57 protein-coding genes and 3 pseudogenes (1 of these 60 cut by a window edge) are annotated in these 54,889 nt (G+C 63.0%); 27 read left to right on the top strand and 33 right to left on the bottom strand.

Going from position 1 to position 54,889, the window contains the following annotated elements; all coding sequences use genetic code 11:
* Positions 1 to 166, bottom strand: the beginning of a protein-coding gene (locus AC0L3P_RS23150) for a hypothetical protein (protein ID WP_473305286.1). 254 nt of this gene lie to the left of the window's left edge; 166 of the gene's 420 nt are visible here — the first part of the coding sequence; the start codon lies at positions 164 to 166; its stop codon lies off the left edge, out of view.
* A 191-nt stretch (positions 167 to 357) separates the two neighbouring features.
* On the opposite strand from AC0L3P_RS23150, the gene AC0L3P_RS23145 reads away from it, so the two are divergent.
* Positions 358 to 1,086, top strand: a complete 729-nt coding sequence (locus tag AC0L3P_RS23145; RefSeq protein WP_473305283.1) for a CBS domain-containing protein — start codon at positions 358 to 360, stop codon at positions 1,084 to 1,086.
* Positions 1,087 to 1,131: 45 nt separating this feature from the next.
* On the opposite strand, the gene AC0L3P_RS23140 is transcribed toward AC0L3P_RS23145, so the two are convergent.
* The 3 genes from AC0L3P_RS23140 to AC0L3P_RS23130 all read right to left on the bottom strand — a co-directional run bounded on the left by AC0L3P_RS23140 (position 1,132) and on the right by AC0L3P_RS23130 (position 3,967).
* Entirely contained in the window at positions 1,132 to 1,596 is a 465-nt protein-coding gene (locus AC0L3P_RS23140) for a RidA family protein (protein WP_473305279.1), read from the bottom strand.
* Between the two features lie 15 nt (positions 1,597 to 1,611).
* Positions 1,612 to 3,303, bottom strand: coding sequence for a benzoate-CoA ligase family protein (locus AC0L3P_RS23135; protein WP_473305274.1), 1,692 nt, complete (start codon positions 3,301 to 3,303; stop codon positions 1,612 to 1,614).
* Between the two features lie 145 nt (positions 3,304 to 3,448).
* Positions 3,449 to 3,967: a MarR family winged helix-turn-helix transcriptional regulator gene (locus tag AC0L3P_RS23130; protein WP_473305272.1), complete on the bottom strand. Its 519-nt coding sequence runs from the start codon at positions 3,965 to 3,967 to the stop codon at positions 3,449 to 3,451.
* Positions 3,968 to 4,214: 247 nt separating this feature from the next.
* Between AC0L3P_RS23130 and AC0L3P_RS23125 the strand changes: the two genes are divergently transcribed.
* Both AC0L3P_RS23125 and AC0L3P_RS23120 read left to right on the top strand, forming a co-directional pair.
* On the top strand, positions 4,215 to 5,390 hold the full coding sequence (locus tag AC0L3P_RS23125; protein WP_027519266.1) for an ABC transporter substrate-binding protein: 1,176 nt from the start codon (positions 4,215 to 4,217) through the stop codon (positions 5,388 to 5,390).
* 29 nt (positions 5,391 to 5,419) lie between these two features.
* A complete protein-coding gene (locus AC0L3P_RS23120) occupies positions 5,420 to 5,875 on the top strand; it encodes a cupin domain-containing protein (protein ID WP_007601580.1) in 456 nt (151 codons plus the stop codon).
* 2 nt (positions 5,876 to 5,877) lie between these two features.
* On the opposite strand, the gene AC0L3P_RS23115 is transcribed toward AC0L3P_RS23120, so the two are convergent.
* From AC0L3P_RS23115 to AC0L3P_RS23100, 4 genes are all read right to left on the bottom strand, one after another.
* Positions 5,878 to 7,128, bottom strand: coding sequence for a flavin-dependent oxidoreductase (locus AC0L3P_RS23115; RefSeq protein WP_247460916.1), 1,251 nt, complete (start codon positions 7,126 to 7,128; stop codon positions 5,878 to 5,880).
* A 55-nt stretch (positions 7,129 to 7,183) separates the two neighbouring features.
* Positions 7,184 to 9,535: a bifunctional salicylyl-CoA 5-hydroxylase/oxidoreductase gene (locus AC0L3P_RS23110; RefSeq protein WP_473305268.1), complete on the bottom strand. Its 2,352-nt coding sequence runs from the start codon at positions 9,533 to 9,535 to the stop codon at positions 7,184 to 7,186.
* A gap of 94 nt (positions 9,536 to 9,629) precedes the next feature.
* Positions 9,630 to 10,466, bottom strand: a complete 837-nt coding sequence (locus tag AC0L3P_RS23105) for an enoyl-CoA hydratase family protein (protein WP_354210215.1) — start codon at positions 10,464 to 10,466, stop codon at positions 9,630 to 9,632.
* A gap of 43 nt (positions 10,467 to 10,509) precedes the next feature.
* Positions 10,510 to 11,271 carry an SDR family NAD(P)-dependent oxidoreductase gene (locus AC0L3P_RS23100; RefSeq protein ID WP_473305263.1) on the bottom strand — a complete coding sequence of 254 codons (762 nt, stop codon included), beginning with the start codon at positions 11,269 to 11,271 and terminating at the stop codon, positions 10,510 to 10,512.
* 212 nt (positions 11,272 to 11,483) lie between these two features.
* On the opposite strand from AC0L3P_RS23100, the gene AC0L3P_RS23095 reads away from it, so the two are divergent.
* Genes AC0L3P_RS23095 through AC0L3P_RS23075 form a run of 5 tightly spaced genes read left to right on the top strand, consistent with a single transcriptional unit; the run spans position 11,484 to position 17,189 of the window.
* Entirely contained in the window at positions 11,484 to 12,281 is a 798-nt protein-coding gene (locus AC0L3P_RS23095) for an alpha/beta fold hydrolase (protein WP_473305260.1), read from the top strand.
* A gap of 12 nt (positions 12,282 to 12,293) precedes the next feature.
* Positions 12,294 to 13,583 carry an acyl-CoA dehydrogenase family protein gene (locus AC0L3P_RS23090; RefSeq protein WP_473305256.1) on the top strand — a complete coding sequence of 430 codons (1,290 nt, stop codon included), beginning with the start codon at positions 12,294 to 12,296 and terminating at the stop codon, positions 13,581 to 13,583.
* A gap of 2 nt (positions 13,584 to 13,585) precedes the next feature.
* Entirely contained in the window at positions 13,586 to 15,109 is a 1,524-nt protein-coding gene (locus AC0L3P_RS23085; protein ID WP_473305252.1) for a class I adenylate-forming enzyme family protein, read from the top strand.
* A complete protein-coding gene (locus AC0L3P_RS23080) occupies positions 15,106 to 16,200 on the top strand; it encodes an NAD/NADP octopine/nopaline dehydrogenase family protein (RefSeq protein WP_473305248.1) in 1,095 nt (364 codons plus the stop codon). The genes AC0L3P_RS23085 and AC0L3P_RS23080 overlap by 4 nt, the downstream gene beginning before the upstream one ends.
* Positions 16,197 to 17,189, top strand: a complete 993-nt coding sequence (locus tag AC0L3P_RS23075) for a 3-hydroxybutyryl-CoA dehydrogenase (protein WP_473305245.1) — start codon at positions 16,197 to 16,199, stop codon at positions 17,187 to 17,189. Before AC0L3P_RS23080 ends, AC0L3P_RS23075 begins: the two co-directional genes overlap by 4 nt.
* Here the strand turns inward: AC0L3P_RS23075 and AC0L3P_RS23070 are convergent.
* The 6 genes from AC0L3P_RS23070 to AC0L3P_RS23045 all read right to left on the bottom strand — a co-directional run bounded on the left by AC0L3P_RS23070 (position 17,186) and on the right by AC0L3P_RS23045 (position 23,542).
* Positions 17,186 to 18,232: a 2,5-dihydroxypyridine 5,6-dioxygenase NicX family protein gene (locus tag AC0L3P_RS23070; protein WP_473305243.1), complete on the bottom strand. Its 1,047-nt coding sequence runs from the start codon at positions 18,230 to 18,232 to the stop codon at positions 17,186 to 17,188. The genes AC0L3P_RS23075 and AC0L3P_RS23070 overlap by 4 nt on opposite strands.
* A gap of 38 nt (positions 18,233 to 18,270) precedes the next feature.
* The gene (locus AC0L3P_RS23065) at positions 18,271 to 19,038 is read right to left on the bottom strand and encodes an ABC transporter permease (protein ID WP_473305241.1); all 768 of its coding nucleotides are present in this window, start codon (positions 19,036 to 19,038) and stop codon (positions 18,271 to 18,273) included.
* Complete coding sequence (locus tag AC0L3P_RS23060; RefSeq protein ID WP_473305237.1) at positions 19,035 to 19,820, bottom strand: ABC transporter permease; 786 nt, start codon at positions 19,818 to 19,820, stop codon at positions 19,035 to 19,037. Before AC0L3P_RS23060 ends, AC0L3P_RS23065 begins: the two co-directional genes overlap by 4 nt.
* Positions 19,817 to 20,662: an ABC transporter ATP-binding protein gene (locus AC0L3P_RS23055; RefSeq protein ID WP_354057747.1), complete on the bottom strand. Its 846-nt coding sequence runs from the start codon at positions 20,660 to 20,662 to the stop codon at positions 19,817 to 19,819. Before AC0L3P_RS23055 ends, AC0L3P_RS23060 begins: the two co-directional genes overlap by 4 nt.
* A 123-nt stretch (positions 20,663 to 20,785) precedes the next feature.
* Positions 20,786 to 22,480 carry a dihydroxy-acid dehydratase gene (ilvD, locus tag AC0L3P_RS23050; protein WP_473305235.1) on the bottom strand — a complete coding sequence of 565 codons (1,695 nt, stop codon included), beginning with the start codon at positions 22,478 to 22,480 and terminating at the stop codon, positions 20,786 to 20,788.
* A gap of 78 nt (positions 22,481 to 22,558) precedes the next feature.
* Entirely contained in the window at positions 22,559 to 23,542 is a 984-nt protein-coding gene (locus tag AC0L3P_RS23045) for an ABC transporter substrate-binding protein (protein ID WP_027566680.1), read from the bottom strand.
* Positions 23,543 to 23,663: 121 nt separating this feature from the next.
* Here AC0L3P_RS23045 and AC0L3P_RS23040 point away from each other — a divergent pair, with 121 nt between their 5' ends.
* The gene (locus AC0L3P_RS23040) at positions 23,664 to 24,635 is read left to right on the top strand and encodes an NAD(P)-dependent oxidoreductase (RefSeq protein WP_473305462.1); all 972 of its coding nucleotides are present in this window, start codon (positions 23,664 to 23,666) and stop codon (positions 24,633 to 24,635) included.
* Between the two features lie 16 nt (positions 24,636 to 24,651).
* On the opposite strand, the gene AC0L3P_RS23035 is transcribed toward AC0L3P_RS23040, so the two are convergent.
* The 5 genes from AC0L3P_RS23035 to AC0L3P_RS23015 all read right to left on the bottom strand — a co-directional run bounded on the left by AC0L3P_RS23035 (position 24,652) and on the right by AC0L3P_RS23015 (position 28,925).
* Complete coding sequence (locus AC0L3P_RS23035; protein ID WP_473305232.1) at positions 24,652 to 25,206, bottom strand: flavin reductase family protein; 555 nt, start codon at positions 25,204 to 25,206, stop codon at positions 24,652 to 24,654.
* Positions 25,207 to 25,215: 9 nt separating this feature from the next.
* A complete protein-coding gene (locus AC0L3P_RS23030) occupies positions 25,216 to 26,445 on the bottom strand; it encodes an acyl-CoA dehydrogenase family protein (RefSeq protein ID WP_473305229.1) in 1,230 nt (409 codons plus the stop codon).
* Positions 26,446 to 26,628: 183 nt separating this feature from the next.
* Positions 26,629 to 27,897, bottom strand: a complete 1,269-nt coding sequence (locus AC0L3P_RS23025; protein WP_473305458.1) for a CaiB/BaiF CoA transferase family protein — start codon at positions 27,895 to 27,897, stop codon at positions 26,629 to 26,631.
* A 237-nt stretch (positions 27,898 to 28,134) separates the two neighbouring features.
* On the bottom strand, positions 28,135 to 28,563 hold the full coding sequence (locus tag AC0L3P_RS23020) for a GNAT family N-acetyltransferase (RefSeq protein ID WP_473305225.1): 429 nt from the start codon (positions 28,561 to 28,563) through the stop codon (positions 28,135 to 28,137).
* A gap of 62 nt (positions 28,564 to 28,625) precedes the next feature.
* On the bottom strand, positions 28,626 to 28,925 hold the full coding sequence (locus tag AC0L3P_RS23015) for a hypothetical protein (protein WP_473305223.1): 300 nt from the start codon (positions 28,923 to 28,925) through the stop codon (positions 28,626 to 28,628).
* A gap of 493 nt (positions 28,926 to 29,418) precedes the next feature.
* Here AC0L3P_RS23015 and AC0L3P_RS23010 point away from each other — a divergent pair, with 493 nt between their 5' ends.
* The 4 genes and pseudogenes from AC0L3P_RS23010 to AC0L3P_RS22995 all read left to right on the top strand — a co-directional run.
* Positions 29,419 to 29,619: a hypothetical protein gene (locus tag AC0L3P_RS23010; protein ID WP_473305220.1), complete on the top strand. Its 201-nt coding sequence runs from the start codon at positions 29,419 to 29,421 to the stop codon at positions 29,617 to 29,619.
* A 108-nt stretch (positions 29,620 to 29,727) separates the two neighbouring features.
* The gene (locus AC0L3P_RS23005; RefSeq protein WP_473305217.1) at positions 29,728 to 30,072 is read left to right on the top strand and encodes a response regulator; all 345 of its coding nucleotides are present in this window, start codon (positions 29,728 to 29,730) and stop codon (positions 30,070 to 30,072) included.
* 268 nt (positions 30,073 to 30,340) lie between these two features.
* Complete coding sequence (locus AC0L3P_RS23000; protein ID WP_473305454.1) at positions 30,341 to 31,894, top strand: FAD-dependent monooxygenase; 1,554 nt, start codon at positions 30,341 to 30,343, stop codon at positions 31,892 to 31,894.
* Between the two features lie 3 nt (positions 31,895 to 31,897).
* Positions 31,898 to 32,112, top strand: a pseudogene (locus AC0L3P_RS22995) (SOS response-associated peptidase); the annotation flags it as partial.
* A 6-nt stretch (positions 32,113 to 32,118) separates the two neighbouring features.
* Here AC0L3P_RS22995 and AC0L3P_RS22990 read toward each other — a convergent pair.
* On the bottom strand, positions 32,119 to 32,895 hold the full coding sequence (locus AC0L3P_RS22990) for a DUF4261 domain-containing protein (protein WP_473305213.1): 777 nt from the start codon (positions 32,893 to 32,895) through the stop codon (positions 32,119 to 32,121).
* 135 nt (positions 32,896 to 33,030) lie between these two features.
* Here AC0L3P_RS22990 and AC0L3P_RS22985 point away from each other — a divergent pair.
* From AC0L3P_RS22985 to AC0L3P_RS22975, 3 genes and pseudogenes are all read left to right on the top strand, one after another.
* Positions 33,031 to 33,291: pseudogene (locus tag AC0L3P_RS22985) on the top strand (type II toxin-antitoxin system HicB family antitoxin); the annotation flags it as partial.
* Positions 33,292 to 33,480: 189 nt separating this feature from the next.
* The gene (locus AC0L3P_RS22980) at positions 33,481 to 33,681 is read left to right on the top strand and encodes a hypothetical protein (protein WP_275169785.1); all 201 of its coding nucleotides are present in this window, start codon (positions 33,481 to 33,483) and stop codon (positions 33,679 to 33,681) included.
* Entirely contained in the window at positions 33,678 to 33,884 is a 207-nt protein-coding gene (locus tag AC0L3P_RS22975; protein WP_473305211.1) for a hypothetical protein, read from the top strand. Before AC0L3P_RS22980 ends, AC0L3P_RS22975 begins: the two co-directional genes overlap by 4 nt.
* Here AC0L3P_RS22975 and AC0L3P_RS22970 read toward each other — a convergent pair.
* Positions 33,878 to 34,147 carry a DUF6894 family protein gene (locus AC0L3P_RS22970; protein ID WP_473305209.1) on the bottom strand — a complete coding sequence of 90 codons (270 nt, stop codon included), beginning with the start codon at positions 34,145 to 34,147 and terminating at the stop codon, positions 33,878 to 33,880. The two genes, AC0L3P_RS22975 and AC0L3P_RS22970, sit on opposite strands and share 7 nt — an antisense overlap.
* A 330-nt stretch (positions 34,148 to 34,477) precedes the next feature.
* Here AC0L3P_RS22970 and AC0L3P_RS22965 point away from each other — a divergent pair, with 330 nt between their 5' ends.
* Positions 34,478 to 35,035, top strand: coding sequence for a hypothetical protein (locus AC0L3P_RS22965; RefSeq protein ID WP_275169782.1), 558 nt, complete (start codon positions 34,478 to 34,480; stop codon positions 35,033 to 35,035).
* Positions 35,036 to 35,150: 115 nt separating this feature from the next.
* Here the strand turns inward: AC0L3P_RS22965 and AC0L3P_RS22960 are convergent, their stop codons facing one another.
* Positions 35,151 to 35,399 (bottom strand): hypothetical protein, encoded by a 249-nt coding sequence (locus AC0L3P_RS22960; protein ID WP_007612758.1) that lies wholly within the window; start codon positions 35,397 to 35,399, stop codon positions 35,151 to 35,153.
* 635 nt (positions 35,400 to 36,034) lie between these two features.
* Between AC0L3P_RS22960 and AC0L3P_RS22955 the strand changes: the two are divergent.
* Positions 36,035 to 36,804 (top strand): annotated as a pseudogene (locus AC0L3P_RS22955) (EAL domain-containing protein).
* A 21-nt stretch (positions 36,805 to 36,825) separates the two neighbouring features.
* Here the strand turns inward: AC0L3P_RS22955 and AC0L3P_RS22950 are convergent.
* Both AC0L3P_RS22950 and AC0L3P_RS22945 read right to left on the bottom strand, forming a co-directional pair.
* Entirely contained in the window at positions 36,826 to 37,017 is a 192-nt protein-coding gene (locus AC0L3P_RS22950; protein ID WP_354210239.1) for a hypothetical protein, read from the bottom strand.
* Between the two features lie 463 nt (positions 37,018 to 37,480).
* Entirely contained in the window at positions 37,481 to 37,723 is a 243-nt protein-coding gene (locus AC0L3P_RS22945; RefSeq protein ID WP_473305206.1) for a hypothetical protein, read from the bottom strand.
* Positions 37,724 to 37,982: 259 nt separating this feature from the next.
* On the opposite strand from AC0L3P_RS22945, the gene AC0L3P_RS22940 reads away from it, so the two are divergent.
* Both AC0L3P_RS22940 and AC0L3P_RS22935 read left to right on the top strand, forming a co-directional pair.
* Complete coding sequence (locus AC0L3P_RS22940; protein WP_007612773.1) at positions 37,983 to 38,168, top strand: hypothetical protein; 186 nt, start codon at positions 37,983 to 37,985, stop codon at positions 38,166 to 38,168.
* A gap of 273 nt (positions 38,169 to 38,441) precedes the next feature.
* A complete protein-coding gene (locus AC0L3P_RS22935; RefSeq protein WP_473305204.1) occupies positions 38,442 to 39,728 on the top strand; it encodes an NRAMP family divalent metal transporter in 1,287 nt (428 codons plus the stop codon).
* 143 nt (positions 39,729 to 39,871) lie between these two features.
* On the opposite strand, the gene AC0L3P_RS22930 is transcribed toward AC0L3P_RS22935, so the two are convergent.
* Complete coding sequence (locus tag AC0L3P_RS22930) at positions 39,872 to 40,060, bottom strand: hypothetical protein (protein ID WP_275169774.1); 189 nt, start codon at positions 40,058 to 40,060, stop codon at positions 39,872 to 39,874.
* Positions 40,061 to 40,229: 169 nt separating this feature from the next.
* Here AC0L3P_RS22930 and AC0L3P_RS22925 point away from each other — a divergent pair, with 169 nt between their 5' ends.
* A complete protein-coding gene (locus AC0L3P_RS22925; RefSeq protein WP_473305200.1) occupies positions 40,230 to 41,444 on the top strand; it encodes a mandelate racemase/muconate lactonizing enzyme family protein in 1,215 nt (404 codons plus the stop codon).
* 6 nt (positions 41,445 to 41,450) lie between these two features.
* Here the strand turns inward: AC0L3P_RS22925 and AC0L3P_RS22920 are convergent, their stop codons facing one another.
* From AC0L3P_RS22920 to rocF, 4 genes are all read right to left on the bottom strand, one after another.
* Positions 41,451 to 41,747: a hypothetical protein gene (locus AC0L3P_RS22920; RefSeq protein ID WP_473305198.1), complete on the bottom strand. Its 297-nt coding sequence runs from the start codon at positions 41,745 to 41,747 to the stop codon at positions 41,451 to 41,453.
* Between the two features lie 101 nt (positions 41,748 to 41,848).
* A complete protein-coding gene (locus tag AC0L3P_RS22915) occupies positions 41,849 to 42,391 on the bottom strand; it encodes a c-type cytochrome (RefSeq protein ID WP_473305196.1) in 543 nt (180 codons plus the stop codon).
* The gene (soxC, locus tag AC0L3P_RS22910; protein WP_473305193.1) at positions 42,378 to 43,649 is read right to left on the bottom strand and encodes a sulfite dehydrogenase; all 1,272 of its coding nucleotides are present in this window, start codon (positions 43,647 to 43,649) and stop codon (positions 42,378 to 42,380) included. Before soxC ends, AC0L3P_RS22915 begins: the two co-directional genes overlap by 14 nt.
* A 157-nt stretch (positions 43,650 to 43,806) precedes the next feature.
* A complete protein-coding gene (gene rocF / locus AC0L3P_RS22905; RefSeq protein ID WP_473305191.1) occupies positions 43,807 to 44,784 on the bottom strand; it encodes an arginase in 978 nt (325 codons plus the stop codon).
* 269 nt (positions 44,785 to 45,053) lie between these two features.
* On the opposite strand from rocF, the gene AC0L3P_RS22900 reads away from it, so the two are divergent.
* Entirely contained in the window at positions 45,054 to 45,314 is a 261-nt protein-coding gene (locus tag AC0L3P_RS22900) for a hypothetical protein (RefSeq protein ID WP_354057686.1), read from the top strand.
* A 17-nt stretch (positions 45,315 to 45,331) separates the two neighbouring features.
* Here AC0L3P_RS22900 and AC0L3P_RS22895 read toward each other — a convergent pair whose 3' ends face one another.
* Positions 45,332 to 48,073 (bottom strand): EAL domain-containing protein, encoded by a 2,742-nt coding sequence (locus AC0L3P_RS22895; RefSeq protein WP_473305189.1) that lies wholly within the window; start codon positions 48,071 to 48,073, stop codon positions 45,332 to 45,334.
* A gap of 60 nt (positions 48,074 to 48,133) precedes the next feature.
* Positions 48,134 to 49,393, bottom strand: coding sequence for a FecR family protein (locus AC0L3P_RS22890; protein ID WP_473305187.1), 1,260 nt, complete (start codon positions 49,391 to 49,393; stop codon positions 48,134 to 48,136).
* 130 nt (positions 49,394 to 49,523) lie between these two features.
* Between AC0L3P_RS22890 and AC0L3P_RS22885 the strand changes: the two genes are divergently transcribed.
* The 4 genes from AC0L3P_RS22885 to AC0L3P_RS22870 all read left to right on the top strand — a co-directional run bounded on the left by AC0L3P_RS22885 (position 49,524) and on the right by AC0L3P_RS22870 (position 52,917).
* Positions 49,524 to 51,320 (top strand): ShlB/FhaC/HecB family hemolysin secretion/activation protein, encoded by a 1,797-nt coding sequence (locus AC0L3P_RS22885; protein ID WP_473305184.1) that lies wholly within the window; start codon positions 49,524 to 49,526, stop codon positions 51,318 to 51,320.
* A 156-nt stretch (positions 51,321 to 51,476) separates the two neighbouring features.
* The gene (locus AC0L3P_RS22880; protein ID WP_473305179.1) at positions 51,477 to 52,307 is read left to right on the top strand and encodes an alpha/beta fold hydrolase; all 831 of its coding nucleotides are present in this window, start codon (positions 51,477 to 51,479) and stop codon (positions 52,305 to 52,307) included.
* A 77-nt stretch (positions 52,308 to 52,384) separates the two neighbouring features.
* Positions 52,385 to 52,561: a hypothetical protein gene (locus AC0L3P_RS22875; protein ID WP_473305177.1), complete on the top strand. Its 177-nt coding sequence runs from the start codon at positions 52,385 to 52,387 to the stop codon at positions 52,559 to 52,561.
* Positions 52,562 to 52,599: 38 nt separating this feature from the next.
* Positions 52,600 to 52,917 carry a c-type cytochrome gene (locus tag AC0L3P_RS22870; RefSeq protein WP_473305452.1) on the top strand — a complete coding sequence of 106 codons (318 nt, stop codon included), beginning with the start codon at positions 52,600 to 52,602 and terminating at the stop codon, positions 52,915 to 52,917.
* 195 nt (positions 52,918 to 53,112) lie between these two features.
* On the opposite strand, the gene AC0L3P_RS22865 is transcribed toward AC0L3P_RS22870, so the two are convergent.
* Together AC0L3P_RS22865 and AC0L3P_RS22860 are read right to left on the bottom strand one after the other, a co-directional pair.
* Positions 53,113 to 53,454 (bottom strand): phasin, encoded by a 342-nt coding sequence (locus AC0L3P_RS22865; protein WP_007601491.1) that lies wholly within the window; start codon positions 53,452 to 53,454, stop codon positions 53,113 to 53,115.
* Positions 53,455 to 53,595: 141 nt separating this feature from the next.
* Positions 53,596 to 53,781 carry a hypothetical protein gene (locus AC0L3P_RS22860; protein ID WP_007612798.1) on the bottom strand — a complete coding sequence of 62 codons (186 nt, stop codon included), beginning with the start codon at positions 53,779 to 53,781 and terminating at the stop codon, positions 53,596 to 53,598.
* 641 nt (positions 53,782 to 54,422) lie between these two features.
* On the opposite strand from AC0L3P_RS22860, the gene AC0L3P_RS22855 reads away from it, so the two are divergent.
* Entirely contained in the window at positions 54,423 to 54,779 is a 357-nt protein-coding gene (locus AC0L3P_RS22855) for a hypothetical protein (RefSeq protein WP_473305449.1), read from the top strand.
* Positions 54,780 to 54,889: the final 110 nt, after the last annotated feature.

Raw genomic sequence — 54,889 nt, 5'->3', positions numbered from 1 at the left:
TTCGATCCAGGAATTCGTTGGTCATGAACACGACCTCTTCGAATATGAGCCCCTGCGCACCAAATGCGGTATCCAGCGCACGCTGGTTCGCGCTGGCCAGCCCTGCAATTGGATTGGAGGGCAATGGTTCGGCCGCAGGCTCTTGCAACTGGACGAGCTCACTCACGATCAGCCTCCTGGATCACCCACAAGGGGGTTTCTCCATCAGGGTACAGCCAGCCGGGCCGGGAACGTTGAGCTGCATCAAGTCGAACCAGCCATCGCAGTCGACTTTCCTCGATTGACCTGCGTCAAATCAAGTCGCGATGCCGAGATTAAGCTCAACTTCAGACGTCATCACAATCAGCGGAGTCCGCCATGCGCGCCCATCAGATCATGACCCGGTCGGTCATCTCGGTCACCCCAGACACTGGCATCGTCGAGGCGGCAAACATCATGCTGAAGCGGCATGTCAGCGGTCTCACCGTCGTCGACGATGCCGGCAAGCTGGTCGGCGTGGTCTCGGAAGGCGACTTCATCCGCCGCAGCGAAATCGGCACGGGACGCAAGCGCGGGCGCTGGCTGCGGTTCATTCTAGGATCCGGCAAATCGGCCGGCGACTTCGTCCACGAGCACGGCCGCAAGGTGTCGGAGGTGATGACCCCCTCGCCGGTGACCATCAGCGAGGTTACGGCGCTTTCCGAGATCGTCGATCTCATGGAACGGAACAATGTGAAGCGTCTGCCGGTGATCCGCGGCGACAAGATCGTCGGCATCGTGTCGCGAGCGAACCTGCTCCAGGCGGTGGCGGACCTCGCCCGAGACGTACCCGATCCGACCGCCGACGACGATCACATTCGCAACCGCATCATCGATACCATGGAGAAGAACGACTGGTGCCCGTTCGGGCTGAACGTCATCGTCCGCGACGGCATCGTTCATCTCAGCGGCGTCATCACCGAGGAGCGCGCGCGACAGGCCGCAGTCGTCGCCGCGGAGAATGTCAACGGCGTGAAGAAGGTGCATGACCATCTCTGCTGGGTCGACACCATGTCAGGAATATATCTGAACTCGCCCGAGGACGATGACCTCGCCAAGGCAAGCTGACAAGGCAAGCTGACCAAGGCAAGCTGAGCACGCACCGGCCGCAGTTCAGCGCGGGATGACGGCGGTGGCTTCGATTTCGACGCGCGCCGCCTTCTCGACGAGGCGGACGACCTGAACCAGCGCCATCGCCGGATAGTGCGCACCGAAGATGGCGCGGTAGGCCTTGCCGAGCTCTTTCAGGTTCGTCAGGTACTCGTCCATGTCGACGACGTACCAGGTCAGGCGCACCAAATGCTCGGGCTGCGCACCGGCTTCCGCGAGGATCGCGGCGATGTTGCCTAGGGTTTGGCGCACCTGCGCGACGAAACCCTCCGCGAGACGCTCCTCGGCATCCCAGCCGATGACGCCGCCAGTGACGACGATGCGTCCCTCGGCCGCCATGCCATTGGCATAGCCTTTCGGCACCGGCCAACCGGACGGCTGGAGCACCTGCGCCCTGGAGTGGGTTTCATCCTCGGCTGCTGTCGGCAGCACCGCGAGGTGCGGGCCTTTCGGCGGCGTCACGGACAATTCTCTATCCTTCTCTCATTCCGCCGCGACGCCGGAGGACGCCACCGCGGTCTGCGCCAGTTGCCGCAGGGCAAAGCGCTTTAGTTTGCCAGTCTCGGTCTTCGGTAGTTGCGTCACGAACTCGATCGCGCGCGGATATTTGTATGGCGCGATCTCGCGTTTGACATGCTCCTGCAACGCGGCCACGAGCTCGGCATCAGGCGTTACACCCGGCGCGGCAATGACATAGGCCTTCACGATCATGCCGCGCGCCTCGTCCGGCGCGCCGACGACCCCGCACTCGACGACGGAGGGATGCGTGAGCAGCGCCGCCTCGACGTCCGTGCCTGCGATGTTGTAGCCGGCCGACACGATCATGTCGTCCGAGCGCGACTGGTACCAGAAATAGCCCTCGCTATCCATCAGATAGGTGTCGCCCGTGATGTTCCAGCCATTCTGGACGTATTTGCGCTGCCGCTCGTCGGCGAGATAGCGGCATCCGGTCGGCCCGCGTATCGCGAGCCGTCCCATCGTGCCCGGCGGCAAATCATTGCCGGAATCGTCGACGATCTTCGCTTCATACCCCGGCACCGGCTTGCCCGTCGCACCGGGACGGATCTCGTCCTCGGTCGCGCTGATGAAGATGTGCAGCAGTTCAGTCGAGCCGATGCCGTCCATCAGCTTGATGCCGGTCGCCTTCAGCCAGGCATCGAATGTCGGCTTGGGCAGGGTCTCGCCGGCGGACACGCATTTGCGAAGCGAGGAAATATCGCGGCCCGGTAGCTTGCCAATCATCGCCCGGTACGCGGTCGGCGCGGTGAAACAGACTGTGGTCTTGTACTGCTCGATCGCATTCAGAATGTCGTCGGGCGCCGTCTTCTCCAGCACGACGAAGGAGGCGCCGATGTGCATCGGAAACAGCACGCCGCCGAAGCCAAACGTGAAGGCGAGCGGTGCAGAGCCGACGAAGCGATCCTTCTGCTCCGCGCGCAGGATGTTGCGCGCATAACCATCGCAGACCGCCAGCATGTCACGATGGAAATGCATGGTGCCCTTGGGATCGCCGGTCGTGCCCGACGTGAACGCGATCAGGCAGACGTCATCGGAGGCGGTATCGACGGCTTTGAACTCCGGACTTGCATCCCCCATCAGCGCCTCGAGCGAGTCACCGGCGCCGTTGCCCCAATAGACCACGCGCTTGAGACCGGGGGCTGCGGCTTTCGCCTTCTCCATCTCGTCGGCGAGCTTGCCATCGCAGAGCGCGAGTGTGATCTCCGCCTTCTGGATCGGATAGGACAGCTCCTTGGCGCGCAAGAGCGGCATGGTCGCCACGACAATGCCGCCGGCCTTGATCACCGCCAGATAGGTCGCGACCATCATCGGATTGTTGGCCGAGCGTAGCAGCACGCGCCCGCCGGTGACGAGACCAAGCTTGCCGACCAGCACATTGGCGATGCGGTTCACCAGCGTTTGCAACTCACGATAGGTGTAGCTGACGGCGGGGCTGATCACGCAGGGAGCGTCGCCGTGTTCCTGCTCGACCCAGCGGTCGAGGAAATAGCTGACGCAGTTCAGGCGGGGCGGATACTGCAGTTCAGGTCGTGTGAAGATGAATTCCGGCCACAACTCTCGCGGCGGAAGATGCTGCCGCGCGAATGTATCGACATGGGCGGACGCGGCACTGTCGTCACGCGAGCCCGAAACTTGAACCTTGGCGGCGTTGGCCATCGCACGCTCCTTTCAGCATGGAAAGCACCCGGCAGCACTAACTCGGAAACATTTTAGGCTTAAAGCAATTTCGCGCAATAGCGGATTTTGGGCATCCCGTGCTTTTTCCGGCGGCAAACGGGATGGTGAGTGCCTCGGCCGCAGCCTAGGCCCGGCGGCGACCGGCCGATTTCTGCGCCGATGCCTTGGTCTTGGCCAGCAGCCGCATCAATTCGCGCACATCCTTCGGCGTCAGATCGGCGAAGAGATCGGCGATCCAGGTTTCGTGTTCCGCGGCCATTCTGCGAAACTCGGCGCGACCGAGTTTCGTCAGCCGGATCACCTGGACGCGGCGGTCCGTCTCCGACGTGCGGCGGTCGAGATGACCGGATTCCACGAGGCGCTCGACGAGGCCGGTGACATTGCCGTTCGAGACCATCATGCGCTTGGAGACGTCGGACAGCGTCATGCCATCGGGCGCCTTGTCGAGCTGCGCCATCAGGTCGAAACGGGGCAATGTGACGTCGAAGCGTTGCCGCAACCGGCCACGGACCTCACCCTCGATCAGGGTCGTGCAGGTCAGGAGGCGCAGCCACAGCCGAAGCTCTTCGGCGTGATCCTCCGGAGTTTCGACGGCCTTGGTCTCGGAATCGAGCATGTTGATGCAGTCACTCACGGCCGACATTGGCGCCCGGCAGGGATTCCCAACGTTTTGAGCTTCAAATAAATCGAAGCCGGCTGCAAGCCTAAAGCCGCAACAATCAACCGCACGCCGATTTCTTTAGGCTTCAAATATTGGCGCGCCGCTTGCATGCACCGCTGCCCGCAGGATGACGACTTGAGCTTAGCTTGCCGCGGCAGCAATCATCGGCATAAACTTGGATTGGAGTAGCGGCTTGCAGCGCAAGACCGATCGCCACGAGGGACAGATCATGAAGACGCAAATGACGTTGGCCGCAGCCGCCTTGCTGCTTGGCACCGCGGTGAGCCCTTCCCTCGCCCAGGAGAAAATCAAGCTGGGTGTGATCGTGACGCTCTCGGGACCCGCCGCCGCGCTCGGCCAACAAGTTCGCGACGGCTTTGCGCTCGGGGTCAAGGATCTCGGCGGCAAGATGGGCGGCCGCGATGTCGAGGTCGTCGTGGTCGACGACGAGTTGAAGCCGGACGCAGGGGTCACCAAGGTCAAGGGCCTTCTGGAGCGCGACAAGGTCGACTTCGTGGTCGGCCCGATCTTCTCCAACATCCTCCAGGCGATCCATCGGCCGGTCACGGAATCGAAAACCTTCCTGATCAGCCCCAATGCCGGCCCCTCTACGTTTGCCGGCAAGGACTGCAACCCGTTCTTCTATGTGACCTCGTATCAGAACGATCAGGTGCACGAAATCCTCGGCAAGGTCGCGCAGGATCGCGGCTACAAGCGCATGTATCTGATGGTGCCGAACTATCAGGCCGGCAAGGACTCGGTTGCGGGCTTCAAGCTCGACTACAAGGGCGAGATCGTCGAAGAATCCTACATGCCGCTCAACACGCTGGACTTCCAGCCGGAGCTCTCCAAGATTTCGTCACAGAAGCCCGATGCGCTCTTCACGTTCATGCCGGGTGGCCTCGGGGTCAATCTCGTCAAGCAATACCGGCAGGCTGGCCTCGCCGACAGCATTCCGGTGCTCTCGGCTTTCACGGTGGATGAATCGACCTTGCCGGCACAGCAGGACGCGGCGGTCGGCATGTTCGGCGGCGCAAACTGGGCGCCCAATCTCGACAATCCCCAGAACAAGAAGTTCGTCGCGGCCTATGAGGCCGCCTATAACGGCGTGCCGGGCACCTATGCCTTCCAGGCGTACGATGCCGCGATGCTGATCGACAGCGCCGTCAAGGCCGTGAAGGGCGACCTCTCTAACAAGGACGCGGTCGCGGCCGCTTTGAAAAAGGCCGACTTCACCTCGCTGCGCGGCGCCTTCAAGTTCAACACCAACGGTTATCCGATCCAGGACTTCTACCTGACCAAGGTTGCCAAGCGCGCGGACGGCAAGTTCCAGACCGAGATCGTCCAGAAAGTCTTTGAGAATTACGGCGACCGCTACGCCAAAGACTGCAAGGCGGCGAACTAAGCCGCAGGTCGCGTCGAGGGAGGATCACAATGAAAAGCGAAATCACCGGCATCACGCGGGCCAATGAGGGCATCCAAGGCATCTCCTGGAACATCCTCGGCCAGACCTATGTGCCGAAGAGCAACACCGAGCACAGCTTTTCCTGGCATGCGACGCTGCCGCCGGGCACGTTCGTGCCGCCGCACATTCATCCCGACCAGGATGAATATCTCTATATGCTGGAGGGCAAGCTCGATTTCATGCTCGGCAATTCCGAGTCGCAGGCGACCGCGGGCGACCTGATCCGGCTCGGCATGGGCGTGCCGCACGGCATCTTCAACAAATCGGAGCAGACCGCGAAGGTGCTGTTCTGGGTGTCACCGACCCGCAAGCTGTTCGACCTGTTCTGGGGCCTTCACAACATGAAGGAGCAGAAGCCCGAGGACGTGGTGGCGATGGCCGCCGAGTTCAACATCCACTTCCTGCCGCCGCCTCCCGGCGGCTAGATTCACGCCCGCACCGCCGCAAGTCCCGGCACTGCGGCGAAGCCGGCCTTGGTGGCATAGCCGCGCACGATGGCTTCGCGCTGGGAATAGCTCAGCACGTTGTCGACATTATCGAAACCATCAGGCGCGAGCTGCTCGACAGCGTCGATGACGCCCTCGGGGCCTCCGCGCCGGTTGGACCGGACGATGTCCGCGGTCATGGGCAGGCGCTTCTTCTCGTATTCAAGCAGCGCCTGGCGCGGATGCTCGGCGCGCACCAGCGCGTCGGCGAGGCAGCGTGCATCGAGGATGGCCTGCGAGGCGCCATTGGAGCCAACCGGATACATCGGATGCGCGGCATCGCCGAGCAGCGTGACTCTGCCCGACGACCAATAGGGCAACGGATCGCGGTCGCAGGTCGGATATTCGTAGAACTCGGGCGTGGCCGAGATCAGGCTCTTCACGTCGACGTAAGGCACCGAAAAGCGCGCCACATGCGGCATCAGCTCCTCGCGCCGGCCCGGCCGCGACCAGTCTTCCTTGCGCGGCGGCGGGGCATTGCCCTCGCCGACCTTCACCAGCACCGCCCAATTGGTGAGACGGCTCGCCGGGCTCGATCCCTCCGCAATGGGATAGATCACCACCTTGGCGTTGAGGCCGCCGGCGACGATCATCGATTTGCCGGTGAGGAACAGCGGCCAATCCCGCGCACCGCGCCACAGCATCAGGCCGTTCCAGCATGGCGGCCCCTCGCTCGGGAATAGCGTGTCACGGACCCGCGAATGGATGCCGTCGGCACCAATCAGAATGTCGCCGCGCGCAGTATGGATGTGTGCGCCTGAGCGGTCGAAGAAGTAAGCGGTGACGCCGCCCTCGTCCTGCGTGAAGGCGCCGAGGCGGCAGCCGGTGTGGATGGCCTCCGGCCCGAGCCGCTCCTCGACCGCCCGATGGATGACGCCTTGAAGGCGGCCGCGGTGGATCGAGAATTGCGGCACATCGTGGCCGGCGTCGATGCCGCGGGCCTCGCGCCAGACTTCCTGGCCGTGGCGGTTGAGGTAATAGAGCTGGTCGGTGCGGATCGCGACATCGTCAAGCTGCTGCAGCAGACCGAGACCTGCCAGCTCGCGCATGGCATGCGGCAGCGTGTTGATGCCGACGCCAAGCTCGCGGATGGTGTCAGACTGCTCGAAAATCTCGCAAGCGAGGCCCCGCGAGCGCAGCATCAATGCGGTGGTGAGACCACCGATACCGCCACCGACGATAATCGCCTTCATCGCCCTCACTCCACTCGGTACACACCAGGCAATACGGCCAAATTCGCACGGGCGGTCACTCCGCCGCAAGCGGCTTTGTCGCCTCCGCCTTGAGCTCGGCCCGGGTCTTGGGCTTAGCCTTAATTCTCAGCTCCTCGAGATCCTGCCGGTCGCGCACGCTGTTGCGGAAAATCTGATCTTTTCCGGGACGATATTGCGGAGGACAGAACGCGTCGTCCGCCCCGTACCAGGCCGCCGCCCTCATGGTGAATGAGGGATCGACCAGATGCGGCCGCCCGAGCGCGACGAGGTCCGCCCGGCCGGCAGCCAGGATGGTGTTGGCCTGGTCAGCCGTCGTGATGTTGCCGACACACATCGTGGCCACGCGCGCCTCATTGCGGACCTGGTCGGAGAACGGCGTCTGGAACATGCGCCCGTAGATCGGCTGCGCATCGCGCACGGTCTGTCCGGTCGAGACGTCGACGAGATCGACGCCGGCTTCGGCAAACGCGCGCGCGATCGCCACCGCATCGTCGCCGCCGATGCCGCCCTCGGCCCAGTCGGTCGCGGAAATGCGCACAGACATCGGCTTGTGCGACGGCCACGCGGCCCGCAGTGCCTCGAAGATTTCGAGCGGGAAGCGCAGGCGATTGACCAACGAGCCGCCATAGTCATCCGTGCGGGTGTTCGTCAGCGGCGAGATGAAGCTCGCAAGCAGATAGCCGTGGGCGCAGTGCAGTTCGAGCATGTCGAAGCCGCAGCGCTCGCCGCGCTCGGCCGCCGCGACGAAAGCATCTCTCACTGCGTTCATGCCGGCGCGATCGAGCTCGCGCGGAACCTGGCTGTCGGGGAAATAGGGCAGCGGCGATGCGGAAAACACCTCCCAGCCGCCTTCGTCCAGCGGACGGTCCATGCCGTCCCACATCAGCTTGGTCGCCCCCTTACGCCCGGCGTGCCCCAGTTGCAGGCAGATTTTTGCGGCTGAATTGGCATGGACGAAATCAACGATGCGCCGCCAGGACGCCTCCTGCTCGTCGTTCCACAATCCTGTGCAGCCCGGCGTGATGCGGGCGTCGCGGGAAACGCAGGTCATCTCCGTGAAGATCAGGCCGGCGCCGCCGATCGCGCGCGAGCCGTAGTGCACCAAGTGGAAATCGGTCGGCACGCCCTCCTTCGCCGAATACATGCACATCGGCGACACCACGGCGCGATTGGCGATCTCCATCTCGCCTAGCCGGAAGGGCTGGAACAGCGGCACCATCGGCTTCTTGGTGTCGACGTCGAAACCGCTGTCACGAACACGCTTGGCAAACGATGTTTCGACCTCCGCCACGAAGTCGGGGGCGCGAAGCTTCAGATTGTCATAGGTGATCGCCTTCGAGCGCGTCATCACGCCGAAGGCGAACTGCACAGGATCGAAATCCCAGAAGCGGTCGACATGCTCGAACCAGACCAGCGAGACGTCGGCGGCGTGCTGCGTCTTCTCGACCTCTTCGCGGCGGCCGTGCTCATAGACGTCCAGCGCCGCCTTGATGCTGGGCGCCTTCTCCATGGCGTCAGCCAGCGCGATCGCGTCTTCCATTGCGAGCTTGGTGCCCGAGCCGATCGAGAAATGCGCGCTCGCCTTGGCGTCGCCGAGCAGAACCATGTTGTCCTTGACCCAGCGCTTGCTGCGGATCATCGGGAAGTTGCGCCACGTCGAGCGGTTGGTGAGCAGTTGATGCCCATCGAGGAACCAGCCGAAGATCTCGGCCATTCGCGCAGCGGACTGGGTCTCGCTCAGGCCCGTCAGCCCGGCGCGTTCGAACGTCTCCGGATCGGTCTCGAAAATCCAGGTCGAATGTCCGGCTTCATATTGATAGGCATGGGCAATGAACGGCCCCCACTCCGTCTCCTGGAAGATGAAGGTGAAGGCATCCAGCGGCCTGGTCGAGCCCATCCAGGCGAATTTGTTGGTACGGAGGTCGACTTCCGGCGCGAAATGATCGACGTATTTGTCGCGGAAGCGGCTGTTGATGCCGTCAGCGACCAGGATCAGATCGGCGTCGGCGAAGCGGGATTCATCCTCGACGTCCACTTCGAAATTCAGGACGACACCCAGTTCGCGCGCGCGCGCCTGGAGGATCAGGAGCAGCTTCTGCCGCGAGCAGCCACAAAAGCCATTGCCGCCGACCCGATGAACCGTTCCGCGGAAGTGCACGGCAATGTCGTCCCAGTACGCGAATTCCTGGGTGATGCGACGATAGCTCGGAAGGTCGTGCTTCTCGAAATTATCAAGCGTGGCGTCCGAAAACACCACGCCGAAGCCGAAGGTGTCGTCGGCGCGGTTGCGCTCGTATACCGTGATCTCGGCGCTCGGTCGCTGCTTCTTCAGCAGGATTGCAGCGTAGAGACCCGCAGGTCCGCCACCGATGATCGCGACTTTCATGGGAGCCTCGCCAATTCAACCCGGCGAAACTATTTTAAGCCTAAAATAATCGGGCGCAAGTCCCGATTGCGGCAGGCTGCTGACAAAGCCCGGCCTAGTCGCCCCTGAAGACCGGCTTGACCTTGTTGGCGAAAGCCTCGAAGGCCCGCTCGAAATCGGCCGTCGTCATGCACAGCGCTTGAGCAACGGCTTCCGCCTCGATCGCCTCCTCCACCGACATCGCCCATTCCATGGCCAGCATCCGCTTGGTCATGGTGTTGGCAAAGGTCGGCCCCTCCGCGATTTGCCTGGCCAGCACTTGCGCTTGGGGCAGCACCTGCTCCGGCGTGACGAGGCGGCTGAAGAAGCCCCAGCGCTCGCCCTCCTCCGCAGTCATGAACCGGCCGGTATAGAGCAACTCGGAAGCGCGGGACTGTCCGATGATCCGCGGCAGGATCGCGCAGGCGCCCATATCACAACCGGCAAGGCCCACCTTGTTGAAGAGGAATGCGACCTTGGCCCCGCTCGCCGCAAGCCGCATGTCCGACGCCATGGCGATGATCGCGCCCGCGCCGGCGCAAATGCCTTCAACCGCGGCAACGATCGGCTGCGGGCAGGCCCGCATCGCCTTGACGAGGTCGCCGGTCATCCGCGTAAACGCCGTCAGCCCCTTGGTGTCCATCTTCACGAGCGGACCGATGATTTCGAACACATCGCCGCCGGACGAGAAATTGGCACCAGCGCCGGTCACGACGATGGACTTGACCGCATCGTCGAACGCGCAAGCGCGAAAGAAATCGGTGAGTTCGCGATAGCTCTCGAAGGTCAACGGATTCTTTCGTTCCGGACGATTGAGCGTGACTGTCGCAACACCATCGACGACGGCCAGCAGGAAATGCTGCGGCGAATAGTCCGCAAGCGGTAAGGTCACGGGATTGGCTGGTCTGCTCATGCGATCTCCTTGGCTTCCTCGTTCCGCGCCTTTGCCATGCGCGCTAAATCTCACCACCGGCAACAGCGATTGCCTGCCCGGTGATTGCGCCGGCGCCCTCGCCGCACAGCCAGAGCACGGCATCCGCGACCTGTTGTGGAGAGATCAATCGCCCTTGCGGATTATGTTTCGCGAGCTCGGCAATAGCCTGCTCGCGGCTGCGTCCCGTCTTTTTCATGATGTTCTCGATGCTGCCGGCGACCAGATCGGTGTCGGTGAAACCGGGACACACCGCGTTTACGGTCACACTGCTGGCAGCCATCTCGACTGCAAGGGAACGCACGAGACCGACAACAGCATGCTTGGCCGCGGTGTAAGCGCTGACGTAGGCATATCCCTTGAGCCCCGCCGTCGACGCGATCGCGACGATACGGCCATAGGGACGATCCTTCATCCCTGGCAGCACACCGCCGATAGCATGCACCACGCCCATAAAATTGACGTCCATCATGCGCGCGAACAGGGCGCTGTCGGATTTGGAGAACGGCGCGGACTCGGCGCTTCCCGCGTTGGCGATCAAAATATCGATCGGCTTCCGCGCGCTCACTTGAGCGATGGCGACTTTCAATGAGGTTTCGTCGGAGACGTCGGCGATGGCCGCAAAATGCGCTGCCCCTGCGCCGACAGCCTCTTCAAGCGTCGCAGCGTTCCGCCCGAGGACGGTCACCGTGGCACCGGCCTCGACGAGCGCGGCTGCGATGGCGCGACCAATGCCGCGACCGCCACCGGTCACCAGCGCGTGCGGCGAATGCGGTAATCCGGACATGCGCTGGTTTCCTTGCATTCTGCTGATCGCTCTCTCGATATATTTTAACCTTCAACCTTTTGCAAACAAGCCTCCACTTCGACCCGCAGCGCCGCAGGCAGAAGACGGCCTGAAAATTGCTTTAAGTATAAAATTATCTCTTCCCATCCCTCACAGGCCTGTTAGCATCGAAGGGCCGAGCAAAAGGATGTCGCGTGTCGCAGCCTGCGCCAATGATAACAAAGGACGGCCGCTTCGCCTATGAAGCCGCGGGCGATCCGGACGGGACACCTCTGATTTTCCTGCATGGCATTGGCGGTGCGGCACGGGCCTGGCGGCAGCAGCTTGCCACATTCGGCGACCGCTTCCACGCGATTGCATGGGACATGCCGGGCTATGGCGGATCGGCGCCGCTCGCCAGCGTCAGCATCGCTGCCCTGGCGGATGCGCTTCAGCAATTCATCGAACAGCTTGGTGCGAGCAAGCCAATTCTGGTCGGCCATTCCATCGGCGGCATGATCGTCCAGAAATGGCTGGCGCACTCCCCAAAACTGGCACGCGCGGTCGTGCTGGCGCAGACCAGCCCGGCGTTCGGCAAGGCCGACGGCGATTGGCAGAAATCGTTTATCGCCGCACGGCTCGGGCCGCTCGATCGCGGCGAAACGATGAAGTCGCTGGCGCCCTCTCTGGTGAAGGAACTGGTGGGCGACGATCCCGATCCCAAGGGAATGGAGGTTGCACGCGAGTGCATGGCAAGCGTACCCGAGGCGAGCTATCGCGCCATGATGCTGGCCTTGATCGGCTTCGACCAACGCAGCACCCTCAAGGACATTTCCATCCCGACGCTGCTGCTGTCCGGCTCCAAGGACAACAACGCGCCAGCGCCGATGATGGCGAAGACGGCGACCTACATTCCTTCCGCGGAATATGTCGAACTCGACTCTGTCGGCCATCTCGCCAACCTCGAACGCCCCAACGCCTTTGACGAGGCCCTCGGCCGGTTCCTGAATTCCGTCGCGGCCAAAACGTAGGATGACTGCGCAATGACCATGCAAGTCAGCAAGACCATCGGCGCGACTGACAAGGTCGCGCTGGATGCGCCGATCTTCGATCCCGTTGCATTCCGACTGAGCGACGAGCAGGCCGGCATTATCGCGCGCGCGCGAGAGATCGGCCAGAGCGTGTTCGCTGGCCGCGCCGCGACTTACGACCGCGAGGCGATCTTCCCGTCGGAGAATTATCGCGACCTGCATCGCGTCGGCTTGCTCGGTATTGCCGTCCCCAAGAAGCATGGCGGGCTCGGGGCGAATTATCAAACTTACGCACTGGCGGCAGCCGAAATCGGCCGCTATTGCGGCGCGACTGCGCTCACTTGGAACATGCACGTCTGCTCGACGCTGTGGTCGGGCCCGCTCGCCGACGATCTCGACATGGATGCAGAGACCCGCGCCGAGCACGAGCGGCGACGTGCAGTCCACTACAAGCGCATCGTCGAGGATGGCGCGATCTATTCGCAGCCCTTCTCCGAGGGCGGTGCAGCAGCGGCAGGCGGCGTCGCTTTCGGCACGGAAGCAAGGCCGGTCGCCGGCGGCTGGATCGTCAACGGCAAAAAGATCTTTGCATCACTCTCCGGCCATGCGGACTATTACGGCGTTCTCTGCACTGAGATCGAGGAAGGCGAGAAGGCTTCGCGCCGCAATACGCTTTACCTCGCCATCCCCGCAAAATCGGAAGGCGTCTCGGTCGTCGGTGATTGGGATCCGCTCGGCATGCGCGGAACGGTCTCGCGCACGCTGCTGTTCAAGGACGTGTTCGTGCCGGCAGATTCGGCGCTGATGCCGCGGGGCGTCTATTTCCAGGCCGCGATGCGCTGGCCGCACATGTTCCTGACGCTGTCGCCGACCTATATGGGCCTGGCGCAAGCCGCCTATGACTTCACCGTGCGCTATCTGCGCGGCGAAGTACCGGGCATGCCGCCGGTCAAGCGCAGGATGTATCCGACCAAGCAGATTGCGGTCGCGCAGATGCAGATCAAGCTCGAGCAAATCAAGGCGATCTGGTTCCAGGCGGTCACCGAGGCGCGCGCCAATCCGAGCAAAGAGCAGGTGCTGCGCGCCTATGCCGCGCAATATTCGGTCATGGAGGGCGCCAATGAGCTCGCTGCGCTCGCGATCCGCACCTGCGGCGGTCAGGCCATGCTCCGTTCGCTGCCGCTCGAGCGGATCTATCGCGACAGCCGCTGCGGCTCGCTGATGTTGCCCTGGACAGCCGAGCTCTGCCTCGACCGGATCGGGCGCGAGGCGCTGTACGAGGCCGGCGAAACGGACGACTAACGGTGGATCTCTGTAGTCTGATCGATCGCAACGCGGCGTTCGCGCCAGACAAGACAGCCATTGCCTTCGAAGGCGAACGGTTGAGCTATGCAGCGTTCGCTGCACGCATCGAACGCACGGTGGCGACATTGAAGCAGGAGCTCGGCGTCGGTCGGGGCGACCGCGTTGCGATCCTCAGTCTGAACCGGCCGGACTATCTGGTTCTGCTCTATGCCTGCGCGCGGCTCGGCGCGGTGCTGGTGCCCCTGAACTGGCGGCTGGCTATCGCCGAGCAGCTTTTCATTCTCACCGATGCCGGCGCCAAGGTTTTGGTGCTCGAGCAGGCATTCGAGGGGATCCTCGCCGAGCTTCAGGGGACTGCTGTTGTCGGGCTCGATTTCGAGCCGCCCCGCGGCATGACGCTCGAAAGTCTGCTGGCCCGCAGCGAGGGCACCGGCCGCAACCCGCACACTGATCTCTCCTGCCCGCTCCTCATTGTCTACACGTCAGGAACGACCGGACGCCCCAAAGGCGCGGTGCTGCGCCAGGAGGCATTGTTCTGGAACGGCGTCATGAGCCAGCACATGCACAACATGACGTCCGACGACCACGTGTTGACGCTGCTGCCGTTCTTCCACGTCGGTGGCCTCAACATCCAGACCACCGCGGCGCTCCAGCTGGGCGCGATGGTCACGGTTCACGCACGCTTCACGCCGGACACCGCGCTTGCAGCCATCGAACGGGAGCGGCCAACCTTGACCGTGATGGTGCCGGCAATCATCCAAGCCGTAAGCGAGCATCCCGCCTGGACCACGACCGACCTTTCGTCGCTCAAAGCCGTCGCGACCGGCTCGACCATCGTGCCGCCGCATCTGATCGACCGCTTCGTCGCGCGTGGCGTCCCGGTGCTTCAGGTCTACGGCTCGACGGAAACTTGCCCGATTGCGGTCTACACCCGGCTTGGTGGCGATCTCTCTCGTGCGGGATCGACTGGACTTGCCGGCCTGTGCTGCGAAGCGAAAGTGATTGATCCCGCCGGCAGCGAGGTGCCGGCGGGCGCGCCGGGAGAGATCGCGGTGCGCGGGCCCAACGTGTTCTTCGAATATTGGGGCAATGCGGACGCCACGCGCGATGCGCTGCACGACGGCTGGTATCGTACCGGCGATATCGGCCTGTGCGACGCGGACGGCTATTTCTGGGTGCGCGACCGCAAGAAGAACATGATCATTTCCGGCGGCGAGAACGTCTATCCGGCGGAGGTCGAACGCGTCCTGCTCGAACATCCCGATGTCAGCGAATGCGCGGTGATCGGCCGGCCCGATCCACGCTGGGACGAGGTGCCCATCGCCTACGTGATCCCGCGATCTGGCGGTCGTCTGGAACCTGAAGCGTTGAAGGTGCATCTCCAGGCCCAACTCGCCCGCTACAAGGTTCCGCGTGACATCGTTTTCGTCACCGACCTGCCGCGCACGGCGCTGGGCAAGGTCCAGCATTTCCTGCTGAAGCAGCTTGATGCGCAATCGCGCGCGCAAGGAGAAGCATCTTGAGGATTGCGGTTCTGGGTGGGGGAAACGGCTCTTTCGCGGCCGCGGGCGATTTTGCGCTATCGGGACATGAGGTCCGGCTCTGGCGCCGCGACGCGGATCAGGTCGCAGCACATCGCGCCGCCGGCTCGCGCATCCTGGTGAAGGATCATAACGGCTCTCACGACGTCAAGCTCGCGCTGGTCACGACCGGCATCGCCGAAGCCGTCAACGGCGCAGAGCTGATCCTATGCCCCGCCCCCGCCTTCGCGCAGCCTGATATTGCGCGCCTGCTTGCTCCACATCTGCGGGACGGACAGGTCGTGTTTCTGCCGCCGGCCACGTTCGGCTCGATGATCTTCGCCCGGGCTGCGCGGGATTCCGGCAACCACGCCAAGGCGTGCTTTGCAGAAACCGGGACCTTGCCCTGGCTGACCCGCAAGCACGGGCCGTTCGAGGTCGCGATCACCATCCGCGCCAAGCGACTGCCGGTCGGCGTTTTCCCGCTCGATCAGGCGCCGCGCGCACTTGAGGTGATCGGACAAGCTTTCCCCGGCGCGGTCGAGCCGTGCGGAGATGCTCTCTCCGGTGCGCTGATGAACGCAGGCCCGATTATCCACCCGCCGCTGATCGTGATGAATGCAGGCCCGATCGAGCATTTCGAAAAGTGGGACATTCACAAGGAAGGAACGCAAGCCGCGATTCGCCGGGTCACCGACGCGCTCGACGCCGAACGGATCGCCGTCCGTGAGGCGCTCGGATATGGCGCACCACATTTTCCGCTCGCCCATCACTATGCCAAGGAAGGCGAGATCTGGATGTACGGCCGCGGCTCGCACGACCGGCTGACCGATTCCGGCGACTGGCGCGAGCGGATCATGCTGACCGAGCACCGCTACATGAGAGAAGATTTGCGGCTTGGGCTATCGCTGCTGGTCTCCGTCGCCGGCCTAGCGGGCGTGGCTACGCCGCTGGCCAAGGCATTCCTGGCCATTGGCGGCGCAATCTGCGGTGAGGACTTTGCGCAAGGCGGCCGAACCCTCGAGACGCTGGGGCTCGGCAATCTCGGCAAGGCCGATTTGCAGACGCTTCTTCGCGGGGGATTTGACCGATGACCAGCCGAGCCATCATTGCCTGTCTCGGGGCCGGCCGCATGGGGCGCGGCATCGCGGTCGCGTTTGCCTACGCGGGGCATACGGTCACGATGATCGACATCAAGGCCCGTTCAGTGGAAGATTTCGCCAGGCTGGAGGCAGATGCGCTCGGCGAAGTCAGGACGACCTTTGCCAGCCTGTCGAAGCTGGGGCTACTGACCGAGGCGGATGTCGATCCGCTGATCGCACGGGTCTCGGTGGTGCCGGCCAGCCAGAGCGGTGCGGCACTGTCCAATGCTGGAATAGTCTTTGAAGGGGTTCCCGAAGTCGTCGAGCTCAAGCGAGATGTGCTGGGGGCGGCCTCAAAACAAGTCGGCCCCGATACGATCATCGCATCGACGACCTCGACCATTCTTGTCGACGATCTCTCGGGCGCGATCGTGAACCCTCGCCGCTTCCTCAATGTGCACTGGCTCAATCCGGCCTATCTGATCCCGCTGGTCGAGGTTTCGCCCGGTAAAGCCACCGATCCCGCTGTCATCGACGAGGTCAAGGCGCTGCTCGAAGGCATCGGCAAGGTGCCGGTGGTCTGCGCGGCGACGCCCGGCTTCATCGTTCCGCGGATCCAGGCGCTGGCGATGAACGAGGCCGCGCGCATGGTCGAGGAAGGCGTCGCCAGCGCAGAAGACATCGACAAGGCGATCCGGTACGGCTTCGGCTTCCGTTACGCCGTGCTTGGGCTGCTCGAATTCATCGACTGGGGCGGCGGAGACATCCTCTATTACGCGAGCCGTTATCTCGAAGGCGCACTCGGCAGCGACCGCTATCGTGCGCCGGAGGTCATTTCGCGGAACATGCACGAGGGCCGGATCGGCCTGCGAACGGGCGCAGGCTTTCTCGATTATTCAGGCATGGACGTCGACGCTTATCGGGCAAAACGGCTTCAGGCCATGGTCGACCTGCTCCGCCACTTTGACCTTGCGAGGCCACCGGTGCTCGATCGGAACTAGCCGAAGACGTCCTGCAGCACCCCTTCACGCACCACCGCGACACCGTCGAGCTCGATCGTCGTCCCCATCATCGGCAGATCGAAATGGCCCGCCGTGTAACGGCCGGCGAATTCGTTGGCACCGGTCGAGAACAGGAAGTTGCCGGAGACGGCACGAATTTCCGTGCCGTTGGTGTCGCGCTGATCATACATCGACAGCGCCTCGTAGCGCGCGGCCGGATTCATGCCGAAGCCGACATGCGATACCGCATAGGCTTCCCGATCGCCCCAGGCGGCAAGATAGGCACGCATCATTGCGGCATCGGTGCCCTCGCCTTCCAGCTCGACGACATAATCGTCCTTCAGCGTCATCTTCACCGGCGATGTCAGGTAGCGCTTGAACGTGAGATTGATGTCGCCGGGCGCCATCACCAGCGTGCCATTGATCGTTCCGCTCTTGGGGAAGCTGACAACGATGCCGCCGGGCCAATGCGCCAGCGTACCGGGCTTGTCCGTCCAGCCCCACACGCCGACCGTGGACGCGCCGACCATATCGACGTCGAGCGCCGCGCCGGCCTTTGACGTCACCCGCATCCGCTTGGTCCCGCGCAGCATCTTCGCCGCTGCGCGAACGCGCTTCTCGAGCGCCAGATCCGGCACCATTCGCTCCAGAGCCTCGGGATGCTCGTTGGAGATCACGAGGATACGCGCGCCCGCCTTAAGGATCTCTGGTGTCTCGACCGCATGCATCAGGCCCTCGATGGTGCAATCCACCACGAAGCCGGCCTGTTGAAGCGCAGTGATGACCGGACCGAGCCGCTGGATCGCGTCGCTTGCACCTGTCGAGCGAACCGGAACGATATTCCGGTTACGCGGGGTCGGCATGACCACGTGAAACGGTCGCGCGCCCATCCGCAGCAGCGCGAGCTCCGCCAGATGAACATTCAACGCACGTGACTGGGTTTCCGAGAGGATCGCCGCGGTATCGCCGGCCTTGACGGCGCATCGCTCAAAAATCTCGCAAAATGCGTCGATCCATTTTGCCTCGATGCGATCAGCCAGCATGGTCTACTCCCCGGTCTTCCTGTTTCTTCTTCGTCAGTTCATGCTTCGGGGAACCCCCGCAGCAGGTACGCGCGCACTGCCCCGAGCAGGCCATTCAGGATCAGGCCCAGCAGCGAGATCGTGATCAGCGGAACGAACATATCGACGGCCTGAAAAGTCCGGGCCGCCGTCACGAGGACATGTCCGAGCCCGTCGCTCGAGGTGATCATCTCCGCCAGAAACACCACGATGCAGGAAATGACAAGGCCGATCCGGCAACCGGTCAGGATCGACGGCATCGCCGCCGGCAGAACCACCTTGAACAGGATCTCATATCGCGGCGTTCCCGCCGCCATGGCCGACCAGATCAGTTTCTGCTCCACCGTCGACGCGCCGTAATAGGTAGACAACAGAATGGGAAAGAGTGCATCCGCCGCCACCAGCGTGATCTTCGATCCATGCCCGAAGCCAAGCAGCAGCAGCAATGCTGGATAGAGCGCGACCTTAGGCAGGGGCGCGAGTACGCGAACGATCGGCCGAACCACCGCGTTGATAGCCGGACTGGCGGCGGCGGCGATGCCGATGCTGACACCGAGCACGACCGCAATCGCGAAGCCGGCAAACAACCGGAACAGGGTCGCCGCAATCTCCTGCTGGAACGTCCACGTCACGAGTTGCTGAAGCAACCGAACGAAGACGTATCCCGGCGGCGGCAGCAACACTGCAGGCGCGAAGCCAAATGACACAAGGCCTTGCCACAGAGCGATCACCAGCACGATCGGCGCGAGCCCGAGGATAATGCTGGTGGAGCGAAGCTGTGGCATCATGAGAAGCTCAGCGGCATGTCGAACTGCGGTTCGGACCAGCGCACCAGCCTTGCGCGGACCCGCTCGAAGATCGCATCGAGGCAGATTCCCATCGCGCCGACGATGATGATCATCGCAAAGACGGTATCGTATTGGCCCATGTCGAGTGCGTTGAACAAGATGTTGCCGGCGCCGGACTGACGGGCGATCATCTCGCTGGTAATCATCGTGATCAGCGCCAGCACGAGTCCAGTGCGGCAACCGGTCAGAATTTCCGGAAGCGCCGCCGGCAGTACGATCCGGACCAGCCGTTGCGCAGGCGAAAGCCCCATCGCCGCGCCCGACCACAGCATCTTCTCCTCCACCGCCTTGGCGCCTTCGAAGCTGTGATAGATTACGGGCAGGCTGACGCCGAGAAAGATCACCAGCGTCTTCGTGACGTCGCCGACGCCCAGCCACAGCATGATGATCGGCATCAAGGCTGCCTTCGGAACCGGGTAGATCACCATCAGGAGCGGATTGAAGAAGGCCGCGACGGCCCGGCTGCGGCCCATCAACAGGCCGAGCGGGATCGAAACCGATACCGCTATCCCAAACCCGACCGCCATGCGGCGGAGCGAGGCCAGGATGTTGATCAGCGCTTCCTTGTCGCCGAGAATGTCCGGGATTGCACGGATCGCCTCGATCGCAGTCGGAAAGCTGTCGTTCTTTAATGCGAGGGACGCCACCTGCCACATCGCCAGCAATCCGATGCAGGCAAGCACCGGGGCAGCCCGTCTCGCCAAGGCGGCGGGCGATATCATGAGGGAGACCCGACAGGGTCGGTCTCGTCGAACATCCGCTCGATATCGACAACGTATTTTTGGTAGCGAGGGTCGAGCAGCAGCTCGCTGCGACGGCGCGGCCGCGGCAGATCGATGTCGATGACCTCGCGGATGCGGCCGGGAGACTTCGACATCATCACGACCTTGTCTGACAGGAAAACCGCTTCGTCCACCGAATGCGTGACGAACAACACCGTCTTGCGATCACGCTCCCAGATATTCAACAGATCGTTCTGCAGGCGCGTTCGCGTGTGAGCATCGAGCGCGCCGAACGGCTCGTCCATCAACAGAACCTCAGGATGGTAAGCCAACGTTCGAGCCAGTGCCACGCGCTGCTTCATGCCGCCGGACAGCTCCTTGGGATAGAAATTCTCGTAGCCCTTGAGCCCGACCATCTCGATCAAGGCCCGGCTCTGTGCTTCCGCCTCGGTGGTGCGCACGCCCTGCTGGCGAGGGCCATACATCACATTGCCCAGCACGGTCTTCCACGGAAACAACGCGAACTCCTGGAACACCGGACCGCGATCCGGCCCTGGTCCCGTGATCGTCCGTCCCCTGATCTTCGCTGAGCCGCTGGTCGGGCTGACAAAGCCGCCGACGACGTAAAGCAATGTCGACTTGCCGCAGCCGGACGGACCAAGGATGGAGACGAAGGCTCCCTCGTCGATCGCCAGCGAGATGTCCGACAGCGCCACATGATCCTTGCGCGCCGAGGTCTGAAATACCTGCGAGACGCTCTCGATCTCGATGATTGCAGAAGCCGGTTTTTGCGGCGTCACCGGTCTCACCCATTCGCTCGATCTCGAAGGCACTACCTTCATCCCGTCTCACTTCGTTCGCGCGCGAACCGTGCGCAACAGTCTCGCTGAATGCCCTCCTTCAGCGGCACCAGCTTAGCAAGAAACTTGCCAGACCACGGGCTGTTTTCGGGCAAGTGCGCCGCGTCATCCGAACCAGGGCCATTCTGCGGGCCCCTCATGCGTCACGGCCCCGCCCGGTGCCTGCCCAACCAATCGCGCATATTTCGCCAGCGCGCCTGCGCGGTGACGAGGCGGACGCGGCTTCCAATCGTGTCGGCGAGCAGTGAATTCCTCCTCGTCGACCAGCATATCCATCCGCCGATTTGCGGCATCGATCCGGATCCTGTCGCCATCGCGAACCAGCGCCAGCGGACCGCCAACGAAGGCCTCGGGGGACACATAGCCGATGCACATTCCGCGCGTGGCGCCGGAGAACCGTCCATCCGTGATCAGGGCGACCTTCTCGCCCATGCCCTGTCCATAGATCAGCGCGGTGACGCCGAGCATCTCGCGCATGCCGGGACCGCCCACCGGCCCCTCGTTGCGGATCACGAGAACCTCGCCCGCCTGATAGGTGCGATCACGAACCGCCGCGACGCAGGCCTCCTCGTCTTCGAAAACGCGCGCCACGCCTTCAAAGAACTGGCTCTTCAGGCCCGCGACCTTGATGACCGCGCCGTCGGGACAGAGGTTTCCCTTCAGCACCGCGACGCCGCCATCTGGCATGATCGGCGCGCGAGCCGCATAAACGACCTCTCCGTCAGGTGCGTTGGCGGTGCCATATTCTTCGGCGATTGCACGGCCCGTGACGGACAGGCAGCTGCCATCAATATGTCCGCTCTGGATTAGCTCCCTGATCACCACGGCGGCACCGCCGATATCGTAGACATCCTTCGCCGTATATTTGCCTCCCGGCCGCAGGTTTCCGATCAGCGGCGTCCTGGCAAAGACCTCGCCGACATCATCGATCGTGAATGCGATGCCGGCCTCGTTCGCGATCGCCGGCAGATGCAGCGCAGCATTGGTCGAACCGCCCGTGGCAGCCACGATCGCCGCCCCGTTTTCCAGGGATTTCCGCGTCACGATGTCGCGCGGCAAAGGCCCGCCGCGCTCCAGCATCTCCATGATGAGGCGCCCCGCTCGCCTGGATAGCTGCGCGCGCTCGGCATAGACACCCGGCACCATCGACACGTTGGGAATGGTGAGGCCCATCGCTTCCGACACCATCCCCATCGTGTTCGCGGTGAACTGCCCGGCGCACGCGCCGATTGTCGGCAGGCAGGCTCGCTCGATCCGTTCAAGCGTGGCGCCGTCGATCTCTCCCGTCATGAAGCTGCCGACAGCCTCATAGGAGTCGAGCACGGTCAGGGTCCGCCCGTCTACGCGGCCCGGTAGCGAACTGCCGCCATAGATGAAAATGGCCGGCACGTTACACCGGACCATGCCCATCATCACGCCGGGAAGCGTCTTGTCGCATCCGCCGTATCCGATCAGTGCATCGTAGGCGAGACCATGGACGACGGCTTCGATCGAGTCGGCAATCAGCTCCCGCGAAAACAGGGAGAACTTCATCCCCTCGTGATTCATGCTGATACCGTCGGAAACCGATACGGTCGAAAACTCGCGCGGCGTGCCGCCGGCCTCTTCGATTCCGGTCTTGGCCGCTGCGACCTGAAAGTCGTGCGTCATGTTGCAGGGCGTCTGTTCGCCCTTCATGCTGACGACGCCGACCATCGGCTTGGCAATCGCAGCGTCGTCGAGCCCCATGGCGCGCATAAACGCACGGTGCGGAGCTCTGTCGAGACCATCCGTCGTGATCCTAGATCGGAGCTTCTTCATACGTGCATCTTCTTCATGCAACGTCCGGGATCATCCTGGACGCCGCATCCTTCCCGCTCGGTTCATTCGCCCGATCGCCTATTGCAGCGGAGCGACGATCGTCGAATGCTTGAATTGCGCGACATCCAATTTTGGCAGCATCCCTGTCTCCGCGTAGATGTCCAGCATCTTCTGGATCGCGGGGAAATTCGGTGCCGCGCCTGGATCGCGGCCGAAATCATTGTCCTTGAGCAGATAGGTCTCGAGAACCGGAATAGGTGCCTTCAGGACTTCGTTGACGACCTTCAACGTCTCTTCGCGGTTAGCCAGCGCTTTCTTCATGCCAGAGGTAATGTCACGCACGTAAGCCTTGACCAGTTCCGGGTTCTTGTCGACGAAATCGGCACGGCAGGCTTCCAGGATGTGCACGATGTTGGGCATCGCTTGCGACAGCGAGAACAGTTTGCGCGTGCCGCCCTTCGCCTCCGCGCGCGCGGCAAACGGCTGGTTCATGTTGACCGCATCGACGCGGCCCTGCCGCAACGCATCTTCGGAGACGGCAAAGCCGACCTCGACCAGCTTGATGTCCTTGGCCGGATCGATGCCGTTCTGCTTCAGCAACAGATTGAACGGGCCCTGGGTGCCGCCGCCGATCACTGAGATTCCGACCGTCTTGCCCTTGAGATCGGCGATCGTCTTGATCGGGGAGTCGTCCATGACAGCCCAGTAGACCGAGAAACCGCCGGCCTTCTCGAAGACATGCTGCGCCACGATGTAGGCCTTGAGGTTGCCGCCAACCACGCCGTTGGCGAGCGACAGCGGCGCCTGGGTCGCGCAATCCAGCGCGCCCGCCGCCAACGCCTGCGTCATCGGAGCGGTGCCCTGAAACTGGGTCCATTCGATGTTGTAGGCCTTGCCGATATTGGGAAACTCAGCCGGCCGGCGCATCATCCAGTATTTGGATTCCTCGGCCGGAATCGTCCAGCCGACGCGAATTGTCTGCTGCGCCCATGACGAGCCTGCGCTCGCGCTCACGGCCGCTGCCGCCCCCAAAGCCAGGATCCACTTCGAAACGGTTCGCATCGTGCCCACTCCGCTGCCCAGGCGCCGACCGGCGCCATCCAACCCGACCGCGCCAAATGTTTCATGGTTCAAACAATCAAGCAAGCCATGCAGGCCGGGCGGTTTCGTCGTGGAATACGCCATGTATGGTAGTGCAGCGTCGCGGAGCGACAGATGGAGACAATCTATGGCTGAGGGGAGAAAGACAAACCCGCAAAGCGTCGAGCGGCTCGGCTATATCGGCCTTGGATTGATGGGGACACCGATGACCCGGCGGCTGCTCAAGGCCGGCCATCAGGTCACTGTCTGGAACCGTTCGGAAGGGAAGATGGCCGCGCTTGTCGAGGCTGGTGCCGGGCGCGCAGCCACCCCCCGTGACTTGATGGAGAGCTCGGACGTCGTCTTCATGTGCGTGACGGATGCGGCTGCCGTGGAAGAGGTGATCTTCGGGGCCGAGGGCATCTCAACTGCGCCCGGCGCGGGCAAGCTCGTGGTCGACTTCTCGTCCATCCATCCTGATGCCGCACGGGACCTTGCAACGCGATTGTTAGCCGCGAACGGCGCGGGCTGGATCGATGCGCCGGTCTCCGGTGGTACCAAGGGCGCCGAGGAAGGCACGCTTGCCATCATGGCCGGCGGAAAATCCAGCGATATCGAGCGGGTCCGCCCCTACGTGCTGGCTATGGCACGCAGGCTCACCCACATGGGCCCGACCGGCGCCGGCCAGACCACAAAGCTATGCAACCAGGTGATCGTCGGATGCGCGATGGCTGTTCTTGCGGAGGCAACACGCCTTGCCGTGAACGCCGGAATCGATGCCAACCGCTTGCCCGAAGCACTCGCCGGCGGCTTCGCGGACTCCATTCCGTTGCAGCTGTTCGTGCCGCGGATGGTCCAGGGTATTCACTCACCGCCGCTTGGTCACATCGCTACAATGCTCAAGGACCTCGATACGGTCGCCGATGTCGCGCAGACGACATCGACGCCGGTGCCCATGGCCTCTCTCGCAGGACAACTTTTCAGGCTCGCCAAAGCCGCGCGAGGCGCGGACGCGGACGCGCTCGAAATCTACAAGCTTTCGGCTGGGTGCGCTGAACCGTCGACCGCAAGCTAAAGCACACGTCGAGTGACTATTTGCGTTCGTCGTCGGCGAGAAATCGGCCAAACGCACCCCGCGCGAAGAGCAGCGGCTCCTTCGCATTGTAAGTATAGGCCTCGACCGCACCGAGAAAAATCACGTGGTCGCCGCCGTAATAGCGATTGACCGAGCGGCATTGAAAATTGGCGACGCTCTCAGCGAGCACCGGCGCGTTGCCGAGGCCCGGCGTCCAGTCAACACCGGTGAACTTGTCATCAGACGATTTGGCGAATTTGCTCGCAAGCGCCTGTTGCGAAACACCAAGAACGTTGACCGTGAAATGACTGGCGTTCTGGAAGATGGTTAGACTAGAGGAATAGACGACCAGGCTCCAAAGAACCAGCGGAGGATTCAGCGAGACCGAGGCGAACGAATTGCACGTCAGGCCATAGGGCTTGCCGTCAGGAGCAGTGGCTGTGATGATCGTCACCCCTGTGGCATAGGTGCCAAGCGCGCTGCGAAAATCGCGGGGATCGATCGCTGAATTGTCGCTCGCGAACTCGTTGGCCGGATCGGGAACGGCAGGCTGCTTCGGCAGATCATTCATCGGCCGGCCTCACAGCGTGAGATTCTCGGACGGCAGGCCCAGCGCCACGCGTCCATAATTGGTCCCGGCCGCATCGAAATTGAACGCGAGATGCGAATTGATCGCGTGCGCATCGCGGAATTGCCGCTGCAACGCGCCCGTAGTGAACAGGCCCCGTGCTCCGCTCGCGGCAAACAGCATCGACACCGCATCCGTGCAGAAGTTTACTGAAAAAGCGCCGTCGCGCCGATATCTGGTCTTGGTCGCCATATCTGGAATATGACCCCGCCTTGCATCCTCCATGGCATTCAGACAGGCCGAGCGCATGATCAGGCGTGCCGCGTCGATCTTCGCCGAGGCCTCGGCTATCTTGATCTGGGTGCTTTGAAAATCGCTCAGCCTGGCGTGGTTGTAGGTGGAAATACGATGACGGACGACCTCCGCATAATCGTCGAGACACGCCTGCGCGTTTCCCAGCGCGACGCCTGAGAGGACGTAGGGAAACAGCGAGAACACCGGGAGCGCATACAGCGGGTTGGGATTGAGCTTGCTTCCCGGAGTCGGCCCACCGTCAAGATCGCCGACCGCGACCGTCATGTCGTCGGGCACGAAAGCGTCCCTGACCTCCACGTCGCAAGACCCTGTCCCGCGCAGCCCCGTGACATTCCAGGTGTCGAGGACTTTGTAGTCGGCTTTCGGGAGCAGAAATATCCGATACTCGATGCCGTCTGCCTCATCGTCGGAGTAGACCACGCTTGCAAGCATGTTCCATGCGCAAGAGGCGACGCCCGAGGAGAACGGCCAGCTGCCATGGAGCCGGTATCCGCCCTCGACTCTCGTGGCACGCCCGGCGGGAAAAATGAACGAGGACGCGATCAGCGCGTCCGGATCACGACTCCAGACCAGATCCTGCGCCGTCGGCTCGAACATGCCGAGCATCCAGTGATGGCTCGCCAGATTGGCCAGATTCCACGCCACCGACGCGTCTGCTTGTCCGAGCAGGTCCGCGCAATCGATCAAGGCGACATAATCGAGTTCTGCGCCGCCAATGCGCTTCGGCTGAAGCATCCGGAACAGGCCGGCGTCGTGCAGATCCTTCTCGGTTTCCGGCGGCAGATGCCGCAACTCTTCCGTTCGCGCCGCCCGCTCGCGCAGCCGCGGCAGAAGGACCCGGGCCTTTGCGACCATTGCCGCATGGGCAGGTTCATCGGATTGCGCCGCCGCGGGCCGGCCCACGCTCGGCTCTTGACCAGGCGCCATTCGTATCCCTCGCTTTCACGCATTTATGCGGCGAGACCTTTGCCAAATCAAGCCGAGGCAGCGCTGTCCGGGTATGGTCGCCCTGAACCCGGCTGCCCGGGAAGGGCGATGCCGCGAGGTGGCATCGCCAAGCTGTGATCCGCAAGCCCCGCGAGGCCTTGCCTGCAGGAATCAACCCCTCGCTCAGACCGACGTCGAGGGTTTGCCCGGGCCGAACACGCCTTTTTGGGTGAACTGCGAGATCCGGCGCTCATCGTAACCGAGCGTATCACGCAAGACCTGCTCCGTGTGCTCGCCCAGCAACGGAGCAGCCACAGGATCAATCGGGCCGGTCAAGCTCATGGCAATCGGCGGCTCGATGTTCGGGACCCACTCCGCCGTACGATGTGGAATCCGGTTCAAGCGATGGCGCTCGCGCGCCTCCGGTGCATTGAATCCCTCCTCGACAGTCCGGAGATAGCCGACCGGGATATTGGCCAGCTTCATCTTGGTCATCCAGTTCTCGAGGGTGTCGCTCGCAAAGACCTCCGCAATGGCCGCTCGCAAGAGCTCCCTGTGCTCGGAGCGGGCTTTGCGCGTCGCAAACTGCGGATCAGTGATGAGATCAGGCCTGTTCAGCACCTCGACGACCAATCTGCGATAGAGCCGGTCATTGGCACACGCGATGTAGAGCGGCCCATCGGAGGCCTCGTAAACGCCGACGGTGGGAGACCCGCTCGGCGAATTACCGAACCGCCCTGGGTTCTCGCCGTTGATCAGATAAGCCATGCCATAGAATCCGGTCATGCCCATCGCGACGTCGAACAGGGCGACCTCGACATGCTGACCGCGACCGAGCCGATCCCGGGCCAACAGCGCCATCAGGATGGCGTTGCAGGCAGACATCCCCGTCGCCATGTCCACGATGGGCGGGCCGGTGCGAACCGCCGGGCCATCGGCAAATCCGTTGAGCGACATGAAGCCGCTTTCCGCCTGCGTGATCGGATCAAAACCGGGACGCGAGGCAAATGGTCCGGTGCGCCCGTAGGCGGAGATCGAGCAATAGACCAGCCGCGGATTGAGCGGCGCAACAGTTTCATAGTCCAGGCCAAATTTCTTCATGACCCCGCTGGAAAAGTTCTCGACGACCACGTCGGCCTTGCGAATCAAATCCAGCGCGATCTCACGAGCCTCCGGCACGGTAAGGTCGAGCGCGATGCCGCGCTTGTTGCGATTCAGGCTGAGATAGGCAGCACTCTCTCCACCGATCTCGGCGTGTTCATACGCACGCGTGTCATCGCCCCCGTCCGGATTTTCGATCTTGATGACGTGCGCGCCGAAATCAGCAAGCGTCTGCGTACAGGCCGGGCCAGCAACCACACGCGTGAAATCGACGACCAGCAGACCATCGAGCGCGGTAGGCGCGCCCGTCGCCCGCGACGAACGTTCCGGCAATTGAGGCTTGGTGGGCATCGACGGCGCTCCCTTACATCGGCTTATGGTTGCCGAATTTCCCGCAGGAGCAAACTTAAAGCCCGGCACCGCTGACTTCGCAAGTCCTTCGCCCGCATCGCTTCAATACGCAAAAAGGGACCGGCAGCTGTCAAGCTGCCGGGCCCTTGGACGTTCCGTGTTGCGCTCCATCTCGCGCGAACCATTTTCCGTTGCGGGAATCGCGTTCCGCACCACGGGAAACCTGGCTCCATTCGCTCAGCGAAGCCGCTTTCGCCAGTAAAGCGTGTGCGCCCAAACCCAGGGCACAAGGGGTTCGAAGAGCCGATAGCCCGCCCGGATGAAATTATTGGCAGACACCGGATTGTCCGTCGTATCCGAGACGATGCTGTCCCATCCAATACGCCGTCCTCTCGCCTCGATCACCCGCATCAGCCTGCACTGGAGGTCACGTCCCCAGTGCCGCTGCAACACACCGACCCTGTAGAAATAGCCGCCATTTCGAATGTGCGTTGACGGCACGACACCTGCGAATGCTACCGGCTCACCGCCGTGGTAGGCAAGCCACCACGCCCCTAACTCGAATTGTGGCAAGGCAGCCGCATCGAAGAACGTCGACTGATGCCGATCGGCCAATGTGTCGGCGATGTCGTCATCGGATGCATCGACAATGCGAATTCTGTACATGAGACGGTCCATTGGCGAAGGACGACGGGAGTGGAATGCAGCAATGTCGTCGCGGCTAAGGCTCACTTGCCGAGCACGACCTTGACGCTTAGCCCGACCACACCCATCAGGCCGGTGGCGATCACCGTAATCACGGCCTTGAGCGTGTAGCTCTGCGCCTGCTCCACGCTCGTTCGCCATCGGCGCAAGTGCTGAAAATCAGCCCTCAGCTCCTTTCGGTCGTCATCTTCGATTCCGAAAGACGCCAGCACCGATGCCACCGTCCTCAATACGATGGCATCGATATTCGCCTGCTGAAGCCTGTGTTGCTCGGCCAGCGTCTCGGCAACGATCGCCCTGATTTCGTCATCTGGCATCTTCACCGCTGGATGATCCCCGCAACATTCTCAAAAGCCGCCCTTGGCGAAGTAGAAGGAGACAAGAGATTGGCTGTGATCGCCGCAAATCCAGCGAGAGCGTCCGCGGAACCAAAGACGAGGACCCGGCCCAGACCAGGAAGCTTGCCAGGTAGAGCGCGACGCAATAGCCCGTCAATTTGTCTCGCTCCACCAGTGCCGATCTCCGCTCCCGGAGACCGCAGCGGCGCGAGCGAAGAGCCCGGCGCCGCGGGCCGGCTCGCTTCGGCGTGCAGGGCCAGCAATGGTACGGACGGCGGCGCGCCGATCGGCGCTCCAGGTTTGACCGGATGCGCGACCACAGTCGCTCTCGACATCGAGACGAAAAAACCCGCGGCGGATGCTTTCCGCGCGGGTCAACCAAACTCGTTTCGATGATGGCAGTATGCCGGTGTTTTGCCCGACGTGTCAAACGAACGAATTCGCGCAGGCTGCGTTAGGCGATCAGGAGAGCCGGCAGATGACGCTCAAGACGAATTCACAAAACACATCGCGAAATCGTCCAGGACGAAAGCCGCGTATCGACAAGGACCGCGACACGCAAGAGACCATCGTTGAAGACGCCGGCGTTACGGAGGACAGCGACCGCGATCTCGTGCATGGCGAGGGCGGCACCATCGACCTTCCCACCAGGCCCGGCGATTTGTCGAAGGACGATTAGGCTGCTTCGCGAGCGGCGCGACGCGTAAAACATCGCTCATTCGACCACGTCGTGCCGGAACTTACGCCAAGGCGGGCGCGTTCGTTCCTTCAGGAGGAACATTGTGCGATGAGCCATACCGTACTGGTTGTTGACGACGATCCCGGCGTGCTCGACGTCATCGTCGACATGCCGGAAGATCTCGGTTGCGAAGTCATCAGCGCCCGGAGCGGCCCGGATGCGCTCGACCGGCTCAGGCAGAACCAGAACATTTCCATCCTCATCACCGACATCAACATGCCTGGGATGGACGGTCATGAACTGGCAGAGTTGGCCAGACGACGCCGCCCGGAACTGAAGATCCTGCAATTGTCGGGACGTGAGCCCCGGCGCGACGGCCTTCCCATGATCAGAAAGCCGTTCTCGTTCGAGGAACTCGCCAGCACCATGCAGCGGACCACCGGCATCTGCTGAAGGCCGCAAGCCCAAAACGTCGGAAAGCGCAAGAACCCAAAACAAAACCCGCGGCGGATCGCCTCCGCGCGGGTTGAACCAAACTCTTTTCGATGATGGCATCATGCCGGTGTTTTGCCCGACGTGTCAACGCGGCGAACGCGGACAAAGGATTGCCTCTCCCACTCAGATATGTGGTGTGCAACGGGCTTGCTTCAAGCCCCCGACCCTGCCGTAGAACCCTCGCCCCGAACACCATCCAAACCCGAGGGGTCATCCCACGCCTGTACTGCTTCCGACGTCCCGGACGCGCGGTCACGCCAAAGCGGCCGGCGCCCGCCACGCGCAAGATCACGCAAAAGATCACGCAAAAGATCACGCACAAGACCATGCCGTGGTGATCGCCGGCGGTGGCCCGACCGGCTTGATGCTGGCCGCGGAGCTCGCGCTCGCGCATGTCGACGTCGCCGTGGTCGAACGGCGCGCCCATCAGGAACTGGTCGGTACGCGCGCCGGCGGCTTGCACGCACGCAGCATCGAGATCCTCGACCAGCGTGGCGTCGCGGATCGTTTCAAGCGTGAAGGGCAGATCACCCAGCTCGCGGGCTTCGCCTGGACCAGGCTCGACATCAGCGACCTCCCCACCCGGCACGCTTACGGGCTGGCACTGCGGCAGAGCCACATTGAGCGCATCCTGGCCGACTGGGTCAGCGAGCTCGCGGTGCCGATCTATCGAAGCCGCGAGGTGACGGGTTTCGCGCAGGACGAGACCGGCATCGACGTGACGCTCTCCGGCGGCGAGACCTTGCGCGCAAACTATCTGGTCGGCTGCGACGGTGGCCGCAGCCTGGTGCGCAAGGCCGCGGGCATCAATTTCGCGGGCACAGATCCGACGCTGAGCAACCTCATGGCCGAAGTCGAGATGCGCGACGAGCCGGCATGGGGCCTGCGCCACGACGCGCTCGGCTTTCACGGCCTCAGCAAGACCGAGAGCGGGCGCGTGCTGGTGGTCGTGACGGAAGCGACCCTCGATCGCACCGGCGCGCCCGGCCCTCGCGATCTCAGCGACGCCCTCGTCGCCGTTTACGGCACCGACTTCGGCCTCCACAACCCGTCCTGGATCTCCCGCTTCACCGATGCGGCACGGCAGGCGGGGTCCTATCGCAGCGGTCGCGTGTTGCTCGCCGGCGATGCCGCGCATATCCATCACTCCGTCGGCGGACAAGGCCTCAACATTGGCGTGCAGGACGCCGTCAATCTCGGCTGGAAGCTCGCGCGAGTGGTCAAGGGCCTGTCGCCCGAAACCCTGCTCGACACCTACCACGCCGAGCGACACCCCGTCGGCGCGCGGACCTTGCGCAACACCATGGCGCAAATCGCCCTGCTCCGCCGCGGCGAGGACGGCCTCAAGGCCGCGCGCGAAATCGTCTCCGAACTGCTCGCGATGGACGCGCCGCGCCAACGTTTTGGCGCGATGATGAGCGGGCTCGACGTGCACTACGATCTCGGCCAAGGACACGCGCTGCTCGGGCGCCGCATGCCCGATCTCGATCTAACGGTCGACGGGCGTCCGCTGCGACTGTTCACGCTGCTGCACGGCGCGCGCGGCTTGCTGCTCGATTTTGGCAAGACCGGCAACATCGACATGACGCCCTGGGCAGATCGCATCGATCTCGTCGAAGCGGACTATCACGGTGCATGGGAGCTCCCGTCCATTGGACAGGTCGCTGCGCCCAAAGCCGTGCTGGTACGCCCCGACGGGCATGTGGCGTGGGTGGGAGACGAGAGCCAACACGGACTGGCGGACGCGATGACGAGGTGGTTCGGACCGGCTTCAGACTAGTTTCCGAATGCTGTCGTGGAGCCGATACATCCAAAGGCAATGCCGGTGATCCTGACCACAGCGGCAGAGCGAGAGGTTTGGCTGAGGCGCCGTGGGATGAAGCCAAGGCACTGCAACGGCCGCTGCCGGACGAAAGCTTGAAGATTGTTGCGCGCGGCATCGAGAAGGAAGATGTATTCACCGCTGCTACAGTCCTATGTTCGGGCGAGCCGGGCTAACGCTGATTATGCCGAACCATCGGTACAGAAAAGAACGGGCAAGTCTTCAAATCGATCGGAGTCCTTGTAACGAGCCGAGAAGCGCTCGCGCGAATCGCGACCAAATGTATCGCCGTCTTTGACGACAAGCCCGTGCTCAACCAGATAGACGGCAAGACCGTCCACCTTGTTGATCAGCGTTGGGAGTGTCAGCTTTTGGGTCTCGAACTCGATTTCACGCTCAGCAAATGCTGACAGCCCCATCGTTACTGCTCCGATGCCTGTCTTTGTTCGGAACGGTAATATGTCCACCCACAGCGAGGAAGGATAGTCCGGATACGGCGCAAACGATTGGCTGGACATGTCCAACCATAGATCGGCGGAACGTGCGACCTTGCCATTCCATACAACAGCGCAACATTCCGGCACCGTCGCGATCAATGCGCCGATGACAGCGGTTGTCAGACGAGCGGCGGGCAGCGGCCGCTGGTTTTGACCAAGCACCGAGACGATCAGATGCCCACGGTGCCGCGCCGCGACCGTCTTAGCCTGCGGCCATGTCGTGGAGGCGCGCGACCACAAGCCGGGATCGTCAGGAATGGGCGCCGGCATCGACCTGACGGCAACAAACTCGTTGCCACAGCGAATGAGCGGCGAGTTTGCCTGAGGCGGTTGCGCGTCTCCGTTCTCCGCAACGTCAGTTGCCAGCTCCGGATGTCGCGCGCGAAGGGCCTTGGCAACCGCCGACATGTCCGGCGTCACAGGATTGTCCAATAAGACCAGAGAGAGAATCGAGTTACTCATCGACCGCCCCGCAGAAATGCGGCGAGCCCGACGCGCGGAAAGGAAGATGTAGCATCGTCATCCTGAACGGGATATTCCTGTTGGGACCCTGAAGAGCATTGAGAAGCAGTGCGGCCTAAAACTAAGGTAAGAGCCATGCGTAATTATATTGGTCTTATCCATAAGGATGCCGATAGCCATTTCGGCGTTTCATTTCCGGATTTCCCCGGCGTTGTTACTGCCGGCACCACCCTGGATGATGCTCATCATATGGCGGAAGAGGCCTTGGCCCTTCATATCGAGGGTATGGCAGAGGATGCCGAAGCCATCCCCGAACCCTCTGCCCTCGAAGAGGTCATGTCAGATCCGAACAACCGTACGGGCGTTGCCATCCAGGTCAACATTGAAATTCCCGCACCGCAAAATGAGTGAGCCGCTCAACCGCCGCCCGCACGCCCGAAAGATTCTTTCAAACAAACTAGCAAATGACAAAGACGGTTCGAAACCGGCGGCCTAGGCTTGATCCATCACCGCGCCTCACTCGGCATCGATCGGCAACGATAACGCCGGGGTTGCGCTCCCGCCTGCTCGCACGATGGACATGCCATGCAGAAGCGCCGACGTTTCAAGCAGACCACGACACTCACCGAACGGCTCGCCGAGGAGGCCGCGCGGCTTCGCGAGGAAGCGCGCACGCTCGCGCCGGGGCGCCGCCGCGAGATGCTGCTGCGCAAGGCGCGGCAGGACGAGACCGCCATGCACATCGACGCCTGGCTGCAATCGCCAGGGCTGAGGGCACCGTCATGACCCAGCAATATCGCGCCTACCTCGTCGGCGACAACGGCGTGTTCCGCTCCGCCGAAGCGTTCGAGGCCGCGTCAGATGCGAACGCCCTCACCTTCGCGCAGCAGTTCACGCGGCACGGCAAGGTCGAGGTCTGGCAGCTCGGCCGCAAGATCGCCGTGCTCGAGCCCGAGTCATCCGCGCCGGAATTTCTCACGCGTCAATGATCGCGTGATGTCGCGGGCGTCCTGAAGGTCTCGAACGCGAACGAGAACTTGACCTGCATCACGGGACCTTGGGCATCGCGAACGTCGATCGCCATGGTCTGCCTGCCGCCCGCGGGCGGCGCGGAGAGGATGGCATCGCGCGCCATGTCGGCGACCGACTTGGCGGCCTCCGCCTGAACGGCGCGCAAGCTGGCCAGCTCCAGCCCTTCCTCGTCGAGCGCTACACCGGTGTCGTCGCGCAGGTCGAAATAAAATCGGGGCATTGCAGCATCCTTTGCCGGTATAGGTCCGAAACGGCCAAATGGTTTCCGGCTGCTCGAAAAAAACTATTGGCGATCAAAGGGTTCCGGGAACTCTACTGTTCCCTTTTGGCGGTCCTGCGCCTGCCCTACGCCTGTGTGCGCCCGGTGCCAGCCTCGAATCCTATCGGCAAACAAGCGCCGGCCGCCGCGTCCCGCCCGTCATGTCTCATTCCATCGAAGGAGGATTTCGCCCGCTGTGTGCGCGGCGTCACGGAAGCACGCGCCAGGTCGGCCTATCACTCATCCCACGACGACGGCTTGGAACAAAACAAACAACCAGACAGGTGGACCATGACGAAGACCTTGATGATCACGAAGATGGCGGCAGCGATCGTGTTGGCCAGTGTTGCGGCAGGCGTTGCGAGCAGCTCGGCGCAGGCCGGCTGGGGCCAGAATGGACAGTATGGCAACACGCCGCAGGCCCACCCTCAATTCGGTCCCCATTTCAACGGCTATGGCGGCAACGGCGGCCAGCGCCCGGTCGTCTATCCCGGCCCCCGGCCGATGCCCCAGGTCAATGTCTATCCGCGGCCCGCGCCGCCGGTCTATATCCCGCCGCAGGTCGTGGTCCGGCCGGTGCAGTATCCGGTTGTCGTGAACAGGCCGGTGTACGTTCCGACGCCGCAGGTGGTGGAAAAGACGGTCGTCGTGCAGCGGCCCGCCGTGGTCGCGGCACCGGTCGCGGCGGCTGCGCCCGCCCCGGTGGTCAACAACAACTGCAACTGCCTCGTGAAGGAATATCCGCAGGCCGGCGTCGTGGTGTTCAGGGATATCTGCACCAAGGAAAGCGCGACCTACACCAACCTGCCGCAGCAGACCACGCAGGCCGTGCTGCCGCCGACCCAGTAATCGCGCGGAAGCCCGCGCGCTGGATACGATAACAAATCGAACGCGGCAGCATCGCCTGCCGCGTTCGTGTTTCGGGGGTGAAAGCGACAAGGGCGCACCGACATTCGGCGCACCCTCACTCCTCCGCAAGCTTCCCGACGATATAGGCATCCACCGTTTCGGCGAACGAGCGCTGGACACCGACCGCGGTCCCATGCTGGTCGAGCGCATCGCGCTGGAGCACGCGCAGGCCGCGGCCGCGCATGCAGGCCGGGGCCGTGTTCAGATATTGATCGATGGCGCCCTTTGCGAGCGGGATGGCCTTCGGGTCACCCCTTGCGATCAGAAGCCGCAAGAGGCTCTGGCATTCGGCCAAACCTGGCATGGGATCAGCGCCTCACGCCTGCCGCGATTTCGCCGGCCGCTTGACCGGCTGGGTGTGGGTGCCGAACAGCGCCAGCAAAAACGCGACTTCTTCCTTCGAACCGATCTGAATCATGATGATCTCCTTTTCGCTAGGTTGGTCTGGCGCAGCCGGCGGGGCGTTCGAGACAATCTGGTTTCAGCACTGTTTCAGGCGTGTTTCGTCGCGGGCGCGCCACGGCGGGCCAGGAAATTAGGAACAGCTTTGGGGATCAAAAAGTTATTCGGGCGTCGGTCCGGATGCACGACCGGCACCTCCCAACGGCCTCAGCTCGCCCCCCGGGCTGGGGCCGTTTCTTCTCAAGCGCAAACTCAACCCGAGCGCGCCTGGTTCTCGTCTCGGCTGGGTTTCTCCCAGGACAGCTTGTTGCAGCCGGAGCACCGAAAGATGGCAATCGCCCCCTCGGGTGAGCTGACCGCGTCGATGAATGTCATGGGCTTGTTGCACGCGGCACATATCGGCCGCAGCCTGCTGTCTCGATTTGCCATGCGCGCAAACGCGGGACAGCGGAATAGGTTTCTATTGCTCTTCGCTGTTCTTTAACGCCTGCGACCTAGTTTTTCCCGCGGCGTTTGAGAGGGCGTGGGGTTCGCGTGATGGCTGTGAAGTGTGCGGGATGTGCCGACGGGACCGAGCTCCCGTTCCAGTTCAAGATGGCGTTTCAGCCGATCGTCAACGTCGTCGAACACCGCATCTGGGCTATGAGGCGCTGGTGCGCGGTCCGAACGGCGAAAGCGCGCACAGCGTCCTCAGCCAGCTCACCCCCAATCAGCTCTACCGCTTCGACCAGGCCGCACGCGTGATGGCGATCGAAACCGCAGGCGCGCTGTTTGAGGACCCGGAGGCGCGGCTCTCGATCAACTTCCTGCCGAATGCGGTCTACGAGCCGCGCGCATGCATCCAGAAATCGCTGGAGGCCGCGCGGCGCGCGAGCTTCCCGACATCGAATTTGATGTTCGAGTTCACCGAGAACGAGCGGATCGCCGATCCCGCGCATATCGAAAACATCGTCCGCACCTACAAGGCCTTCGGGTTCTGGACCGCACTGGACGATTTCGGCGCGGGCTATGCCGGCCTCAGCCTGCTGGCCCGGTTGCAGCCGAACCTGATCAAGATCGACATGGAGCTGGTGAGAGACATCCAGCTCAGCCACCCCAAGCAGGCGATCGTCTCCGCGGTGGTCGCGATCGCGCGCGAGCTCGACATTACCGTGCTGGCCGAAGGCGTCGAGAGCGAGGCCGAGCTCACTTCCTTGCGGGCCGCCGGCATCGCGCTGTTCCAGGGTTACTATTTCGCAAAACCGGGGTTCATGTCGCTGCCGCAGGTCCGCGGATTTCAGCAGATGGATGTCGCCGTCGCCGGCTGACGAAAGCCGCAAGTTGCTTTTTCAGGATCTGCGCTTCTGCGTGACGAGGCGCAGCGCGATGCCGTGCTGCCAGGCTCGCACCCTCACCGCCGCTTCGCTGCGACCAAGCTCGCTCGCGATCTCGTCCGGCCGCCAGCCCGCTTCGGCCAGCGCCTTCAGCCGCTCGTGCTCTTCCGCTGTCCACTTCTTCAACAACGGGTAGCGTGATTGCATGGTCGGAAGCGGTCTTGCCTGCGTGGTCGGTGCAGGCGACAAGCGCGCGAAACAGACGAAGTTCCTATCCGACATTGCCATGAGATCTGCAGCGCGATCTGCAGCGCGCCATCCCGCGGATGGACCGGGGCCTGCGACAGTGCTCGCTCAGATCCAGACTTCCTCGCGGCACGAATCGCACCGATAGATCAGGATCGAGCAATCGCGCCTCACGTCGAAGATCGACGTCAGGCAGCGCGTGTCCCTCTCGCATTTGGGGCAAGCCGGCCTTGGCTTGTAATGATCCGGCCTCGTTGCCGGGCCTGCTTGCTGTTCGCTGCTCATCTCATTCCTCGTTGGAGGACTGAGTTCCTAAGTACCAAAGTGGACATTCGTTCCAATCACCCGGGTGCGCTTCGAATAGAAGAGAGGGCCTAGACGCCCCATGATCGCGCGCGCCGATTATCGGCTTCATCCTGAACGATCAAGCGGGTTTGTCCTGAACGATCAAACCGGCTTGCTGTTGGCGGGTCCCCCCCCCCCGCAATTCGTCCAGGCTCTCGAGTGTGCAGATGCGCGCGGCGCGGCGGGCCAGTTCGTCGTAATTTTGCGCCACCTTGCGCAGCACGTCCCGCGTCTCGGGATATTCGCAATTGTCCGCCTTGGTGCGGAATTCTTCCGCCCGCATCCGCCAGTACCGCGGAGGGTGCATCCGCTCGGCTCCCATGGGCCACTCCCCTCAGTTGGTCCAACTGTTCTTGTTCCTTAATGAAGAGCACGTCCAGGAGTTCCCGCGCAGATGTTCCAGTTCGATCACACGTCGAGATTGCGCACGGACTGCAGCTGACAACGACAGCACCTCGCGGAAAAGATCGACTTTAGTTCAAATGCAGCAGGGCGGATTCGACAGGATGCAATGGGTTCGCGCCATGCTGGAACATGTCCCTTGCGACGGACGCAACTGGGAAAGCTCGGAGAGACCGTCGATGTATGTCGTCGCCGCTGCGTTGCTGGTGCTGTCGGGACTGTTCTACTCCGCGAGCCATCACGAGATCGGCTCGTTCGGTGTCACCATGTGCACCTATGGAAGTGCGTTTTGCGACAATCCCCTGATCGTCTTTTCCGGCGCCGCGCTGGCTGGCGCCTGGGGCATGTTCGTCAGCATCAAATAGTCCCGACGGCACGCGCTCAGGGGACAAACGTCTCGCCGGTGTGTCCGTGCGCGGGTTGCGGACTGCGCGCGGCCGCGCGGTTGCGCTCGGGATGCGCGCAAAAGCGGGCAGCGTATTCTTCGATGATGTACTTATACAGGTGTTTTGCCCGACGGGTCAAACGAAGATTCGCTTTATCAGAAACGAGCGAGGAGCGCGTTACGCGTGGCCCGGGAACCTTGTTCCCTCCTTAGCATTTGTGAAGGACGCGCCCCGACCGAGGTCCCTCCCGCCATGACCGACAGTGCCCTCACCCCCACGAAATCCGCGCCGACGCTGCTGCAGAGGCTGGGGCCGGGTCTCGTCACCGGGGCGGCGGACGACGATCCGTCGGGCATCGCCACCTATTCGCAGGCCGGCGCGCAATTCGGCTACGGACTGCTCTGGACGGTGTTTCTGACCACGCCGTTCATGATCGCGATTCAGCTCGTCAGCGCCCGGATCGGCCGCGTCACCGGCAAGGGGCTGGCCGCCAACGTCATGCAGATCGCGCCGCGCTGGGCGGTGCTGTCGCTCGTCGCCATGCTCGTCGCCGCCAACACCTTCAACATCGCCGCCGACATCGCCGCGATGGCGGAGGCGCTCTCGCTGGTGATCGGCGGCCTCAACCACGAGCACGCGCTGATCTTCGCGGCGGGCTCGACGCTGCTGCAGGTGTTCCTGCCCTATCGGCGCTATTCGCCCGTGCTGAAATTTCTCACCTTGGCGCTGTTTGCCTATGTCGCGACCGCCTTCACCGTGCAGATTCCGTGGAGCACGGCGCTGCTCGCGGCGGTGTGGCCGAAGACGAATGTCAGCGCTGACTATTTCATGATGGTCGTCGCCGTGCTCGGCACCACGATCAGCCCGTATCTGTTCTTCTGGCAGGCCTCGCAGGAGGTCGAGGAGATGAACCAGGGCAAGCGCGACAAGCCGCTGCGCGAACTGAAGCGCGGCGGCAGTCCGGAGCTGGCGCGCATCCGGGCCGACACCCTCTCCGGCATGCTGCTCTCCAACGGCATCGCCTTCTTCATCATCCTCACCACCGCGTCGGTGCTGCACGCGAATGGCGTCACCAACATCAACTCGGCGACCGAGGCAGCCGAAGCGCTGCGGCCGCTCGCCGGCGACTTCACCTTCGCCCTGTTCGCCACCGGCATCATCGGCACCGGCCTGCTCGCCATCCCGGTGCTGGCGGGCTCGGCCGCCTACGGCGTGGCGGAGATCTTCGGCTGGCGCGCGACGCTGGAAGCGAAGCCCGACGAGGCGGTCGGCTTCTACACCATCATCGCCGCGGCGACCGCGATCGGCTTCGGTCTCGGGTTCACCGGCATCGACTCGATCCACATGCTGGTCTGGAGCGCCGTGCTCAACGGCATCGTTGCCGTTCCGATCATGGCCATGATGATGCTGATCGTCTCGAGCAAGGCGATCATGGGCCGCTTCAAGGGCCGCTCATGGCTCGTCGCGCTGGGCTGGCTCGGCACCGCGCTGATGGCGCTGGCCGTGCTCGCTCTGCTCGGCTCGTCCGTGATCGGCTGACTAACTTTGCGACAGGGCCGCCGAGATCTGCGAGGCGATGATGAGGGCCGCGAACACGGCCGGCACGCTGATGAAGCGCAGGAACTGGTCGATCGAAAGCATCGCTGTCTCCCCCAAGACAAAAAACGTCTCCGCCCGCCGCGCTATTCCACCCCGTGCGCGGCGTGCTGATCGGCCGTCAGAAACTGATCGGAGATGGCGGCGCCACCCATCGTGAGCAGCGCCAGGATCGAAATCACAGCCAGAAATTTCATGGCCGGAGGGTCGATCCCGATTGCGGCCAAAAACGTCACAGCATGGTCCCTTTTCACGACGATCCCGGGAAAGATCATGGCTGTCCCCACCAGATTCCACGGAGTTTTCCGCTAGAACGGCCGGAACGGGCTTGCCCGCGCACCTCGCCGGACTTCACTGCGCAGGGCCGTTAGCCTAACAATTGTGGCTTGAGCCGGGCTTGCGGGCCGGCCAAAGAAAAAGCCCAGCCGGGCAACAGGGAGCGACATGAGCAAATCATCAAAAGCAACAAGTCTCGAAATTCTCGCCTGCGATGCCGGCTGGAGAAACTACCACTTCGTCAAGCTGACGACCGAAGACGGCATCGTCGGCTGGAGCGAGTTCGACGAAGGCTTCGGCTCGCCCGGCGTCGGCGCTGCGATCCAGCGCCTGTCTGCCCGCGTCGTCGGGCAGAACGTTTTCCGGCACGAGCGCATCTACGCCGAACTGTTCGCGGCCACACGTCCCGCCGCCGGCGGCGTGGTGGCGCAGGCGCTCGGCGCGATCGAGAATGCGCTGCTCGATGCCAAGGCGAAGTGTCTCGGTGTGCCCTGCTATGAACTGCTCGGTGGCAAGATCCGCGACCGTGTCAGGGTCTATTGGTCGCATTGCGCAACGTGGCGGATCAATCATCCGTCCTGGTACAAGCCGCCGATCGAGAACCTCGACGGTGTCAAGGCGATGGGACGCGAGGTGCGCGAGAAGAAGTTCACCGCGCTCAAGACCAACATCTTCTCCTACGATGACGGCAAGCCGACCGGCTGGCGGCCGGGCTTCGGCTCGCCCTTCGCCCCCGAGATCAACGTCGATCGCAAAATCCTGCGCGACCTGCGCATGCATCTGGAAGCGATCCGCGACGGTGCAGGCCCCGACGTCGACATCCTGCTTGACTGCAACTTCAACGCCAAGACCGAGGGCTATTTGGAGATCCTGCGCACCATCGCGGACCTCGACATGTTCTGGATCGAGATCGACAGTTTCAACCCGGAAGCGCTCGGTTACATCCGCAGGCAAAGCCCGCACCCCATCTCGTCCTGCGAGACGCTATTGGGCCTGCGCGAATTCCTGCCCTATTTCCGCGAGCAGGCCATGGACGTCGCGATCATCGACACGCCCTGGAACGGCGTTTGGCAGTCGATGAAGATCGCTGCCGCTGCGGAAGCATTCGAAGTCAACGTTGCGCCGCATAATTTCTACGGTCATCTCTGCTCGATGATGAACGCGCATTTTTGCGCCGCTGTGCCGAACCTGCGCATCATGGAGATCGACATCGATCGCCTGGCGTGGGACGGCGAGCTGTTCACGCATGAGCCCGAAATTCAGAACGGCCATCTGGTCATTCCGGACCGGCCCGGCTGGGGCACCGAGCCAAACGAAGAAGCCCTTCGCGCGCATCCGCCGAAGACCACCGGCGGGCTCCTCAACTACGGTCGCAAGAATTAAAGCGTCTTACGGCGTTACCGGATTGACGGTCGGGGACGTCTTTGGCCCCGGTCGCGCCGGCTCGATCGGTGATTTCGGTTCGGTCGGGAGAATCTTGGCACCTACGGCGCGCGCAGCTTCTCCCGTGGTTGCATACATCGCAACGTGAGCAGGCTGCGTCTTGGCGCGATTCCATGGCCCATGATCGACGACGAGCATCGCGGCGATCGTCACCGCGGCCACAATCAACGCGATCACGCCGGGATGGCGAAGGGCCGAAGACATGGAATTTGCGAAGCGATCCGTTGCCATCGAAGGACCCATACGTTTTTCCTATCGCAGGTTAATGCAATTCGGTCCCGCGAGTTCCGCCCCCGGCGCCAGGCAAGTTCCAAGTCACTGCGTGGAACCTGAGCGCCACAAGCTCAGTGTTTCACATCCGGCCGCGCATCCCCGACGAACCGATCGCGGTTCGGCATTTTGACCGCTGCAAGCGATTTGGCATCGAGCGTCACATCCGCTCCAACCAGCCCGTTCAGGTTCAGGATGTACGCGGACACCGCATAAACCTCCTCATCGCTCAGCGATTGCGGCGCGTTCTGCGGCATCGCACGGCGGATGTAGTCGAACAGCGTCGGCGCATACGGCCAATAGCTGCCGACCGTGCGGATCGGCTTTGGCGTTGCGATCGTGCCCTGTCCACCGACGAGCCGGTCACCCAGCCCGCCCTCGCCCTTGTCGCCATGGCATGATGCACATTGCTGGGCAAACACTTCGCGCCCTTGGCTGACCGAGCCGCTTCCCTTCGGCAGATTGCTGCCGTCGCGTCCGATATCGATATTCCAGCCCGCGATCTCCGCAGTCGTCGCGGGGCGTCCGATGCCGTACAGGCTTTGCGCTTGCGCTGCGCTCGCGAACGCACACAGCACGATGCCGACAACAATGCCGCAAGTCTCACGCCAGCGCATTGGTCACCTCGCCGTCGGCCGCGATGCGCCAAGGCCAGATCGCGTTGTTGTGGTAGAAATAGTTCTCGCCGCGCACCGCGAGCAACTCGGAGAGCGTCGGCTGCACATAGCCGGTCTCGTCGATGGCACGGCTCTGGATCACGGCAGGCTTGCCGTCCCACTGCCAGGGCAAGCGAAAGCGTGTCAACGCACGCGTCAGCACCGGCTCCTGCAATTGCGCGGTTTGCCAACTCTTTCCCTCGTCGACGGACACTTCGACGCGCGCGATCTTGCCATGCCCGCTCCAGGCGATGCCCGTGATCTCGTGGAAGCCGGGCGCGCCCAGACGCTGGCCGCCAGAGGGCCGCGTGATGATCGACTTCGCCTCCATGTAGAACGAAAATTCACGCGCGGTGCCATCCGGCAGCAGGTCGGTGTATTTCGAGGTCTCCTCGCGCGAATAAACCGGCTCCGCAGTTACATGCAGGCGCCGCAGCCACTTCACACTCATGTTGCCCTCGAAGCCCGGCAGCAATAGCCGCAGCGGATAGCCCTGCTGTGGACGCAGCCGCTCCCCGTTCTGGCTGTAGACCAGCATGGCGTCCTCGAGGCATTTCTCGATCGGGATGCTGCGCGTCAGCGCAGCCGCGTCGGCACCCTCGGCGACGACCCATTTGGCTTCCGGCTTCAACCCGGCCTCCTGGAGCACCAGCTTGAGGCTGACGCCGGTCCATTCCGCACAACTCACCAGACCCACAAGATCCGACGCTGTCTTGCCGTAAGGCTTGGTGTAGCCGGGATTGCCGGAGCATTCGAGAAAGTGGACGCGCGATTCCGACGGGAAACGCCTGAGATCATCCATTGTGAAGATCAGCGGGTGCTCGACCAGCCCGTGCAGCATCAGCCGGTGCTGGACCGGATCGATGGTCGGAACGCCGCCGTGATGACGCTCGTAAAACAGGCCGTTCGGCGTGATGATGCCGTCGAGCTCCTGCAACGGCGTCCGGCTCGAGGCAGAGATGTACTGCTTGAGAGTCTTCGAGATGTTCTTCACGACTCCCTTCTCGAACGGCGATGGCGCGCCATAGAGCTGGCCCCCCGTCGGCTCGCCCGGCGCCCTCATCCATTCGGGAACATTTGGCGGAAGGTTGTCGGTCCCGGCGGCAGCCGATGCGCCGGCGCCCAGGACAGTGCCACCCGCAGCCGCCGCGCTGGCGCGCAGAAAGTGACGGCGGGTCGTGTCGGCCGATTTGTCGTCGGCATCGAACGTGCTGCTCATTTGCGGGTCCTCGGCTGAAGCGCGACCCGCATGAAACATTCAGCGACGATCATTTGCAATTCGCAGCTGTTTCAAAAATGAGCGATTTCGACCGCGACTGATCTAAATTGGCGGCCGCGACGGCAATTCTCTTCGCAATGCACAAACGGCTCGTCGGTCACTCGCCCGGCGCGATCGCATTGCTCGGGGTCGGCCGGTCGGCGATCTGCTGGCCGAACAGGCTGCCGATCAGTTCGACCGCGGTGCGTGCGGTGCGGCCACGCTCGTCAAGAAAAGGATTGAGCTCGACGATGTCGACTGATCCGACCACGCCGGAATCGTGCAAAAGCTCCATAATCAGATGCGCCTCACGATAGGTCGCTCCGCCCGGCACCGTCGTGCCCACGCCGGGTGCGACGCAGGGGTCGAGAAAATCGACGTCGAAGCTGACATGCAGTACGCCGTTGCTGGCCCTGACGCGCTCGATGACGCGGCGGATCAGTACGGCGACGCCGAACTCGTCGATCTGGCGCATGTCGACAACCCTGATCCGGCGCGTGCGCATCAACTCCTTTTCGAGCTTGTCGATTGAGCGTGCGCCGAACAGGTCGAGCCTGTCGGGATCGATCGAGGCGCGCGGATCATCGCCGAGCAATCCGTCGAGGCCAGGTTCGCCGCACAGGAATGCCGCCGACATGCCGTGCATGTTGGCGGTGATCGTCGTTTCCGGCGTGTTGTAGTCGGCATGGGCATCGAGCCAGAGCACGAACAGCTCGCGTCCGCGCTCCTGCCAGTGACGGGCCATGGCATTCACCGATCCCATCGACAGCGTGTGATCGCCACCGAGGAAAATCGGCAGCGCGCCGGTTTTCGCGATCTCGTAGCCTCTATGGCTCAGCACGCGCGTCCAGCGCTGGATTTCGCGGTAGTGATTGGCTTTGTCGGGAGGCACGTCTGCGAGGTCCCGGAGCTCGGCCACGGAGAGATCGCCGCAATCGACGACCTCGAAATCCAGGCTCTCGAGCAGTGTCGCAAGGCCGGCGGTGCGGAGCGCCGCAGGACCCATCAGGGTACCGCGCTGCGAAGCCCCCATGTCGATGGGAGCGCCGAGCAAGGCGATGCGCCGGGCTCGATCCGTCGTGGTTCGATCGGTCACAGCTGTCTCCTGAGATCAGCAAGATTGAGCCAGCCTAACAGAGATTCGCATCCGTCGTTTCACGGGGAAGGTCCGCGCAGGGGCGCATCCTCTCGGAACAAAAGCCCGCGCGCCGAATTGCTTATCCAAGGCCGGTACCCGCCGTAAAGACCACGGCGCCTGTCGCGGATAGCCAAAGGTCGTCCGACCCGCTGTTCAGAACGAGCGCTCGCGCGGATAGCCAAAGGTATCGGCCTCCGCCAACACATGATCACCTGGAGGTTGCGCACTTGAGCACGGAGATCCCGCAGTCCACCTCACATCCCGGCATGGCCGAGCGCGCCATCGATGCCGCGACGGACGTATCCCGCACCATCGGTGAAGTCGCAGGTGGCCTGCATGCAGCTGTCGACCGCATGACCTCCGCTATCGACGAAGCTCGAAAGCCGGGCAAGCCCCTGGCGACCGTCGCCGCGATCACGCGCGAAGCACCGCTTGCCAGCCTGTTCGTGGCTTTCCTGTTCGGCGTCGCGGTCGCGCGTCGGCGCTAGAGATCGAGCGGACCCGTTCAGGCGGCACTAACGGCGGCGCACTCGACCGCGAGGAATTGCCGCTCGAATGCTTCCGCCGGCATCGGACGGCCGAAGAAATAGCCCTGGCCTTCCTCACATCCGATGCTCACCAGGAAATCGGCCGTAGCGCGGTTCTCGATGCCCTCGGCCACGACCGTCAGTCCGAGCTGTTTGCTGAGGCCGATGGTCGACCCGACGATCGCGGCATCATCGGAGTTCGCGAGCAGACCGAGCACGAACGACCGGTCGATCTTGAGTCCATCGAGCGGAAACTTCTTCAAATAGCTCAGGCTAGCATAGCCAGTGCCGAAATCGTCGAACAGGACGCGGACGCCGAGCTGCTGGATGCGTTTGAACATGTCGAGCACGCGGGCTTCGTCGTGAAGCAGGATGTCTTCGGTGACCTCGAGTTCGAGCAGCGACGGCGTGAGCCCCGTCGCTTCGAGCATCCCCGCAACCGAATGTGCGAGATCGCCGGAGTGGAGCTGCGAGGGCGACAAATTGATCGCGACGCGCACTCTGTCGCCGGACAATTCCCAGGCGCGTGCTTGCCGGCAGGCGGTCTCCATCACCCAGTTTCCGATCCGCTCGGACAGGGCTGAGCTGTTGACCACCGGCATGAACTCTCCCGGCGAAACGTAGCCGCGCACGGGATGCCGCCAGCGGATGAGAGCTTCGGCCCCGACCAGGCTCGCGTCGATCAGGCGAACCTGGGGCTGGTAGAACAGTTCGAACTCGCCGCGATCCGCGGCGAGCGCCAATTCACCCTCTAGCGTCAGCCGGTTCTCCAGCTCCTCGCGGATCGCGCTCTCGAAGACCACATAACCGCCGCGCCGCGTCAGCTTTGCCTTGGTCAGCGCAAGATGACCGTTGCTCAGGAGATCGTCGGCGTTGTGCCCCCCTTCTGGATGGACGGCGACGCCGATGCTGATCCTGACGCGATGCTGCCGCGTGCCGGTCGCAAGCGGCGCTTCGAACGCGCGCGCAATGCGCTCGGCGAAGTCCGCGATCGGCTCGTCGCCATCGGCGCCTTTGCGCGCAATGGCGAATTCGTCTCCGCTGAGCCGGGCAACGATAGCGCCGTCGCCCGCCTGGTCCTTCAAGCGGCCAGCGACCGCCTGCAGCACGAGATCTCCGGCGGCATGACCGAGCATGTCGTTGATGCTCTGGAAACCGTCGAGCCCAATGACGAGTAGCGCGACCTCGCAAGGGAGCTGCCCCGCATCCGCGATCATGCCGACCAATCCTGCATGCAGCGTGTTGCGGTTGGCAAGACCGGTCAGCGCGTCGTACTCGGCGAGATATCTGACGCGTTCGGCCTCGCGCTTGCGGACCGAGATATCGCGCAGGATCGCTCCGTACTGGAAGCCGTCCGTTCCCTGCCAACCCGAGAAGCTCGCCTCGACCGAGAAAGTTTCACCGTTCTTGCGCCGCCCTTCGAATTCAACGACGACCGCTCCGCCCGGGACCAGGAGTGCCTGGCGCGCGGCGTCGCGCATCGACGGCCTGGCGTCACCGTCCACCGACACGGCGCACAGCGTTTCGAACGGGCGGCCGATGATCTCGGCGGGCATATAGCCGAAGATCGCACTGGCGCCGGGATTCCACACGGTGATCAGCTGACCTTCGTCGGTGCAGACGAGGCCATCGCCGAGCGACATCGCGATACGATGAAAGCGGCTTTCGGCGATGCGCCCCAACAGACCGCGGAAGTCGATTTCGTCGAGTGCGATCGCCGTCAGATAAGCTACAATCGCGATGTGGAACAGCGATGTGTCGATGATGAAGGGCCATCTTGCCTGCACGAGGACCGCAACCAGTTCGAAGATCGCTCCGGCTGAGATCAGGAGTGCGACGCGAATTCCCGGTCCGAAGCGGCGCCACGAAAACACCATCAGCAGGCAGATCACGGCGAGACCCAGGATCATGCCGGTATCGGAAGTCCAGCGCAGCATCCGGCTCTGGAGGATCGATTCCGCTGCCAGCGCCTGGAGGATGGGTCCGGAGATGATGCGGCCATTTGGAACGCTGAAGCGGTCGCCAAGCTCGAGCGCCGTCGCACCAATGATGACCTTCTTGTCTCTCAGCTTGTCGAGAGTAGCCGGTTTGCCGCGGAGCACGTCGACATACGAGACACTCGGAACGGAGCCCGCCCGAATGCTGAAATCGATCAGGAAAGGAGGCCGCCGATTGGCGTCCTGTCCGGCCAGCACGACGGCCATCGACGGCATCAAGGCGTCGCCGAGCTTCTCGCCGAATGGATAGCGGCGAACGAGCCCGTCGGATTCGATCGCGACATTGACCAGCGCCGGCCACGACTGGTTGCTGAACGGCTTCAGGGGGCGATTGATGTGAGCTGCGCCGCCATTCGGCGTCGGCTGCTTGAAGGACGGCAGGATCGTCGAGCCGCCGACCTCACGCAGTGCGTTGACAAAGGCCTCGTCGGACGCCGGATCGGATGGCGAGCTGAAATCGACGTCGAACGCAACGTCCTGCGCCCCCGCGGCCTCTAATCTGTGCAACAGTTCCGCGTGCAGCCGGCGCGGCCAGGGCCATACCCCGATCTGCTCGATCGAGGGCGCGTCGATGGCCACCACGACGACATTGCCGCTCGCGGCACGCGATTGCCAGGCGAACCGCAGGTCGGTCAGCGCGTTGCGAACCGCGCCATGCCACCCCGTGGACAGCACGATCGCAAGCGCGATCACGACTAGAATATGCGGACGATAGCGCTTCACTCCGATCCTCCCGCGCACCGGCTTCTGCTGGTACGCCCCCTCATCCCCTAAGAAATCGCCTCAGTGCTTGTTGTGGCCAAAGGCATTGCCGTGGCCATTGCTGCCGTTGCCGCCGCCATTGCCGTTGTTGCCCCTGCCGTTACCGGTGGCGCCGGCGTTGCCATTACCATTGCCGTTGCCGGAATTCCCATTGCCGGAATTGCCGTTACCGGAGTTGCCGTTGCCGGAGTTGCCGTTGCCGGAGTTGCCGTTGCCGCCAGCGTTTCCGTTGGCGGCCGCTGCGGCGATCGCGGCGCCTGGATTTGACGAACTGCTGCTGCCAGCCGTTACGGCACCACTTGTCGTCACCGCAGTCTGGACGGTGCTGTTGGATGCCGTCGTGCTCGCTTTCGAGTCACTCCAGACTGTCTCGGTGCTGGCATGCGCGTTGCGCACCTGCCCGGGAGCAACGCCCCCGTGAGCGAGCCCGCGCGTGACCTTGTGGACGTTCAGCTTGACCTCGCCGAGCGAGCTCGAGATGCGCACGACGCCGGGCTTTGCAGCACCGCCCTTGGGCGCGTGAGCTCCGGCCGCCTGATGCGATTGCTTGGGCGTGGCGGCCGCCTTGGTGCCCTTGTCAATCGGACCGAGCGCATGGATCGCATGGCCGTTCGCTGCGTTCCGCGGGGCCGACAGGCCCGATTTCGGCACGGGGACGCGCTCGATGCTCGAGGCGCGCGGCTTGCCGTGCTCGATCGGATTGAACGTTCCGGAGCCGCTCAGAGAGAGGCCTGGCTTGCCATGCTCGAAGACGGTGGCGGCCTGCCCCGGCAGGACCTGGGCGATCTGCCCGGTCTTGAAGTCGGAGACCTCGACCTGGCCGCGGAGCACGCCGACCTTGGTGCTGCCCGCATTCACGGCGACGCTGAACTGGGTGCCCTTGACCACGGCGGCGAGATAGGGCGTCTCGACCTCGAAATGCTTGACGTTGCGCTTCTCGACCTCGAGCAGGATCGAGCCTGCCTGCTGGATGATGGTGGTCGAGAGACCGTCCTTTTTCTCGGTCGGCAAGCCGACCACTGAGTTGGGAGAGATCAGGATCGTTTCCTCGCCGCGGACGAGCAGCACGCGTCCGTTACGTCCGGTGCGAATGGTGTCGCCGGGCTTGAGTGCCTCCTGCTGGTTCAACGAAACCTGCTGCGCGCCGCTGGTGGCGACCCAGACCTCGCCGGTGGCCTTGCCGACCGACCAGACGCCGTCGTCCGCGGCGGATGCGGCGGAAGCCGTTCCCAGGATCAGCGCAGCCACGAAGGCGCACTGCATTCCAATCTTGTTCAGCATGACGATCCTCAGTCCGGGTTACAGCCGGTCCTGAGGGGTATCCGAAATCACTCAACATAGGATTAGCGGGTAGCGGCCAGCGGAGTGGTCGCGTTAACGGTTCATTGACCATAAAAAACTATGAAAAATCATGGGGCTAACGAACTCTTACCGCATGAGGGGCACATCTCCGTCAAACTACGGGGGCAGCCGCGTCGCGCGCGTTGAGAAGCGGCATCTCGTTACCACAATGGTGCTGTTGGCACCATTTTTCGCCGGAGTTCCTCAGGCTTTCGCACAACAGGCGAACCAGCCGGGCTTCGATCCGCGCCAACCCGAAAAATATTTTGAAAACCAAACCGAGCGGGAGTCGCTGAGCCGTCCTACGGTCAGGCTACCGACAGTCGACCAGCCCAACACCGGCGGCGATACCAAGCCTCAGTTCGTGCTGCGCGGCATCAACGTCAGCGGAGCCCGGGCCGTTTCCCCCGATCGCATCGCCGCGGTCTACCAGCCCTATGTCGGCAAGAAGGTTTCGCAGGCGGATCTCGCCGCAATCGCCGGCGCGATCAGCGATCTCTACCGCGCCGATGGTTTCCACTTGAGCCGTGCGATCGTGCCGCCGCAGGATATTGCCGACGGTCTGCTCCGGATCCGGGTGGTCGAAGGCGCCATCGTGCAGGCCGAGCTGAAGGGCGACGGCGCCGAGCAATTCGGCGTGAGACCGATGCTTGGGCCGGTTCTGGCGGAGCAACCGTCGCGCTTGGCAACGCTGGAACGCCAGCTCTTTCTCATCAACGGCAGACCTGGCGTCCGGATCACCGATACCGCACTCGAGGAGATCGGCGGTGCATCCGGCCGCTTCCGCCTCATCGTCTATTTGAAGACCTGGCACGTCTTCTCCTCATTCGGTCTGGACAATCTCGGCTCATCATCAGTCGGTCCGTGGCAGACCTACGCGACCGGCGCGTTCAACTCCTATCTCACGCCCGGCGACACGCTGGCCGTCAACCTGTCGACCATCGCCAACGACCCCCGCCAGCTCGGCTTCGCACGGCTGTCCTACGATGCACCCGTCGGCGTCGACGGCGTGCGTCTCGGCGGGTCCGTCCTGTACAGCGCGGTCAGGCCGGGCGATGCCCGCCGCCTCGACAGCGACATCACCACGACCGAGGCGTTCGAGCTGCGTGCCAGCATCGTCCCATTGCAGTCGCAATTATCCTCGCTGACCCTGACTACAGCGATGACCTTCAGCAACGTGTCCGAGCATGACCTTTACGGCCCCTGGTACAACGACCACATCAGGACCGCGAGCCTGACCGCCGATTACCGGCTCCAGGATCATTTGGGCGGCACCAATTTCGCGACATTGACCTACCGCCAGGGCCTCGACATCTTCGGTGCCTCGCATTTCAACGACGACCTGTTGTCGCGCGATGGCGCGTCATCGAACTTCTCGGTGCTGAACCTCTGGTTCACGCGCTACCAGACGCTCAATGACGTCTGGTCGCTCAAGCTCTCCGCTGCGAGCCAGACGGCGTCACGGCCGCTGTTCACCTCGCAGCAATTCTATCTTGGCGGCGCCGCCTTCGGCCGCGGCTATGGCGCAGCGGAGATCAGTGGGGACAACGGTCTTGCCGGCTCACTCGAACTGCGCTTCGACCAAAAGCTCAATTTCCGCTACTGGACCGGTTATCAGCTCTATGCCTTCGGCGACGCCGGCGCCGTCTGGAACGACGGCTACCGCCTAAGCGACGGCCTGTCGCTGACCTCGGCCGGAGCTGGCGTGCGATTCTTGCTGCCGGACGATTTCCAGGCCGATCTCGGCGTGGCCGTCCCCCTGAGCTACCGGGCGCCCGACAACGAGCGCCGCAGCCCGCGCTTCCTGTTTACCCTGTCCAGCGCACTGCGGCTCTGCTCCGAACGCGGCAAGGGCGGTTGTCTGTAACCCCCTTGTGCTTCGCGCTGCGGCCCCCGACATGCGGCCCTTTTTGGGGCGTGGCTCACAGACTTGCCTAAATTTAATCCCGTAACCTGCTCACGATCGCTCGATCCGGGATTTCCCAATGGCCATGTTCAGTCAAAAGTGATTTGAGACGGAACCATGAAAAGGGTGTTTGCAGTTCTGGCGTTTCTCTGCGTCCTCGGCGTCGGCCAGTATCTCGTCGTCAGCCGGTTCGCGATCCGCCATGAGGTTTTGACCCTGTTCGACGCCGCGCGCCAGCGGCCGATTGCGGTCGAAATCGCTGTACGGCGCGATTACGAGACCAAGGCCAATCTCGGCCTGTGGAAGCTCCCGCTCGCAATCATCAGCAACGGCAATACCGTCAAGGCCACCGAATATTCCTTCCTCGCCAACGTGCTCGCCGCACGCGGTTATCTCGTCGCAAGCATCCAGCAGGATCTGCCGAGCGATCCGCCGCTGATGACCAAGGCCGGCCAGCAATATGTCGGCCGGCGCGAGGTCTATATCCGCTGCGAGGCCAACATCCTCTTCACCTTGGGCGAGTTGAAGCGGCGGCAAGAGAACGCCGACTACGACCACATCACGCTCGTCGGGCATTCCAACGGTGGCGACGTTTCGATGTATGTCGCCCATCAGCACCCGGAGCTGGTGTCGAAAGTGATCACGCTCGACAATCTGCGGGTGCCTTTCGTGCTTAGCGACAACATGAAGATCCTGTCGTTCCGCTCGAAGGATCCGCATTTCGTAACAGATCCCGGCGTGCTGCCGACGCCGGAAGAGGCCAAAGCGCGCGGCATCGACATTATCCACACTGGCGCACAGCATACCGAGATGAGCGATCGCGGTCCCGATGCCGTCAAGGAGAAGATCCAGGCAACACTCGACCGCTTCCTGCGCGACAGCGCCAGCAGCGCGCTCGCCCCGGCCGATACTCGAAGCCCGATGATCATGAACCCCGGCGACTATTAGTCCGGCCCCTTTGCGGCAGATCAAGGCTGCCGCGAGCCGGCCACGATACAAAGGGCCTCGCCATCTCGGAGAGGCACGTGTCGCACTCCATCGAAAGCCTTGATACGAAAAGACTCGATACGACAAGCTTTGTCCTGTCCGCGGCAAGGACGCCGAGATTCGCCCGGCATCTCTATCGTTCGGCCCGCAAGCTGCTGCGGTCGATCATCGCCCGCATCGACCTCTCGCAGTTTCCGGGTTCGTGTTGCGGATGAGGACGGCGTCGCGAGCCAACAACACACAGGGTTTCCCTATGCACCGGCATTTAAGACGAATTTGCCTGCTGGTTGCAGTGGCCTCGAGCATGGGCACGTCGTCCGCTCTCGCCGCCGATGCAGATCACGGCGCCGACCTTGCGAGGCGCTGGTGCGCCAGCTGCCATGTCGTGGCGAACGGCCAGACCCAGGCGAGCGCCGACGTCCCCTCTTTCGCGTCGGTTGCGCGCAGGCCCGACTTCAGTTCGGAAAGGCTCGCCTTTTTCTTGCTAGATCCGCACCCGAAGATGCCGAATTTCCCCTTGAGCCGGATTGAAGCCGGCGACATCGCGGCCTACATCGCATCGCTGCGTTAGCAGAGCGGCCGATCGGTCGAGACACTTGCGACAAATGCAAATCCCTGCCGGAGAACCGACAGGGATCGGCAGAAGGATGATGGGCTGTGATTGAGGTCCATTCGCCGGCCCATCATGGACCGGTACCCGCATCGACGTGCGGATATCCACGCGGCGCAGGTCCAATCTGTGGACGCGCCGTAAACACACCGACAGTCAGGACTTGCCCTTCCCCGGCTGCATGAGGCTGCCGGTCATCTGCCGCATGTGGTCCCCGGCACTGGTGAACTGGCTGCGAAGGAAATCCGATTGGATTCGCATCGCCTCCTGAAGGTCGGTGGCATGGACGAGCTTGCGAGCATGCTCGAACGCCGACTTCATGTTCTGCTCGGTGAAAGCGAGCGCCTGCTTCGACACGTCCGCCCCCGCGCCCGGAACGGTGGTCATCGATTTGGTGGCGGCTTCGAAAAACATTCCGAATGCCTTTTCCGCCTGGTCAATCGTCTTCTCGGCCAGGTCGCGCAGTTCGGCCGGAACTTCGAGCTTCGGTTCGATCATGGTCGCACTCCTCCCGTTTTCTGAACTGAATACCACACTTGCCGGATCGCCTGCCAGCGTCCAGCCGGGGGAAGACATGCCCGGCGGCCGGCTCTGGCAGGCAAACGAGGGGCAAGGCGTAAGGCCGGCGCGCAGGCCGGCTCAGGACAGGGGGTGTTCGGGAAGGGTTTCTTCGGTGGCTAGGTCTTCGACGAGCTTGATGACCTCGAAACGCTGCCGGGGCGCGAGCTTCAGAAACGCACGCAGCAGGCGCAGGCTTTCGACGGTGCCGCTTGCAGGCGCGCCGAGCTTGAGGTGCAGCTCAGCCGCGAAATTGAGGTTCTTCATCTCGCACCTATGACAAGCATCGAACTTCGTGATCCAACATCGAGGTCCCGACTAAGAACCGAACGCCACAACGGGATGCCATAATCGGATGTTATGGCGATGGCGCACTTTCGGCCGGGGGAGCCCGGTGGGTTCGCACGCCGAGCTACGTGTGCAAGCGGGCACACCTGAACAGGTTGCAATTATGTCAAGAAACAACTCATCCGGCAAGCCTAACGGTTGGCGCAGCGATGCTTCGTCTGCATCGCGCCACGGCAATTCCGGATAACAGGAATATAGGCCGCCGTCACCCACCTGCGTCAAGAAGCGTCATCGATCAGGCATACAGTCTCGATCGCCGTCAATCGACGCTGCGATTCGTCTTCCTTCGGATGTGAATGGACATTGGTGAACGCGAAATTGCGCTTCATCAGCGTATACACGTAATTGTTGAGTCCGGGATCGGCGGTTGTATCGTCGACGAAATAAACGTTGATCTCGCGCGACGGATCGGCAGCCACAGCGCGGCCGTATTTGTTTCTGGCCGTGAACCGTTTTCGAGGAGCAAACGACAAAGCGGTGGCGAAACAGTCACGCAGATTATGGGCGCTATAGCCGATGCATTGATCGATTCGGGCGCCCCAGCACCAAAGGACGACGGCATGCTTTCCCGCTGCGATCTCATCAAGGGCGCCGCAGTCGCGCTTCTCACCTTCTCGATACAAGGCGCACGGGCGCAGGAGACCAGGATGAACCTGTTCAAGATCGTCACCATCAAGGACGAAATCGTCGTCGGATTGTCGACAGAGGAGCTTCAGGCGCTCGGCGGCAACGATGCCAGCGCCGTTGCACATGCTCTGGCACAGAAGGGCGATCTCACCGTCTGGCAATACAACGTGCATCGCGGTCCGAATGGCGAATTACAGCAGGCGCCGACCGCCAGAATAGGGCTTTTGGCCAACGCCTCGCTGCGCGTGGAGCCCTATACCACGACCTATCAGATCCTGCCGCATCCCTAAGCAGCAGACCGGCGGGGGGGCCCCCCCCCGGGGGGGGGCGCCCGGGGGATATGACGATGCCCGCGCCCCCGGGGGCCCCGTTAGGGGCCAAAACAAAAAAAAAAGCCCCC

The sequence above is a fragment of the Bradyrhizobium sp. WSM4874 genome, from assembly GCF_055811835.1.
The sequence above is the reverse complement of the archived record's forward strand: the minus strand, read 5'-3'. Positions and strand labels throughout refer to the sequence as shown.

Bases quoted from the DNA above. Each gene is read 5' to 3' on its own strand.
- AC0L3P_RS23145 (WP_473305283.1), top strand. From the start codon at position 358: ATGCGCGCCCATCAGATCATGACCCGGTCGGTCATCTCGGTCACCCCA.
- AC0L3P_RS23135 (WP_473305274.1), bottom strand. From the start codon at position 3,303: ATGGCCAACGCCGCCAAGGTTCAAGTTTCGGGCTCGCGTGACGACAGT.
- AC0L3P_RS23130 (WP_473305272.1), bottom strand. From the start codon at position 3,967: ATGTCGGCCGTGAGTGACTGCATCAACATGCTCGATTCCGAGACCAAG.
- AC0L3P_RS23125 (WP_027519266.1), top strand. From the start codon at position 4,215: ATGAAGACGCAAATGACGTTGGCCGCAGCCGCCTTGCTGCTTGGCACC.
- AC0L3P_RS23120 (WP_007601580.1), top strand. From the start codon at position 5,420: ATGAAAAGCGAAATCACCGGCATCACGCGGGCCAATGAGGGCATCCAA.
- AC0L3P_RS23115 (WP_247460916.1), bottom strand. From the start codon at position 7,128: ATGAAGGCGATTATCGTCGGTGGCGGTATCGGTGGTCTCACCACCGCA.
- AC0L3P_RS23110 (WP_473305268.1), bottom strand. From the start codon at position 9,535: ATGAAAGTCGCGATCATCGGTGGCGGACCTGCGGGTCTCTACGCTGCA.
- AC0L3P_RS23105 (WP_354210215.1), bottom strand. From the start codon at position 10,466: ATGAGCAGACCAGCCAATCCCGTGACCTTACCGCTTGCGGACTATTCG.
- AC0L3P_RS23100 (WP_473305263.1), bottom strand. From the start codon at position 11,271: ATGTCCGGATTACCGCATTCGCCGCACGCGCTGGTGACCGGTGGCGGT.
- AC0L3P_RS23095 (WP_473305260.1), top strand. From the start codon at position 11,484: ATGATAACAAAGGACGGCCGCTTCGCCTATGAAGCCGCGGGCGATCCG.
- AC0L3P_RS23090 (WP_473305256.1), top strand. From the start codon at position 12,294: ATGACCATGCAAGTCAGCAAGACCATCGGCGCGACTGACAAGGTCGCG.
- AC0L3P_RS23075 (WP_473305245.1), top strand. From the start codon at position 16,197: ATGACCAGCCGAGCCATCATTGCCTGTCTCGGGGCCGGCCGCATGGGG.
- AC0L3P_RS23070 (WP_473305243.1), bottom strand. From the start codon at position 18,232: ATGCTGGCTGATCGCATCGAGGCAAAATGGATCGACGCATTTTGCGAG.
- AC0L3P_RS23065 (WP_473305241.1), bottom strand. From the start codon at position 19,038: ATGATGCCACAGCTTCGCTCCACCAGCATTATCCTCGGGCTCGCGCCG.
- AC0L3P_RS23060 (WP_473305237.1), bottom strand. From the start codon at position 19,820: ATGATATCGCCCGCCGCCTTGGCGAGACGGGCTGCCCCGGTGCTTGCC.
- AC0L3P_RS23055 (WP_354057747.1), bottom strand. From the start codon at position 20,662: ATGAAGGTAGTGCCTTCGAGATCGAGCGAATGGGTGAGACCGGTGACG.
- ilvD (WP_473305235.1), bottom strand. From the start codon at position 22,480: ATGAAGAAGCTCCGATCTAGGATCACGACGGATGGTCTCGACAGAGCT.
- AC0L3P_RS23045 (WP_027566680.1), bottom strand. From the start codon at position 23,542: ATGCGAACCGTTTCGAAGTGGATCCTGGCTTTGGGGGCGGCAGCGGCC.
- AC0L3P_RS23040 (WP_473305462.1), top strand. From the start codon at position 23,664: ATGTATGGTAGTGCAGCGTCGCGGAGCGACAGATGGAGACAATCTATG.
- AC0L3P_RS23035 (WP_473305232.1), bottom strand. From the start codon at position 25,206: ATGAATGATCTGCCGAAGCAGCCTGCCGTTCCCGATCCGGCCAACGAG.
- AC0L3P_RS23030 (WP_473305229.1), bottom strand. From the start codon at position 26,445: ATGGCGCCTGGTCAAGAGCCGAGCGTGGGCCGGCCCGCGGCGGCGCAA.
- AC0L3P_RS23025 (WP_473305458.1), bottom strand. From the start codon at position 27,897: ATGCCCACCAAGCCTCAATTGCCGGAACGTTCGTCGCGGGCGACGGGC.
- AC0L3P_RS23020 (WP_473305225.1), bottom strand. From the start codon at position 28,563: ATGTACAGAATTCGCATTGTCGATGCATCCGATGACGACATCGCCGAC.
- AC0L3P_RS23010 (WP_473305220.1), top strand. From the start codon at position 29,419: ATGACGCTCAAGACGAATTCACAAAACACATCGCGAAATCGTCCAGGA.
- AC0L3P_RS23005 (WP_473305217.1), top strand. From the start codon at position 29,728: ATGAGCCATACCGTACTGGTTGTTGACGACGATCCCGGCGTGCTCGAC.
- AC0L3P_RS22990 (WP_473305213.1), bottom strand. From the start codon at position 32,895: ATGAGTAACTCGATTCTCTCTCTGGTCTTATTGGACAATCCTGTGACG.
- AC0L3P_RS22980 (WP_275169785.1), top strand. From the start codon at position 33,481: ATGCAGAAGCGCCGACGTTTCAAGCAGACCACGACACTCACCGAACGG.
- AC0L3P_RS22975 (WP_473305211.1), top strand. From the start codon at position 33,678: ATGACCCAGCAATATCGCGCCTACCTCGTCGGCGACAACGGCGTGTTC.
- AC0L3P_RS22970 (WP_473305209.1), bottom strand. From the start codon at position 34,147: ATGCCCCGATTTTATTTCGACCTGCGCGACGACACCGGTGTAGCGCTC.
- AC0L3P_RS22965 (WP_275169782.1), top strand. From the start codon at position 34,478: ATGACGAAGACCTTGATGATCACGAAGATGGCGGCAGCGATCGTGTTG.
- AC0L3P_RS22960 (WP_007612758.1), bottom strand. From the start codon at position 35,399: ATGCCAGGTTTGGCCGAATGCCAGAGCCTCTTGCGGCTTCTGATCGCA.
- AC0L3P_RS22950 (WP_354210239.1), bottom strand. From the start codon at position 37,017: ATGCAATCACGCTACCCGTTGTTGAAGAAGTGGACAGCGGAAGAGCAC.
- AC0L3P_RS22945 (WP_473305206.1), bottom strand. From the start codon at position 37,723: ATGGGAGCCGAGCGGATGCACCCTCCGCGGTACTGGCGGATGCGGGCG.
- AC0L3P_RS22940 (WP_007612773.1), top strand. From the start codon at position 37,983: ATGTATGTCGTCGCCGCTGCGTTGCTGGTGCTGTCGGGACTGTTCTAC.
- AC0L3P_RS22935 (WP_473305204.1), top strand. From the start codon at position 38,442: ATGACCGACAGTGCCCTCACCCCCACGAAATCCGCGCCGACGCTGCTG.
- AC0L3P_RS22930 (WP_275169774.1), bottom strand. From the start codon at position 40,060: ATGATCTTTCCCGGGATCGTCGTGAAAAGGGACCATGCTGTGACGTTT.
- AC0L3P_RS22925 (WP_473305200.1), top strand. From the start codon at position 40,230: ATGAGCAAATCATCAAAAGCAACAAGTCTCGAAATTCTCGCCTGCGAT.
- AC0L3P_RS22920 (WP_473305198.1), bottom strand. From the start codon at position 41,747: ATGGGTCCTTCGATGGCAACGGATCGCTTCGCAAATTCCATGTCTTCG.
- AC0L3P_RS22915 (WP_473305196.1), bottom strand. From the start codon at position 42,391: ATGCGCTGGCGTGAGACTTGCGGCATTGTTGTCGGCATCGTGCTGTGT.
- soxC (WP_473305193.1), bottom strand. From the start codon at position 43,649: ATGAGCAGCACGTTCGATGCCGACGACAAATCGGCCGACACGACCCGC.
- AC0L3P_RS22890 (WP_473305187.1), bottom strand. From the start codon at position 49,393: ATGCTGAACAAGATTGGAATGCAGTGCGCCTTCGTGGCTGCGCTGATC.
- AC0L3P_RS22885 (WP_473305184.1), top strand. From the start codon at position 49,524: ATGGGGCTAACGAACTCTTACCGCATGAGGGGCACATCTCCGTCAAAC.
- AC0L3P_RS22880 (WP_473305179.1), top strand. From the start codon at position 51,477: ATGAAAAGGGTGTTTGCAGTTCTGGCGTTTCTCTGCGTCCTCGGCGTC.
- AC0L3P_RS22870 (WP_473305452.1), top strand. From the start codon at position 52,600: ATGCACCGGCATTTAAGACGAATTTGCCTGCTGGTTGCAGTGGCCTCG.
- AC0L3P_RS22865 (WP_007601491.1), bottom strand. From the start codon at position 53,454: ATGATCGAACCGAAGCTCGAAGTTCCGGCCGAACTGCGCGACCTGGCC.
- AC0L3P_RS22860 (WP_007612798.1), bottom strand. From the start codon at position 53,781: ATGAAGAACCTCAATTTCGCGGCTGAGCTGCACCTCAAGCTCGGCGCG.
- AC0L3P_RS22855 (WP_473305449.1), top strand. From the start codon at position 54,423: ATGCTTTCCCGCTGCGATCTCATCAAGGGCGCCGCAGTCGCGCTTCTC.